This is a genomic window from Micromonospora sp. NPDC051141 (genome assembly GCF_044455765.1).
Lineage (GTDB): Bacteria > Actinomycetota > Actinomycetes > Mycobacteriales > Micromonosporaceae > Micromonospora.
Map to the genome: position 1 here is coordinate 569,986 of NZ_JBITFD010000003.1, position 57,671 is coordinate 627,656.

The following is a 57,671-nucleotide window of genomic DNA, read 5'->3' on the forward strand; positions in this document are numbered from 1 at the left end:
GGGGGGGCGGTGGTTTTTTCTTTTCGCTTTCCCCCCCCCGGCCCCCCGCGCCCGCCGGGGGGGGGGGGGCCCCGCGCGGCGCGCCCCCCGCCCCCCCCCCCCCCCCCCCCGCGACATCAGCCGGACGGCGCGGCCGTCAGGCCGCTCCGGATAGCCGCCGCCTGTGCGGCGGTGGGTGGGCGTGCCCGCCAGCGGGGGGCCGGCGGGCACGACCTCAGGTCAGACAGGGGCGGTTGCTTCCCACGTGCCTGCCGGGTAGACGGCATACCGCGCGTAGGTCTTGTCCTCTCGCGTGGTGCCGTCGACGAGCGTCACGCTCACCCACGAACCGGTCGGACGGCTCTGGGCCGGCGAGACGTCGGCGACGGGACCGGCGAAGTGCCGCCAGAGGTAACGTCCGGAGCTGCTTGAGTCCCACAGGCCCTTGACGAGGTCGCCCGGCCGCAGTTCACTCGCCCGCCGCTCGGCGGGATCGTGGGCGGGGAGCCGCCACGCCGGGATGATGTCCAGCGGCGTCACACCCGCGCGAACTACAGCCTGCGGTGTGCCGTCGAACAGGTGCTGGTAGATGTCGAGGTAGAACATCGCCAACTCGCGGCACTTGTCGACGTCGGTGACCTGCTGCGCGAACGCGGTCACTTCCGCGTCCGCGGCGTCGAGGTCCAAACCGTGGGCGATGCGCTGCGCTGCCTGCACGCAGGAGCGCTTGTGTCGCGTCGCGGAGTCGGTCGGGACGTGCCTGGTCTGGGCGCGCAGGTCGACCCACTGGCCGACGCGTTGGGCGTGCTTCACGGGCCACGGGATCCCGGCGGGGGTGTCGAGTTGCTGGCCGTCGCGGCGGCGGCCGTGGATGTGGCGGTAGGCGACCGTCGGGAGGTAGCCGCCCTCGGCGACGCTGACGCTCTTGGCGTTGACCCGGGTCACCCGGTGCCAGCCGTACCCGCTGACGCGGACGTGGTCACCGATACGGAAGTCGTCACGGGTCCACAGGACGAACTGCCCCGTCTGGGCCATCGCGGCGAGTTTGGTGCGCTGGTGCGCGCGGTCTTCGCTGTCGCGGTCGATGTGCAGTTGGGCCCGGCGGCGGAACTCGTCGGAGGACTGTGGGTTGTCGCGCGCGCGTTCCCACCGCCAGATACCGGCGCTCAGTTCCTCGATGCGGTTGGCGATCGCGCGCGGTTGGTGCTTGGCGGTCTCGTTGTCGCGCGCACCGTCCGCCCGGCGGCCCAGGCGAGCGGCGTACGCGGATTCGTCGATGGCCGTGAACCGCAGCTTGTCGCTGCGCTCCTGGTCCCTGCGCGCCTTGTTCTCGCTGTGGTGCCCGATCAGGATCGGTTGCCCGCCCGGCCGGCCAGCGGTGAGCTGATCTGCGCGTTCCCGGGTGGCGTCCGCGCGGGCCTCGGCCGTCGTGGCGCGCTCGGACAGCCGGTCCGTGCGGATGGCTGCGCGGTCGGCGCGGTCGGCTTCCCGCACGGCTGCCGGGCGCCACTGGTCGTCGATGGTGATGGTCACGGTGAAGCCGGCGGCACGCAGGCTCTCGGCTGCGGCGGTGATCCGGTGGGTGTCGGAGAACGTGTCGCGGGTGTGCGGCACGTGAATGCCGGCGTAGCGGCGGTAGATGAAGCCGTGCAGGGCAACGAGTTCGAGTACGCCGTCCCCCGGTGTTGACCCGTCGAGGGTGGTCCCGTCGGAGTGGCTGTGGCTGATAGTGATCATGGGTTCCGCCTTGGTCGTCGCGGGGCTTTTGGGTTACGCCGGACTGCTGGCCGGCGGCAGTGGCGCGGGCCGGTGGTCGCCAGCCCGCGCTAGCTGGGGCTACGGGTTACGGTGATGCGGTCGAGCCGGGCATGAGGGAACAGGACCCGGACTGGCAGAGGGCGGCCGTCGGCGCTCTTGAAGACGACCACGCAGGCGGGGCAGAGCGGTTCGCGCGTCGTGCCCGGCTCGCCGGGCTCGATGTCCGAGCCGTCGGGGCGCAGGCTGCACCGGGTGACGGCGTTGATCCAGACGCTCGGCACCGTCTCGGGGTCGCAGAAGGTCATGTTCTGGCAGCGGATACACGCGGCGATGACCACCACGGAGCCTGGTTCTGTCATCCGGTCTTCCGAGTCGTTCCACATCGGCGTTGGCCTTTCTTATCGGTGCGCCTTCCAGCTTGCCTCGCGTATTTAACTATACAGCATTAAAGCGCTGAGTGCGAGTCGAGGGGCGGGTGGTGGTAGCGGCTGTTCGTGCTCGCGGGCGCGTCGATCACGAGGGCGGTCGCGTTGTCGGTGCTGCCGGCTCGGCGTGCGACGCGTACCAGCCGGGTAGCGGCGCGTCGGGGGTCCTTATGCGCGCGCAGGATACGGCTCATCGTGTCGGGGGAGAGGTGGCGGTGAACGCCGTCACTGCACAGCAGTAGTCGGCCGACCGGGCCCATCACGCGGATGCTGGCGATGGCTCCGCGCCCAATGGAGGCGCGGACGGTGTTCTCCGCGCGCGGGCCGATCCACTCGGCAGGCATGCCGGTGTCGCGCATGTGCTGCGCCTCGGTGTGGTCGATGGTTTGCTGCGTCAGCATGCCGGCTCTGTAGGTGTAGGCGGGGCGTCCCCGCACCAGGCGATGTCGAAGCCGCCGCCGTTCGCGGTGTCGATCGGAGCGGCGACGACGGCGACTGCGTTTCCCTCCTGGCCGGCGGGGGCGTGGTCGTAGTGGCGGTGCCAGATCGTGCGCGCGGCGTGAAGGCCAGCGGCGGCTCCTCCGGTCGCGGCAGCAGCCGCCGCCGACCAGGCGGCGGTGTAGGCGGCGGTGGCCGGCTCGTAGTCGTCGCCGATGCCATCGGTGACGCAGAACGCCTGCCGACCGGTGCTCGGGTCGCGGTACACCGCAGCGGCGTCCGCGTGCACCCGGCGGGGGCCCTGATCGTGGGCGGTCCCTGCGGAGTGCACGAGGTCTTCCGGGTGACGGTCGGCGGCGTGGGCGCAGTCGACGCACAGATGGGGCCATCGGCGTTCGGGGATGTGGAAGAACCATTCGAATCCGCAGGCGATGCAGCGCGTCGTGTTGCGCTGCCAGATGCCAATCCAGCGGATGTACGGGTCGTGGTCGATCTCTGAATTCACCGGCGGTACCTCCATCGTGCGGTCAGGGGGAGCTGTGGTCGACCCGCTGCGGCGCTCGGGAGACTTCGTCGCATCGATGCATACATAATAATACAGTATACTGGTGATGAGTGCAAGAAGAGTCAAGATGCGGTGCCGATCTCTGGCGGTGCACCTCTACGCCCAGGCAGGCGCGGTGTCGTCCTGCCTCTGATCTGCTCGGCTTGCCTTGAGTCGACGGTGGGAAGCGAGAACAATTCCTCCCAACAACCCGCCGCCGTCCTGCGGTCATCGAGAGCCCGCTCGTTCTCGTCGCAGACGCTTGTGGGGGCACGCAGACCTAGTTGGCGGCGACATCGACGGGACGGAGTCTGTCCGCCTAGCAGTTGAGGCGGCTGGCGAAAGGTGGTGCGGCGTCAACGGCGGGGTCGCGCACCTGCAAGGCTGTAGGGGCTATTCGCTGTGGGGCGTGTTCGGCGCGAATGTGCCGTCGGATCCGCGGATCAGGACACCTTGCTGGTGAAGCTCGGTCAACGCGCGGCGGGCCGTGCCGGCACTGACGGTGTACCGGGTGCCCAGCTTTACTTCGGAGGGTAGAGGCTGGCCTGGCGTGAAGGTGCCGTCTGAGATGTCCTGTCGGATCGCGGCCATGGTGAGTCGATACTTCGCTGCGGTGGGGCCGGTTTCTTCGGTGCGCATCGAAGGGCCCGCTCCCGCGCCTCGGCCGGGTCGGTTGTTGATCCACTGTTCCACGCGCTGGCGTGTCCAGGAGCGGATGATGCCGCGCTTCGGCGCGGGTTCCTCCAGGTCAGGGCGGGGAAGATACCCGTCTTCGCCGCGCTCCCACGCTGGTTTGCTCATGTCGACGTACTTGGACCATGTGCTGGCCTTGGCGTCGATGAGTGCTCGGAACTCGACGGCGGGAATCAGCTCGCTGGGGTCGCCGTCGAGGGAGATGGAGTGGACGCGGGCTCGGGCCGTCTCGGCGATGTTTTCGATCGTGGCGGCCAGGTCATCGAGCGGGTACAGCAGGACGCCCTCTGGGCCTGGTACCGGTGCGGGCCATCCGGAGCCTTCGGCGCGGCGCTTCGGGCTGGTATAGATCGCGATGGTCTCTTCGCTGCGGCCGGTGAACTCGGCGGCGCCGGCGCGGTCGGTCATCCGCCGTCCGTCGACGACCCGAATCAACACGTCTGTTCCTGCTCGGATCGGGGGCCAGTGTGTGCGGCGGCCGGGGACATGCACCCGCGAGCGGGTGCCAGCAGCGCCCCGGCCGCCAACCAAAAACCTCGCCAACGAGCGGATGCACGCCGTGAGATCGGTGCCGAGTGTAACAGCGCCGTGCCAGAGGATGGTCCTGCTGTTGAGGGCCGCCGATGGCGATGTCACTAAGATCATGGTTTCCGCCGAAGGTGAGAACGTGAACATCCTATGACTTTCAGTGATCTTCATGCACAAGTAGCGGCCCGGCGCGTCGGCGTCGGGCCATCAAGCATCCGGTGCGGAGCGCGAGGCCAGAGTTTGTTCCTGAGTGGGTAGCGGTCAGGATGGTTCGGGCTGGCTCTCGGCCTTCTGACGTTGTATCCACGGAGCGTCACGCTCGTGGGCAGCGCGATGCGGTGGGGGTGCCCGGACTCACCGGGCACCCCCAACGGGCTCATGCAGCGGTGCGTTCTTGCATGGCCGGCTGCAACAGGTGAGCATCGATGGACGGGGACGTTGCGCCGTCGTCGGTCAGTAAACCGTTCGGCACGGCGTGCAGAAGCGGCGTGGCGTCTCCCGAGTCGCCGTCTTCGCAGTCGTCGTCCTCGGCCTCGCCCTCGTAGTCGTCCTCGTATTCGTACCCATCGGGGTCGCTGTCGGACTGGTCGGTGGGCTTGGACGTCAGCGACTCACGCAGCTCGCTTTCGGCGTCGGATAGCCCGTAGCCTGCGCCGCTGAGGCGGTCGAGCCAGCTCAGCGCCGGTTCGCTCCGGAAGCGGGAAGGTGCGGCGAGGAAGCTGTTGAGGTTCCTCTCGTTGCCAGCGACCCAGCGACCCACCAGCAGACGAACGAGGCGGGCTTCCCCCGCGTCGTTGATGTCAACCTTTTCGGGAGCGATGCCAACCAGCCCGGTGAGCAGTTCGTGCTCGTCCCGGCCGCTGTCGGGCAGCGCCGGATCGGCCAGCGTCGCGCGCAGCGCGTGGACGTAGAGCGCCTTCGCGGCCTTGGCGTTGCCAAAGGTCTGCACCACGAACGTACGACGCAACTCACCTGCGGTCTGCAACGCCGTGCGGAAGGCTGCAACCTTCGCCGCCTCGCTCTCCTTGCGGGCGACCTCGGTGGGAGAGACGTACGTGCTGTACACCCCGTGCCGGGTAAAGCCGTGCGCCTCGGGGTTGAGGCAGATCACGACCACCGCAGCGTCGTGCCCGGAAGTGTCGATGAACGCGGCGAATCCAGGCTTGTTGCGAACGTCGGCGTCCTTCAACGACTCGCCCTCGGGGCCACGCAGACCGTTGACGGCCACCTCGCGGCTGCTGTGCGGGAACCCCTTCGGCTTACCGACGACGACGACGCCGGCCTTGTCCAACTCGGCGCGCAGCTTCTTGGCGGTGTCTGCGACCCTGCGCTTGCGCTTCTCGCTGGCGACCTGGTGCCGCAGGCCCCACGTCGATCCGCTCTTCTTCAGGATCCGGTCAAGCGCCGCCTTGTCACCGTCGAAGGCTGCGACTTCTGCGGCGTCCTCCAGCGTCAGGTCGCCCTTGTCGACCGCATTCTGGATCTGAGTGCCCTGCTTCGCCAAGGTCAGGGACCGCTCGACGTTGGCCTTCTTGCGCCCGGTCCGCTTCGCGATCTGCTCGGCAGTCCAGCCCTCCAAGGTGAGCTGACGGTATCCCCCGGCCTCCTCGCTGGCGGTGAGCGCCTTACGGTGCAGGTTCTCCTGCAACATCGACGCGATCTGCTTGGCGGTCAGCCCGGACATGTTGTCATGCACCAGCACCGGCACTTCCAACGCCATCGGTGAGCCCAGCTCGATGGCCTCGATGGCGGCGGCCCGGCGGCGCTGCCCCTGCGTGATGTAGATGATGCCGCCCTCGCCCGGAACGCCGAGCAGCGCCTGAAGAACACCGGCCTCTGCGATGCCGTCGCGCAGCTCGGTCAGGTCGCCCAGATCCTTACGGATCTGGTGCGGGGGAATCCGAAGCTCCCTGGGGTCCGCCCACATCAGTTTTGGGCGCACCGCGCGTTCCTGGCCCTCCGTGTCGTCCGTCTGCGCATTGCCCTCCTCGGCGCTGTTGATCGTCTCCGGACTCTCCACTACACCCGCATTGCCCAGTGAATCGGGGCTGTCGAGGATGCCGACCGGCTGATCGATGCCGAGGGCTTCCGGCCGCAATACTTCCGCATTGGTTTCCAACACGACATGACTCCTTTGGTGAGGCTTTCGGTCGTCGACCCGGGCTGCCGTCCGGATTGATGACTTAATAATACAGCATTAAGGGCGGTAGTGCAAGTGAGACCACTCCTTTACTCCGAGTAGTTGACCGGCGTCTTGGCCCAATACTGGGCGGGAGCCGGTGCGCGGTGATCACGGCCAGGACGCGAAGCAGCGGGACCGGATGCGCCGGGCGGGCCGGGACGAGCTGACTTCGCGCTTCGACCATGACGCTGCCGTGGGTCGATTCCTGCGTATGGTCGCGCCTTCGGTGATGCGTTAGTCGACGGCGGCCGGCGGGGCAGTGGGCGACCACACCGGCAGGGCCCACCTGCTCTCGGCGACACGGGCCGCGAGAGCGGCCTGCTCCGCCCCCGAGTCTCCCCAGCCGAGCAGCAGCGGCACGTCGGTCACGGGGACTAGCCGGCGGCCGAGCAGGCGACCACCGTCCGGGTCCGGGTGGCGTGGGTCGAACCCGACGATCCGCGCTGCCATGCGCAGGTAGGCATGTTCGCCGGCAAGCTCGTGCCCAAGCACCACCGGATCGGTGAGGCGTACCTGTGACTCCTCGGCGGCCTCCCGATGGAGGGTGGCCACCGCGTCGGCGTCAACCTGCTCGGGGCTGCCCCCGGGGAGGTTATGGCCGTCCGGGGTGTCTTGCACGAGCACGCGGCCGTGTTCGTCGAACAGCCAACCGTAGACCTGAACCACGGCGGCGGCCGGCGCTGGCCGGTGAGCGATCCACCGGAATGGGAGTGTGATGGGCATAGCGGAAGGCTAAAGGGTGGCCCATCATGGCGTGAAAAGGACGCACCGGGTCGGTTGCGGGCCCGAGCGGCGGTTAGATTCCCTCGGTTCTTCAGCCGGTCGCCTGTATACGGCTGAGACGGCCGCTGGAAGCAGGCGCCGGACACCCGGAACTTCACCGGCGGACCTGCCGGAAGCCCGCGACCGGCCTCAGCGGGGTGCGACCTGCCCTTTCCGGTTCTGGCAGGTCGCCCGGGTGTGTATCCGATAGATCGAGGCGCGCTGGACACCGCGGCGGCTCCTGCTGAGCTGCGCGGTGACGTCGTTCTGGATCGGGGCGAGTCGTGTGCAGAGCGACCCGCTCCTACCGGGGAGGCTGCGCGTTCGACTCGGCCGGGGGCACCACCGGTCCGTGCTGGATCCCGAGTTCGGCCCGCTCGCCCGCCGGGGAGCGCATAGCGTCGCAGGTGTCGCCGGTCCACAGAGGGGATGACTTGCGGCCACCGATCGAGCCCATGCGCGCGGCCGGCGTCGCCGAGCTGCCCGATCCGCGTACCTACCGCGGCCGCCTCGCCTACGAACCCAAGTGGGACGGGTGGCGGGTAATCTCGTGGGTCAGCGGGCAGCGGGTTGTCCTGCAGAGCCGGCAACTGCGCGACCTGACCCGCTACTTCCCTGACCTCGTCGGGCACCTGCAGGCCCACGTCGGTGCCGGGGCGGTCATCGACGGCGAAATGGTCAGTTGGGACGCGGTGAGCGGCCGGTCGTCGTTCCCGGCGCTGCAGCGGCGGGTGACCGCCGGCCGGGGCCTAGCCGCCGAGGTCACCGCGCGCCCCGCGTACCTGGTCGCGTTCGACCTGCTCGCCGACGTCGGCGGGGAAGAGCTCCTGCGCCTGCCTCTGGCCGAGCGCCGGGTACGGCTGCTGCGGCTGCTCACCGGCGCGCCGCCGCAGCTGCTCGTCTGCCCGCAGACCCTCGACGTCGACGAGGCGCGCGGGTGGATGCGCGACTGGGTCGTCGCTGGCGTGGAGGGCATCGTCGTCAAGGACCTCACCAGCCGGTACACCCCGGGCCAGGCGGGGTGGCTTAAGCTCAAATCGCGCACGACCACAGAGGCGATCATCGCAGGTGTCACCGGCACGGTGGCCACGCCCGGGTCGCTGCTGCTGGGCCGGCTCGACGCCCGGGGCCGGCTCCGCTACGTCGCTCGCACCCACCCGCTCGGCGCTGCGCAGCGCGGCGAGGTTGCCGGCATGCTGCAGCCCGCTCTCGGCGCGCATCCGTGGCCGGCGCCGCTGCCCGGGGCGTGGACCGGGCAGCTCGCCAACCGGCGCCCCCTGCCGTACGTACCAGTGCACCCAAGCGTCGTCGCGGAGGTCGAGGTCGACCTCGCCTACGAACACGGCCGGTGGCGGCACCACAGCCGCTTCGTGCGCATCCGGGCGGAACTGGAGCCCGCCGAGCTGCCGCTATGGTCACCGAACGGGCTCGCTGCCTGACGGCGGATCCAGTTCAAATCCAGCTACAGCCTCGCCCGATGTGTCATCCGCCGTGAGCACCGCAGGCGAGCGGTGGTTGCTCGACCGCCATCTCAGAAGCAGGGCCGACATTAGGTTAAGGCCGCGAGTCACGGCGTGACCCGACGATGTTGGAGGGCAGCGGTGTGCCATCGCTTATGTCGCGAGCATGTCAGCGAGGACTTTCGCCTCCCGCATTGCGCGGATTGTGGTGGGGAGCGCGCGATATAGGTCGACTGCGCGGCGGTGGGTGAGACCTGTGCGGTGGTGTGTCGGGGCGGCTCGGAGCACCGAACGGCCATCAGGCATGCGTCTCGGGTGTTTTCGTCGCGATGCTCGCAGGCTGCGGCGTCGAGCGTGAGCAGTGTGAGACGCGCTGCTGGCGGTTTGAGCTGCCGAAAGGGGCGCTGGAGGGCGGGGCGGAGCCGAGGTCGGACATGCAGTTGAGACTGCCTGCGGCCGGCGGCGTAGGGCCAACCCGTCTGCTGGCCCGGTCGCGGAACAGCCAGACCAATTGCTCGCGATGCTCGCTCGGCATTGGCCGCCGCCGAAGGCGCACGGCCGTCCGCGTGGCGCCACGCTACAGGAGTGAACATCACGCGGGAGGTCGGTCAGTGCGGGATATGGCCGTGCGGCCACGCGCATGCGGTGTGAACTGTCTCTGGACTATGTGTCATCGGAGCGTCACGATGGGGTGATGGGTGAGATGCGTCCTCGGTGGGCGAAGTTGCCGCTGGCTGAACGAGACCGTCGATTGGCGCAGAGCGCCGCTGATCGGGCACGCGCCGGAGGCCCGGGTGCGTCGCCGGTCGTGCCGGAGCTTGAGCGCCGGCGGCGCCAGTCGCAGAGCGACGCGGCCCGGGCCATGCCGCGGCGCTGGGCGGGCCTGCCGCTGGAGGAGCAACAGCGTCGGCGGTCGCAGAGCGACGCGGCCCGAGCCAAGGCTCGCAACTCAGGGCCACAACGTGCCGGCATGCCGAGCGACGGGTTCGACCCGGCCACCGATGAAACCTTGCAGGCGATGTGGAACACGATCGACGACGGTGGCTATGACTTCATGTCGAAAGACGATTGGTGACCGGAGCCGGAAGGCGGATGCCGCTCCTTGGCCCGCTGTCGACGCTGACTGAGCTGGCTGCCGGCAGCGATCGAGTAGTGCTGGACGGATCGGTGGGGGTCACTTCACGTTGGAGCCGCTGTCTGGAGAGGGGGCGAGATGGCCCGTAACACGAAGCGTCACCGGCGGGAGCCGGTGCGGCATCCGATTCCGGCGGCCCGGCTCAAGGCGATGCCTCGTCGGCCGGGGTTCGACCCGGACAATCCGCGGCTGCCGGTCTTCGCGGTCAGCGGGATGGCGGCGGCCCTGGCACGGTGCCCGGTCGAGACGGTGCCGCTATACGCGGCGGTGGCCGTGGTGCACCAAGCGATGAGCGGCGCCCCGGTCAACACCTGCGTCCCGATCTGCTACCAGCTCGCCACCGCCTTAGAGCACCTCGGCTTCGACAGCGAGGTGATGGCGGCTTATGCCGAGGTGATGCAGGGCGACATCGCCCACGTCAGTCTCGGCGTGCGCGGCCGGGCCACGGTTCGCGATGATTTCACCACCAACGGCCATGTGGTGCTGTGGGCGGAGTCGTTTGGCCGGCTGCTCGACCCCACCATCGCTCAGCACCCGGCGCTCCTGGCCGCCGCGCACGGCGGCCAGGACAAGCAGGCAGCGCCGCTGTCCGTGCCGGTTCAAGGCGGCCGGAGCACGCTGCTGCGCGGCGCCGTCGGCGCGATCCGACCCCCGTTTCAGATCAACTACCTTATCCAGCCGCAGTACACGGCCGCATTCGACCCATGGCTGGTCAAGTTCAGCGATGCCATGGAGTACGGCGGACTGAGTTTGGCCCACACGACGCTGGGCGCTATCGCCGGCGCTGCGGACATCCGGAATCTGCGCGAGTTGCCGCAGCTGTATCCGCGCCTCGGTGCTCTGCTCGCAGGTGCCGAGCACCTGCCGGCCGTACCCAAACAACCGCCCGCCCTATGGCTTGAACTCAACGAGTCCGCCCGGACCGGCCAGTGAATCCGCCCGGGACCGCGACGTGGGCGGTCGAAGCACTGTGACGGCGTGGATCGAGCAGTGGCACCACGACATCACTCCCGTCGTGGACCTGCCCCTACCGCGGGAACTGGAACACCCGGCCTGCATGACGCGGCACACTTTGCCGGGAATCCAACGCCGGATCCGCCAGCGGTACCCCCGAGCATCGGCGCAGGACTGCTGCACGTACCACCGCCAGGACTGGACCCTGGCCTCGGAGACCGCGATCCGGTTGCTCGCCGCCGCTCACGCCGAGGGCCTCACCGGCGAACCGGCCGGTGACCGCGTCAGCGAGTTGGTCACCGCCGAGGGCCTTGGCGCTGAAGACCGGCACGCCGTGGCTTGCCTGGTCACCACCGTCGATCCGATCATGCTCGGTGACGACGGCGACATCAATGAGGGCCGCCACCGCATCCAAGCCATGATCGATCAAGGTGTGACCCGCACCGTCGTGCTCCGGCTGGTTCTGCTCGACCCGGCCACTGGCTTGGCGACCTAAGCCGACCAGCCAACGCGGGGAAGTTGAGTGAGCGCTCTGGCCTGCCGGTGGGCGGCTCTCCCGCTCTGCATGAGCAGGGGATTCGGTAGAGCTGTGCTGTGCAGTAGCGACGGAGGTAGATCGTGGCGATGCACGTACGGGTGTCCCCCTGGCGCCGGTTCACGGAGCGGCCGGCAGGAGGTCGGTGTCGCGGCCTGTCAGCGGCAGGCCGGCGGCGGTGGCGATGCGATCGACCGCTTGCTCCAGGGTGGTGTTCTCGGGCAGGACGAGTTCTTCGGGCCAGCCGAGGACGTCGCGGGGGGTGTACCAGCTGCGCAGGTGGTCTGGCGACACCTCCGCCGCCATGGGACGCGTGTCGTGGCGGCGCAGGGTCTCGGGCAGCGAGACGTCGAGGTAGACGAACAGCGTCCGCCCGCGATGCGCGTCGCGCAGCTCGGTGAGCATGCTCCGGTAACGAGCGGCATGCATGATCCCTTCCAGGATCACGTGGTAGCCGTGGTCGAGGCAGAAACGGACGTTCTGCGCGATGAGCGCGGGCGCGAGACCTCCAGGCTTGTCACGTTCCCTGAGCAGGACCCGCCGAAGATGATCTTGACCGACCATGGCGCAGCCGCGGCCGTGCCGGTAGCGCAGCGTCCGAGCGAGCGTGCTCTTCCCGGCGCCGCTGTTCCCGCGCAGGCAGATCAGAATCGTCTCAGTGGTGCCGGTGGGAGTCACGCCGTCAACGGCGGCGCTGCTCACCGGACCACCTGGTGCTGGACCCGCCGCGGGAGCTGGCCCTCCTCGTCGGGATTGGTCACCTGGTGCGGGCATGTGATTCCACTTTCGTAGCCGGAGGCTTGGAGGGTGAACAGCTCGGCGTAGCGTCCGTTGGTGGTCATGAGGTCGCGGTGGGTGCCGGCTTCGACGAGGCGGCCGTGGTGCAGGACGTAGATGCGGTCGGCGTGGCGGACGTTGGCCAGCCGGTGGGTGATGAGAATCGTGATCGCCTGGCCTTGCCGGTCGCGAATGGCTTGAAAAAGGGCGTCCTCGGCGCGGGGGTCGAGCGCGGACGACGGCTCGTCCATGATGAGCACATCGGCCTCGCGCAGGAACCCGCGGGCGGCGGTGATGCGCTGCCACTGCCCGCCGGAGAGGTCTTGGCCGCCAGCGAAGGTCCGGTCGAGCAGCGTCTCGTACCCGTGCGGCAGATCGGTGATCATTTCATGGGCGACGGCGCGGCCGGCGGCGGCCTCGATACGGGCCTGCTCGACGGTGGCGGCGATGTCTCCGATGGCGATGTTCGTGGCGGCAGTGAATGGCCACTTGTGGTACTCCTGCGTCACGACCGCGATCCTGGCCCGTAACGCGTCGGTGTCCCAGTCGTCGCTGGACCGGCCGTTGTAGTGAATGGTTCCGGCTGTCGGAGTGCGTAGGGTGGCGATCATGGTGGCGAGTGTCGACTTGCCGGAGCCGTTCTCTCCGACGAACGCCACGGTCTCACCGGCGCCGATGGTCAGGGTTACCTCGTCGACGGCTGCGGTGTCGCGGTCGGGGTAGCGCAAAGTGACACCAGCGACACCAATTGTATTCAGCCGGGCGATGCCTTGATCCATGGCGCTTTGGTGTGCCGGCTCGGGGCTGGTGTGGGGTGTGGGGAGATGGTCGGCGGAGCGGGTCAGGAAGCCGGTGTAGTCGCGGAAGTGCTGTCCTTCGTCGTAGATGTTGTCGACGTGGAAGGTGGCCATGGACAGGGATTGGTGCGCGGCCTGCAGGGCGATGACGCACGTCGCGGCGGCGGCGAGGGGGATGTGTCCGTGTAGGAGCAGCAGCCCGAGCAGGATGTAGACCAGCATCCTGGCGATTCCACCGATCATCGCTCCGATGGTGGTGGTTGTAGTGGTCCGACGGGCGAGCGTGAGCTGGATGCGGGTTTCGACATCGGTGACACGGTCGTACTGGTCGAGCAGAAACTGTCGTAGGCCGTAGGAGCGCAGTTCGGGAGCGGAGTCGCGTTCGGCCATCAGCCGTTGCAGCAGCCAGAGCCTGCGTCGTCTCACAGAGCCCGCAACGTAGGTTTGGTAGCGCAGGTGCCCGGCGCGCAGCGACGCCCACGCGTTGGGCACGGTAGCGATCAGCAGCGCGAGGAGCAGCAGCGGGTGGACCATCACCACGGCAACCGCGACGGCCACGACGCCGGCGAGTCCGGCGAGCAGGCTCATGGTCGCCTGGACCAGCCCGGTGGTGGAGTTCGCGCCGCGCGAGGCGCGTTCCATGTCATCGGCGAACGCGTCGGCGTCGAAGGCTTCCAGCCGCACGGCGGTGGTCACCTCGAACAAGCGTCGTTCGACGTCGCGGTCGATCTTGGGCGCCAGCCCGTTCTGCGCGTACCCCGTCGCGGTGGCCATTCCGGCGCGCAGCGCGGTCACCACTGCCAGCGCGGCCAACGCGGGTAGCGCGGCCCGCACCTTATCCGCGGTGGGTCCGCCGGCGAAGAGTTCCACCAAAACTCGCTGTACGGCGAGCAGCCCGAACGCTGCCATCACCCCTGCGCCAACCGTGGTGGCGGCCACTACCGAGAAGCGGGCGCGATCGGCGCGCCAGCTCACCACGAGTGCGGCCCAGACGAGGCGTGGAAGCTCGCTGAACACCGTGAACAGCCCCGCGTCGGCCCGGGCGCGCATGCCAGTCTCCCACGACGTCTGCCGCAGCTCCGGCAACACCGAGTTCATGTCTGGTCCGTGGGTTGATGCGGCATCGGCACCGCCGGTTTTCGGCATGAGGAGTCCTTTCAACCATGGGCTGCGTGACGATGGGTTGCGAATGTGCAGTGGCGGAGGGGGCGGCCGTGGTCAGGCGAAGGGACTTTCATCTTCGAGGCGCCTGGTCGTCGGGCTTCCGGCGACGTCGCGGGCGGCATGGGCGTCGAGGGTGGTACCCGCCATGACCTGACCTCCGTGGAGTGGAAACCACCTGAGCGTCTGACGACGTTGTGGACGCTTCTCTTTGATCGCTTAACTGTTCCGTGTGGGGTTTGGTTGGCCCCTGATTCGGAGCGCCCGGAGGGACGGTGTGACGTCGCCGAAGATGGCTTCGGCGGCTGCCTGTGCGAGTCGGGCTTGGGTGGTGGCGGGTATTCCGATCCGGTTCCAGTGGAAGATCACGTGTTCGGTGATGACTGCGCGTAGTCCGCGTGTGAGCGTGCCGGCGTCGCGCAGATCTCGCAGGGCGGTGCCGGCGTCCTCGAAGGCGGTCTGCCAGTCGCCTCTGGTGCGGGCCGTGCCTTGTTGCAGGTGGCGGACCTGGCCGGTGAAGGTTGCCCAGGTGCGGGGATCGGGGGCAGGGTTTTGGTCGAGGTGCTCGGCGCGGCGCTGGGCGATGCGCGCCCACACGTCGCCTTGTTCGTTGGGGTCGAGTCCTGCGGTACGCATGAGGGCGGTGCACAGGACGAGAGAGCGTTCCCGCCGGTCGACTGGACGACTCTGCAGGTAGCTCAGGAGGTAATGACTGTCGTGGTGGAACAGGTTGTGGGCGGTGTGCATCGCGTCGGGGCCGCCGAAGGCGTGGGTCTCGGGTTCGTAGATGTCGTTGGTCCAGGTGACGGTGTCGGTGAGTACGTGGTGTGCGTGGTGCGGGGCGTCGTTCGTGGCGGGTAGGTATCGGATGCGCCATGGTCCTTTGCGCATGAACCACCAGGCGGTGATGAGGCCGGTGGCTTCCGCGGCTGGGATGACGCGGTGGAGGTGGCGTATTGCGTGCTGCTCACGTTCGTGGCGGCTTTGGCCGGGGTAGCTGATGTTCACCTGTCTCCAGGTGGTCTCTTTCATCCGGGGGCCTTTCGTCAGATGAGCAGGAGGCAGGCGTCCCACGTCGTTGTGGTGGTGGGGGCTTCGGCGAGGGCGTAGCCGGCGGTGCCCTCCAGCAGACCGGTGGCCTCGTCGCTTACGGGAGCAGCAGCGTGGTGGTGTAGGTGTGTCAGTGGTGTGAGGGGTGTGGGGGTGAGGGCGTCTGCGGCGATGCGTCGTGCGATGGCCAGGAGTCCGGCGGTGCCGTGGCAGAGGGTGCGGTCGGTGAGCCGGTCAGTTTGTGCGGAATCGTTGACGCAGGTGGTGAACGCTGTCTCGGCGAGGTGCTGGCGGGTGGTGTCGTGCAGGGCGAGAGCGACCAGTTGGAGGGCCCGGGCGATGCCGGGGGTGCCGTAGCACCAGGAGGGGCGTAAGGGCTGTTGTTGTGTGGGTGCGCCGCGGTGTAGGTCGGTGAGGGTGAGGGTCTGCGGCCACCAGGTGGCCCCGTCGGTGTGCTGTTGCCAGGTGTCCAGCCATCGGCAGATGCGGGTGATGGCCTCGGTGTGGTGCTCGACGGTGATGCCGTCGCGGAAGGTGAGGGCGAGCAACGCGAGTGGACCGGTGATGCCGTGGGCGATGCCGTGGTTGGCGTGGCCGCCGGGTGGCGGAGGCTGGTGGCGGTCGGGTCCGTTGGCGCACCACCAGCCGGGTAGGTCGTTGATGGGTTCGGTGAGGCGGACCAGGTAGTCCAATACTTCACGGAGCAGGTGGTGGTCGCCGAGGCGGCGTAGGGCGACGCCGAGGCCGGTGAGGCCGCGGATGAGGTCGTATTCGGCGTAGTGCGGCTGCTGGTGGGAGTCGATGCGGCGGTGAGCGGCGTGGAGCCGCTGCCGGGTGACGGTGGCGGTCCCGGCCGCGGCGGTGGCTCGTGCTCGGGCCAGGCGTGGTTGGTTGGCCGTGGCGAGGACGAACGCGAGGGCGGGGGCGCCGTAGAAGAGGCTGGCTCCTGCGGCGATGGTGACGCCGTCGGCGATGGCGGTTTGTAGTGCTGCGGACGCGGCTGGCCAGTTGCCGGATTCGATGTGCGCGAGGGCCACGCCAGCGGCGCCGTCAGCGAGGGACTGCCCGGGGATCATGACGTGGCTTCGGCGGCGCGGGCGATGGTCCGGGCCAGGCGCAGGCAGTGCCGTTCGCTGGCGGTGTCGACGCCGATCATGCGGGCGTGGTGCAGGTGCAGCAGGTCGGCCAGCACCTGGTCGAGGTCGAGGTTGTCGGTGTGGGCCAGCGTCCGGTAGGCGGCCAGTGCGGCATTCAGGTTGTCGTCGCGGTAGGGGATGCGGGCGAGCGCGAGCTGCGTGGGGTCGAGGCGGGGACCACTGCGGTGGGGTACGTGGGTGGCGAGCCATTGTTTCCCGTGGCCGCTGGTGAAGCTGTCGGCGATGGCGATCGTGCTGGCGGCGGTGGTGGCCTGGCGGTCGCCGGTCAGTCGGTGCAGGGTGGCGGCAGAGTCGGCGGCGAATACCGCTTCGGCGGCGGCGAGTGCGGGTCCGGTGCCGTGGCGGGCCTCGGGCCGGTAGGTGTGCAGACTGTAGTCGTTCAGGACGCCGTCGTCGTCGAGGTGTTGTGCCCAGCGAGCGAGGCGTGCGGTGGTAGCGGTGTAGCCGTCGGGGCCGTCAGCGGGTATGCGTAGCCGCAGATGGGGCTCGGGGTCGGGGTAGCGAAGGAACCACCAGCCCGGGGTGAGGAGGGTGTCGGCTCGGCGGGCGAGGTCGGCGAGGATGTCATCGAGGTGGCCGTGGAGACGAACCTCCAGCCATGGTGGTTGTCCGGGCCGGTGTTGTAGTGCGGTCGCGGCCCGGACCGGTCGGCTCGGCCGGACAGCGGGTGTGGTGCTGGCCAGGGTGATGAGGAGTTCGGCGGGCCTGCCGCCGATCCAGCCGGCCGTGCCAGGGGCTTCGATCATGACGGTGCGGTCATGCCGCTCAAGGTGCCTGCGCAGTACCGCCAGGTGGGTGGTGTCGTCGAGGTGCAGACGTAACTGCACGTCGTCGTCGCCGATCAGGACCTCGTCTGGGAGGCGGTGCTGTGTGCGGTATCGCTGCCAGGCGTCGCGCCACCGCGGCCAGGACGTCGTGCGGGGAAGGGCGGATTGGTCGATGATCCAGCGGGCGGGATGCACGACGCTATGTCCGCGTCGGACGCGGGGCAGGAACGGCAGGCCGCTTGCGTGTCCCCAGTCGAATCTGCTGCAGGGAGCCGTCCAGGCCGTCCAGATTTCCGTCAGGAACCGCATCAGGGGCTGCTGCAGGCCGGGCAGGAGAACGCTGTTGAGGAGCAGTGGCTCGACCGGCTGCCCGCTGGTCTGCGACACCAGCCACAGGCGCTGGCCGTCGCCCGTCACGGCGAGGTCGTTGACCGTGCGCGGCGGGTCGGGGTAGAAGTCGCCGACGGGGAGGACCGGCAGTAGCTCGGGTGTCCGGGCGACCGGCGCCAGGCGAGCCTCTAGCGGCGGTCCGGACAGCTGAACGGTGTCCGCGTTCGACAAGGCAGTCGGAAGGTTGCGGTAGACACGCTGGAATGACGCTAGTTCCGCCTCGGTGAGCAGGTGCAGGAACCGGCTGGCGGACACCCCCGCGTGGCGGGCCCCGCTGACCACCGTCAACGTGAACGCGCCGCGATCCAGGTCCTGCGCGGTCGCGGCGGCGAGGGTGAACCGTAGTTCGGTGTGCGGGATTGGCGGACGGTCATCGTCGCCCCGCAGACGGCCGATTAGCTCGTCGTCGAGAATCACCTCCGCGCAGTCGTCGAGTGCCGACTGCTGCGCAAGTTGTGCGAGTAGCCGGTCGCGGGTGCCGAACACTGGGGGCATCCGCCGGGTGGAGCCCCGGTATCCGGTGGGGAAGCCCAGCACGTTCAGGACATCGCGTAGCGGTACCGCCACGCCGGGACCCCATCGCTGGATGAACGCGCGGTGGTACTCGGTCCAAGCTGGCATGAGCGGCGCCACCGCCGTCAGCGTCGACGCGGCGCGGCCGGCCTCATGCAGCACCGCTGGCGGCAGCGTCACCGACACGTCGACCCGGAGGTCGACCGCGACCCGACTGCCCGCATCGGGCATCGGGACGTGGCTGGCTAGATGAGCGGCCGGGTCGGTGACGGTCATCGCTGGCCGCAGCGCCGACAGCAGCACACCTGTGCGGACCAGCGACGCCAACAGCCGCTCAGCGGCGTCGGTCCCGGCACCTGTGGGCCCAGCAATCATCGCGGCGAGCTCAGCGAACATGACCGGGGACTGCGCCGCGCGAAGTGCCGCCCGCATCGGCTGGGTCAGGCGGATCTCGACATCCCACCTGCGGTCGGCGTCCGCGCGGGCGCAGGGCAGCACCCACCGCCCGTCGCGTCGGTATCCCAGCGAGTTCGTCACCACCGCAACGTCGCGCAGCGTGCGCAGATCCTGCTCGGCTCGCGTGGTGTGCTCGGCGATGAACTGCCCATCGGGGCGGCTCACGACCTGATGTTCCTCGCCCCAGCGCACGGATGCGTGGGTGCCGAAGTCGACCGGAGCTATCCCGGCGAACGTGCCGAACGGAGTCGCGCGGCTCGTCCACCTCAGCAGGTAGCGGACCGCCGCCTCGACCAGGCGTCGGAGCCGATGCGGTGACGTCGGCTCGCCGGCCAGAATCTCGGCAACCTGCCTAGCCAAACCAGGTGTGGCGGAAGCGACAGCCGTAGCGAATCCCGGTAGAGCCCACGCGGTGCTCAGCCACTGCCGCCACTGCTCGGGTTGACCGGCGATCAGGTCAGGCAACGCGGGTAGCACCAGGTCGTTCGGGTATGCGGCGACTCTGATGAGCGCCGCACCAACTGGGGAAAGCATGATGCCTACCGAAACTGGGGGCCCGGCGTCCGTGGACGCCGGGCCGGTAAAGGGTGCCGGATCGGTTACTTGCTGCCGCCGGAGCAGGCCTGGGAGCCCGTGTTGCCCGAGCCGCAGTTGTCGTCGGTGCTGGTGGCGTATCCGCTGGCGGCGGGGCCGGCATCCACGAGGGTGATGTCCAGGTCGAACTCGTCGAGTTCCGTGTTCTCCACTGGCTTTTCCTTCCTATGCGGGGGTGAAGGTGAGGACGAGGCGGCTGTGCCGCTTGTCCAACACCGTCCCGGCCGGCAGGTCGCCGTCGGGAGTCCGTGCGGGCAGGACGTGCAGCACCGGAGAGGGCTCGCCAGCGTCCACCCACGTGCGCATGTGCGTCACCATCGACTCAGTCGCCGCGGCGGCGTGAGGCCCGTGGGCACACGCGCCGAGGTCGAACATGTCGTCGGTCCAGCCCAAGGCCGAGCGGTAGACGAACGTCCCCTCGGTTAGGGCGGCGGGTGTGCCGAACCGCCACGCAGGATCGACGGTGCCCGCGTCCACCGCCTCCTGCTGCGCCGAGAGCACCACGAACTGATCCACCTCGGCGGCGAGACGTACCGCTAGCCACAGGTCCAGGTCGGCCAGCACCGTCGGAGGCGGCAAGCTCACTTCGGCCCACGCCTGTTGTCGCGGCTGCGACAGCAGCGCGCCGAAGACGTCCCGGTCGACCTGCTGGCCCTCGTCGAGGCGCAGGTGGACGCCCTCGGCGATGTCGACGTACCGCACCTCGTGGGCTCCGACACCCTGCATCGCCACGAACCCGCACAGCCGCTGGCTACAACTGACCAGCCGGTCGCCCACGCGGCGCAGCGCCCACGACCGCGTCATCCCGAACGTGCGCAGCGGCACCACCAGAACGCCATCCTCGACGAGCTGCGCTATCCAGGCCGGAGCGATGTCCCACGCGCCGGCCGTCACAATGATCACATCGAACTGGTGACCCGACTCAATGGGCTGCTCGGCGTCCGCACACACCACCCTGACATCGCTGTACCCCGCCGCCGCCAGACACGCCACGGCCCGCTCGGTCACCTCAGGATCGATATCCACGGTCGTGACCGAACCCGACGCGCCCACCAGCTCTCGCAGCAGCGACGCGTTGTAGCCACCCGATCCGATCTCCAGCACATGGCGGCCCTTGAAGCCGCCACCGAGGGCGTCGGCCGCCTGACCGAGCATCTCCGCGATCAACCACGGCGCCGAAACAGAACTCACCGTCTCATCACCCCGACGCTTGGTGATCACAGCGACATCGCCACGGTATGCCTCCTGCACCGCAACGCCCGGCGTGTACAGCTCCCGAGGCACCGCCCGTAGGGCCGCCTCCACATCAGGCCGCATCACCAGCCCCTTAGCTGCATGATCGGCGACCAGTTGATCCACCATCGCCTCACGCAGACGCTCACCGCTCATCGTGCCGACATCCATCTATGCGCCACCCATCCTCTGCGTCACCAAGACCACTACCCTCCCCGTTACTGCATGGGGTACTGCTCGCCGACGCCGCGCTTGAGTACCAAGCGCGGTATTCGTGGTCGGGAGATCAACAGGGCCAGCGTGACCCTTGGCCCGCCAACCCTGGAGCCTCGCCTGCTGGTATCAGTGTTCGGCTGCCATCGTTTCCGTCCGGCCCGATGCCTCACTCAGTACGCCTCACACGATCACCCATCGTGAAGGAGGAGGGAATACCGACTTACGGTCCGACTTTGCCGACACCCGCTTCGGTCCTCGGCCCGGCAGCGCGGCCGGTGCTCAAGTCAGGGACATCGGTGGCATAGTCGGCAGGGCCGCCCTATCGGTTGAACGGGGAGACAATGCCTCGCCATCCAGACACCACGATCAAGCCCAACTCCGCGCTCGGCGGCGCCCGGCAACGCCTGCTCTCGCCCAGACGCTCCGGCCAGTGCATGTCCCGCACCGAGCTGGCCGACGCGGTCAACGCGGCACTCGACGCCAGCTGCTCCGGCCGAGACGTCACCACCCAGTACGTGGACTTCCGCTGGGTCGGCACACTGGAGCGAGGAGAACATCGCTGGCCCAGCGAAGCGCGTCGAGCCGCCCTTCGTCAGGTACTCGGTGCCACCTGCGACGCCGAGCTCGACCTCTACAGCCCTCGATGAAGTGACCATACGCGCGACGACGGCGAAGCGACCGAGCTTCGACCAGGCAGTTGGGAGGAGACCATCCTTCTGCTGCGCGAAGAGTGGCGCCTCCTGGTCCAGAACGACAAGGTCTTCGGCCCTGAGTACGCACTGATGGGCGTTGCAAGGCAACTGGCGGCTATCGAGGATCTGTCGAAGGACGTCCCCGAGGCGCTACGTCCCGCAGTCATCCGCCTCGCCGCCCAGTACGCCGAATCCGCGGCATGGCTGCACCAGTCCCTCAACGACCCCGTCGCTGGCCACCGCCGTACCCGACAGGCATTCGCATGGGCCGGCCAGATCGGCGACCCGACAATGACCGCTTGGGCCAGATACCGCAGCAGCCAACAGTGGTTGACCGGCGGACACACCAACGAAGCCGTAGTGCAGGCAGAAGCCGCGCTGCGCTATGACCAGAAGCTGCCCGCGCCGATGCGCTCGGCGATGCGTGTCCAGCACGCGCACGCCCTGGCAGCCGCCGGCGACCACCACATGGCTATGCGCCTGCTCGACGACGCGCACCGCTGGGCAGCAGACCGCCAGTCGGGACAGCCGGAAGGCGAGCACGGCTCCTTCTGCACCAGCGGCTACATCGAGGTGCACCGCGGAGCATGCCTTCGCCTAGCGCAGCGCCCACAGGAAGCAATCGCGGTACTCGACGAAGCCCTCCCTACGATTCCCCGACGCCACCGCCAAGACTTCGCCTCCGCACTGACGAACAAGGCAGAAGCCCACCTCGCGGCGAACCAACCAGAACTCGCCGCAGCGACGGCACACCACGCGGTACCGATCGTACGCCGGGCCGGATCACGACGAATCCTGCAACGACTCGTACACCTCGGCGCCGCGATCAACGGACACCAGCAACTGCCAGAGGTCCGCGCCTTCCTCAACGAACTCAAGGGAACCACCATCTGATGGCATCCGACGCCGAGCGGGCCGCAATGCGACAGGCAATCACCCTGTCGTCATTCGGCCTAGGCACCACAAGCCCCAACCCACCCGTCGGCTGCGTCATCCTCGACCGCCACGGCGTCACGGTCGGTACCGGCTACCACCGACGCAAGGGAGAAGCCCCATGCCGAGGTCAACGCACTCAAAGCAGCCGGCGCGGCAGCGCGAGGCGGCACCGCCGTCGTCACGCTCGAACCCTGCAACCACACCGGCGTTACCCCGGCCTGCCGTCAAGAACTGATCAACGCCGGCATCACCCGCGTCGTCATCAGCGTCATCGATCCGACTTCCCGAGGCGACGGAGGTGCCGCCGTACTCGCCGCCCACGGTATCGACGTGGAGACCAACGTGCTCCCCAACGAGACCCTCACCGTCCTCGGCCCCTGGCTCACCGCCACCCGACGCCACCGGCCCCACCTGACCTGGTCCTACGCGCTCACCAACAAGGACAGCCACCAGGCCAACGAGCAGCTGACTGCGGACTTGCGCAGTAGGACAGACCTTGTGCTCAGCGACAAAACTCCCGAGGAGGGCGTCCCAGGCGGCCACGCGCCCGAACACTTTACACTGCCCGACGACCTGGACGGTGAGCTCCGACCATGGCTGTCGGCCTGCTACACCACCGGGTCCCGAACCATCCTCGCCGTTGGAGCCCACCACTCCGGCGCACTTCACGACAACTTTGACTGCGTCGATGAAATCGTGGTCGCTGTCGAAAAGGCCTCGCCGACGGGCGGTCTCGCGGCAGCCACCACAGACCTTACGCCGGCGGGTTTCGAGTTGGCTGATATCTCGCCCGGAAGTACGGGTGTGCGTGTTCGCCTTCGCCGGCCGAGGTCGTGTCAAGCGCGAGCCGGTATCGCTGAACCCGGTATGCACTGATGCGCTGCCCGCAGCCAAGGCCGACCATGCCGTCTGCCAGCCTATAACGCGTGAGGCCGGAACTGGCACGTCGGCGCCGGCCGGGAAGCCACCGAGGCGGTCTGGCCGGGTCGAGGGGAGGATGGTCGCGTGCGTGCGGAAGAGGCGATCGACGCGGTGAAGTTGGCGGTCACCGGAGCGGGCCTTCCGACTCACGACGCCAGCGTGGTGCGTGTGGGCGAGAACGGTGTGGTCCTGCTGCCTAGCGCTGGTGTGCTGGCACGAGTGGTACCAAAGGCAGCCAAGGGGAGCGACCCCCGTCGGGAGATCGACATTGCTGCCTGGCTCGCCTCGCGCCAGGTGCCTGTTGTTCACCCCGCACGGTCGGAGCCCGTAATCGTCGGACAGTACGTGGTGTCGCTGTGGGAGTACCTGGCCGATAGCCGGCCGGCCGACTTGGTCACCCTCGCCAAGTGCCTGCGTCGGCTACACGCGGTTGCCATCCCGGCAAATCTATTGCCCTGCTTATCGCCGTTTGACAGGTTCGAAGAGCGGTTACAGACGGGCGCCTACCTCGACTTCAACGACCGCATTTTCCTGCGCCAACTCCGCGATCAACTCTCGGCTCGGTGGGCCGCCGCGGAATTCACGCTCGGCGAGGCGGTGCTGCATGGCGATGCGCATATGGAAAATCTCCTAGTGACGGCAGGCGGCCGAGAAGCATTCGTGGATCTTGAGACAATATGTATCGGACCGCCGGAATGGGATCTGACCCTGACGGCCCTCTACTACGAGTGTGGGTGGTTCACCGATAAGGAGTACGTTGACTTCGTTCAGACGTACGGGTTCGATGTTCGCCTGACCCCGTCGTGGTCGGAGCTGCGACTGGCTCGCATGCTGCGAATGACTTTATGGCTGGCTCAATCAGCGGACAATGATCCGCAACGACAACGTCAGCTGAGGCATCGTATCGATACGTTGCGAGACGGAACTGCTCCTGCCGGCTGGACGGGCTATTAGATTTGTGAGCGCACAGCCTCAGCTACGTGCGCCCGCGCTGCCTCCAGCTCACCTGCAAGGTTTGGCTCCGGATCTGCGTCTGCGAGGATGGAGCCAAGGGCGAGAAGGTCATCCCGTAGCCGGCTGGAGTGGACGCCCCGTGCATCTGCCAAGCCAGCCTGTATCGAGTTCAATCCACCGGCAAAATTACCATTGCATATCTGGAGGTAGGCGATCCGAATCATCGTGAGGGCCCGCGATCTGGCAGCTTCCGTCGGATGGTAGGAGTACGCGGACTGCAATCGATTGAGAAGTGTGTCCGCCTGCTGGTGTTTGTCGGTCGTTACGGCGACATCGAAGAGAGCATGGCCAGCATCGCCGAGAATCTGGCCGACATCGGCGTAGTAGCCCCAAACTGGATTTTCCGGCCCATCCAATCCGCTGGCCGTGAACTCCTCATCACATAAAGCGACCGCACGTATGCACGCTGCGCCGTCATGGCTCCTTGCGTAGGCGCGAGCCTCCACGATCCGAACCGCCGCACGTCCCAGCGGAGGGATTTTCCGCCATTCTGAGTGGACGAGACCAATCACATCAAGAGCGTCCGAGACCTGCCCGACGTAAGTGAGGTGCCTGCTCAAGGTGGTGGCGGTGTGTGCCCGCTGCTGCACGTCCTCGGCTTCGCTGGCCATCTGAATCGCCATAACGAGGTATCGCTGGGCTGTGCTGGGTCTATCACCTGAATCGAAGCATGCCCATCCGGCAAGGTCAGCAAGTCGTGCTGCCGTCGACAGCCAGGTACGACGTACTGCTTCCGTTGCCGACGCCTGGCGGGCGACCCGGCAAGCCCATTCGAGCTGACCGGCCATCGCTGCACGGGCGAGTCCACCACCGTGCTGGTGGTCCCACTCCTCGAACAGGGTGATGCTGCGTTTAAGCGCCTCGACATGAGGCGACTCGATTCTGGCCGGTGCCTGCAATTCCGATCCGGACGTCCACGGTCCCGGAAGCTGAGCAAGGGCACCTGGCAGCTTGCCGAACCATGCAGCCGTCACTTGCTGGCGATCGGAGATCGCCTGGCCCTCGGTACGTCGAGGGCTGTAGAGGCCGATATCGGCGTCTGTCGCGGCACCGAGCACCTGGCGAGTGGCAGTGCGCCGTTCGTGGCTGGGCCAGCGGTGTTCGCCGCGTTCGAGTTTGCCGACCCAGCGGTGGTCAACGTAGTAAGCGGTGAGGCTTCGGCCGGGGTAGAGGCGATCGAGAGCCGCGTTGATGGCATCTGCCAGTTCGGCTCGCGACAGGTGCTGGCCGGGCCGTTGCGGTGATGCAAGGCGCTGGCGGGCCCGGGCGAGCAGCGTGTTGGGCGTGATGATTGTGTCGGGGTGGCGGGCCATCTTTTACCTCCCTCCGAAGCCCGGTCCGGGGGCGCTAGTCGAGATGTAGTTGTGGAACGTCGTAGAGGCCAGTGTTTGGTAGTCGACGCATGGCGGGTGAAGCGACCTCGATGATGAGCATTTCGGTGAGGAATTGGACGGTGGCGTCCAGCAGGTGGCTGGTGTGAGCGGTAGCGCTGTGTTCCTTAAGCCCGGCGGTGAGGTGGATGTGCGGGAGGATCGTCTGGTTGGTGTCGTCCCAGGCGATGGTGCCGCCACCGAGCGCTTCGACGTTGGTGAGGTCCACGTGGCTCCAGACGGGGGCATCGGGGTTGTCGAGGCGTCGACAGGTGCCAACGATCTTCGCGGTTGACAGGCCGGCGATGAACATCGGGATGTAGCCCTGCTTGATGTGGTGGGTGCGGCAGGCGTCGGCGAGGGCGGTGAAGAAGTCGTCGCCGTGGTCGAAGACCACGCCGATCATGCGTCCTGGGGTCAGGTCGTGGCTACGCATGCGCTGCTGGAGCCTCCGCTCGATCGTGGATGTGGGATGGATGGGGCCAGGGCCACGAGGAAGGATCGGTGCGGTTGCCGGCGACAGCGAATGCGGTGGTGATGTCCTGTGGCTTGATCTGTGCGGCGAGGAGGGCGTGGAGCAGGATGCGGGCCTTGTAGGGGTGTAGCCAGCCGGCGGGGATGAGTCCGCGGTTGATGAGGTCTCGTTCGGAGCCGGGGAAGCCGTAGGTGTGGGTGAGTGTCGGGCCGGCCGGAGTGCGGGAGGCGAGAACGACCGGGATCTGGGCGGCGAGGGTGGTGAGCGGGCCGACGAGGGGTTCGGGTACGTGGCCGACTCCGAAGCCTGCGATGACGAGGCCGTCGCAGCGGTCGGCCATGGCATGAAGGATGGTCGGATCGTCGTCGAGGCTGACCGTGTAGAGGCCGACGCGGGGGCGCTCGTTTTGGTGTGGGGTGGGGATGGTGAGTCGGTACGGCACGTGGGTCAGCAGCTGCACGGCGCCTTCCACGACGTACCCGATGGGGCCGGTGTCCGGCGAGCGGAAGGTGCTTCCGCTGGTCGAGTGGGTCTTGGTGACTCGGCGGGCGGAGTGGATTTCGTCGGCGAAGACGACGAGGCAGCCCTGGTTGCAGGTGGTGGTGGAGGCAGCGGTTTGAATCGCGGCGAGGAGGTTGGCGGGTCCGTCCGCGCCGGCGAGGGTGGGGTTGCGCATCGCGCCGGTGACGATCAGGGGTTCGGGGCGGTGGTGCAGCAGGTCGAGCAGGTAGGCGGTTTCCTCGATTGTGTCGGTGCCTTGGGTGACGACGACGCCGGTGGCGCCGTTGTCGAGTTCGGCGGTCGCCGCCGCAGCGAGCGCGGCAATGTCAGCGAAGGTGAGGCAGGCGCCGGGGCGGCGGCGGAAGTCGACCACCTTGATGCCGATTCGGGTCTGGGCCAGTCCAGGTACAGCGTCAACCAGGTCGCGAGCGGACAGCGTGGGATTGACGCCGTCGCCGGTGCCGCTGGTCATGGCGATCGTGCCCCCAAGACCGAACACGACGACGTTCGGCACGGATTCTGGCGGGGTCGGGGACACGATCGTTCCTTCCGGCGGTCGCGGCGGGTGCGGGGAGCCTATTACGGCAATGTGCCGATGAAGCGGCATGCCTGGTCGACGCCGTCGAGGGAGAGTAGACGGCTTCGGGGCTCGGCGAGTCCGAGGAAGCCGTACTGACCGAGGTCCGCGCAGCGGCCTTGCAGCCAGCGCCAGTCGAGGCTCAGGTGGTCGGCCAGGCGATGGAGTCGCCCGCCTGGGGTGGTGCTAGCGATCACGGAGTGAGCTAGCACGTCGCCGAGAGCATCGCGGTAGGTGGCGACGGTGCGGGGATGGTCGGTGACATCGACGTGCCAGACGTCGTCGCTGCGGATCCAGGTGGCCTGGATCGCGCTTCTGTTGTCCATGACAAGCCCGGGCAGCGCGGTGTACTCCGGGTCGTCGGTGACCGCGGTGTGGATTCCGACGGATTCCATCAGTGCCATGGCGAGGAGCAGCAGGATCCGTTCAGGCATCGATGACGCGGCCACCGTCTGCGGGGGGAGGCAGAACATCCTGGTCATCGGTTGGGACGTGCTCCGGAATCGCTCGGTGGTGTCGCGCAGGTACCGCAGTTTGTGGCGGAACAGCAGCCACGTGCTGGCTTCCTCCCCACGTTGCTCGCGGGTCCAGTAGACGGGCACGTCGGACAGGATGTGGCTGTGGCGGCGGATGTGCTCGGCGCAGAACGCCGATCCCATCCAGAGCCGGGACACCGGATCCAGGTTCTCTGTGATGTCGTGGCTGGCGGCGGACCGGGTCAAGTCTCTGTACGGCGACGCCGCGGCCCGGGCGGCGTCTAAGCGGGCGTCGTCCAGTAGCAGCGACTGGTCGAGGTTTGTCACCGCCCAGACAACCCCGGTGGTGATCGCGTCGAGCTGGTACGCGCGAGGGATGAGCAGGCGGGCATCCCGGCCGGCTTCGACCAGATGCCGATCCGCCTGGCGAGAGTCGAGCGCGAACATGCCGGCACGATCCGGTGTGTCGACATATCCGAGGATCAGCCGCCGCTGGACTGCGCGACGCCACCTTCGTTCTGTACCGCCTGTGGGAATGGTGGCGAGGACGCGGCCATCGTCGACCGCCGGGTAGACCTCGACGTCGATCAACGCTTCGGGGAAGTGCTGTCCTGCTGGGGCTGAGATGGTTTGGTGCACGTCACCGTCGGGCAGCGCAGGCGCGCAGCGTCCGAGCTGCAGCAGATTGCCTCTGGGAACTAGGCCGGCCCGTAGTCCGGAACCGGTGAGCTGCTGGCGGTCCGCGACATCCGGGCTTGCGCTGTTGGAACGCCGTGGGCTGTAGAGACCGAGATCGGTGTCACGTGCGGCGCCGAGGGCTAGTCGTAACGCGGCACGCCGTTCTTCGCTGGGCCATCGGTGTTCTCCGCGTTCCAGCTTGCCGATCCAACGGTGGTCGACACATTGGGCGGTGAGGTCGTGACTTGGGTAGAGCTGGTGCAGGGCGGTGTTCACGGCGTCGGCCAGCTCCGTCCGGGACATGCGTTGTCCGGGCCGTCGCGGTGACGGCAAGCCCACACGCTTCGCGGCGAGCTGCGCGTTCGCCATGATCGGAGTGTCCGGGTGACGAGGCACCGACAAACCTTTCCGTAAAGCCAACCGGACCTACGTAGAGGTGCGAGCCCGCCCGGGCGTACTCCGTTGGGCCGTGGAGACATCGCGAGGCTCGCTGCTGCCATCGTGGCCTCAGCATTACGCGGAGTCAAGGCAGCCTTGAGCGGTGTCGCCGAGACCGGAAAGCCGGTCTCGGCGCCCCTGGTTGCAGTGTCGTCAAGCTGCTCAGGTCCCGCTAATGCTCCCTGGGCGCTGGCGACGAGTACCGCCATCACGAACGGCCTGCGTGAAGGTGCTCCACCGATCGGGGGCGAATCGCAGCATCGGTCCGGCGCTGTCCTTGGAGTCGCGTACCAGGATCCGTTCGTCAGTGTCGGCGACCTCGACGCAGTTGCCGTCGTCGCTGCGGCTGGACTTGCGCCAGATGAGCGGGGCGCTCGGCCGGATGGTCATACTGGGGCTCCTTCGGTAGGTGTCAGGCTCTCCGCCGCGGCGCGGAGGAGACGGATGCTTGAGTCGGGAGGAAGGGCTGCGGTTTTGAGTCGGCCGTGCAGGCTCACGTAGGGGTCCAGCTCGTCCGGATCGGTGTGAATGATGTCGCGGGTCAGGGTGTCGACCGCGACAGCTCGTGAGCCTTCCGGGTCGCGATAGCGGTAGATCGAGTACGCCGACCGGGGCGCGCTGTGACCGGTGATCGATGTGTCGGACGGCAGCACCTGAACGACCACGGTTGGGTGGTTCGCGCAGACGGCGATGACGTGTCGAAGCTGCTGCGCGACGACAACGGGGTCAGCGGCGCGTCGCCGGATCGCGCTCTCGTCGATGACGACTTCGTAGCGCGGTCCGCCCGCGGCGAGCACCAGGCTTTGCCGGCGGGTCCGCGCGGTGACCGCAGTAGCGGGATCGAACCTGTCGCCGTGGCGGGCCGGTTCACTACGAAGCCGCGCAGCGGCGTAGTCAGGCGTTTGGAGTAGGCCGGGGATCAGAGAGATGGCGTACTCGGTGATCGTGCGGGTGCCGCTTTCGAGGTCGGCGTAGATGGCCTGTCGGGGGCCCATTTGGTGGACGGTCGGTGCCCACCAGCCTTGAGCCCAGCCATCGGTGGCCGCGTCCATGATCGCTTGCTGGCGGCGCTCGCCAACCGTGAGGTAGTCGCAGATTCCGCTGACGAGGTCGATGTCCGGGCCGAGGTGGCCGTTCTCCAGGGCGCTCAGTTGTCGGCGCGGGAAATGAACTCCGCGGGCGAGGGCGTCGGCGGTCATGCCGTGTTCTTCGCGGAGGCGGCGGATCTCGCGGGCGAGCCATTGCCGGCGGACGTAGGGACTGGGGCGATGCACCGGTGAGCCTCCGGATACCACTCGTGCCCGATCGGCGGCAGCCGATCTGATTGGAGTCAGCGTAACCCCCTTGTTGCGGCGTGTGAGGTGGCTGCTGCTGGTCGTGTTAGGGCGTTTGCGCTGTTCAGAGGCTGGTCGGACCGCAGGTCGGTACGCGAAGTCGGACCGGAAGTCGGCATTCCCAGCATCGTCAAGGTCAGTAATCGTGGATTAGCGGCCAGCTATACGACGGCGGCGTGACGTCACAGTGGGAAGGAGAGCGTGGCATGTTGAGGTTGCTATCGCTCGTGACGCGGCGGCGGTCTGTCCGGGCCGCGCGCTCACCTCTGCGCGTCGCGGCGACGACATCCCCTGCTAGGCCGGTTGGCGGCGGCGTACTGCGTTGTGCCGACGCCTCCGTGCAGACTGGGCACGCAAGCATCATCCGCGTCAGCGCCTCAGAGGTCGAGCGCGCCTCTTTGCTGTCTGAAGTCTTCGGGGTTGGTCGTGGGGGCAGCACCGAGGCTCTGGCAGTGCGATTCGCTACCGAAGCGCAGACCGATGTCCTTTCGGCGTTGGTCGCCGATTCTCTCGCCGTGGGAGCCCTTGGGGCGTGGTTGGTTCCCGAGGTGAGCGAACGTTCACCGCTGCTGCGTGCCTACGCTCGGCTGCTGCTGAACGCAGGCATGCGGTCGGGTCAGGTCCACACCGCCGGTCAGGATGCGGCGGTGTCTGTCTGGTACGAACGGCACCTCCCGCGACCGACGGCCGGGGTCACCGTTGAGGAGCTGCACGAGGCGCTGGGACGCCACGCTGACCGGTTTGCTCTTCTGCACGCCTGCCTCGATGCGACGATTCCGGCCGGCCCGCATGCTCACCTCGCGGTGCTGGCGGCGCGGCCCGGCTGCGGGCAGGCGGCTGTGGCCTTGCTGGAGCACCGTCATCGGCTGCTCGACAACGTGGGCCAGCCGGCCTATACGACCATTGTCACCGCCGAGCCGCGCGAGAGTGTGCTCGGGCAGCTCGGCTACGTGCCGCGGGCGCCAGCGCAGCTCGCGCCCGCCGGCCCGGTGCTGTGGCGGATGTGGCGCTCACCCTGCTCGGAGCCGAGGGGTCTGTATCCACGACGTGCCCGGCTCCACCAGGTCACACCCCCATATTGGGGTGGTTCAGGTCGTTGAGCGAGACATGAGTAGCTGCTAGCCCGCACCACCTCTTCCACCCGCTGGTCTGCTTTCACAACCGGGCGGGTCGCCCCCTCACACCCTCGATCAGTTGGAGGCATCCCTCATGCTGTCCGCGATTCCCCGCTTCCGCGCAAGGGCGTCCTTACGGCGTCATCGTGCTCGGCCGTGGCTGAGAACTCAGCGCCGGTCTGGTGGTGTTGGTGCTGCCGTCACGGTCGCGGGAGACGTGACGTCGGCCGGGCTCGGTCTGGGCGTCGCGGTGCGCCGGCAGTGGCCCGACGGACGGCACGACCTGTTCGGCCACACCCAGGACGTCGAGGCCGCGATGGGAGCGTTGGAGGGCCAGCGCCGCTACTGGCGGCGCGGCCCGGTCAGGCCGTCGGCGCTGTACCTGGTGGCGGTGTCGGCGCGGGCGGTCAAGGATCACCCGGCGTCGGGCTGCCGCTCCGCGTCGTGCCCCGGCTATCCGATCGGGGAGGGCCGGTGAGGTCGACGTACGCGCCGGTGGCGTTGCAGCGCGGCACGGCGACCCCGGTGGGGTTGCGGGTGGTGGGCGCTGCGGCGTCGGCGCCGTTGGTGGTGCTTGTCGGTGGCATCGTGACGACGTTCGCGGCTACGGGTGTGGTGGCTCTGCCGCTGGTGTTCGTGGCGGTGACCGGGGTCGTCGGGCTGTTGGCGGTGGGGTACGCGGCGATGGCGGTGCGGGTGGGGCATCCGGCGGCGTACTACGGGATTTTGGCGGCGGGGTTGGGTCGGCGGTGGGGTGTGGCCGGGGGCCTGGTCGCTCTGTTGGCGTACAACGCGATCCAGATCAGCTTGTACGGCCTGCTCGGGTCGGTGGCCGCCGCCACCGTCGGCGGGGTGTGGTGGGTGTGGGCGCTCGCCGCGCTGGGCGTGGTGGGGTGGCTCGGGGTCCACACGCTCGTGACGTCGACCCGGGTGGTGGCGGCGGTGCTGCTGCTGTCGCTGCTGGTGGTGGCCCTGTTCGTGGTGGCCGGGCTCGGTGAGCCGGCGCCGGGCGGCGGGTCGCCGTGGACGGGGTTCTCGGTGTCGCAGCTGACGGTGGGCGGTGTCGGCGGCGCGTGCGCCCTGTGTGTGGCGGCGTTGATGGGCGTGGATGTTCCGGGGTCGCTGGGTGAGGAGGCCACCGATCGTGGCGCGATCTACCGGGCCACGGTCGGTGGGGTGTTCCTGCTCGGCGGGGTGTACGCGGTCGCGTCGTGGGCGATGGGCGTGGCGGTCGGCCCCCAGGTGGTCGCCGCGGTGGCGGCGGACCCCGACGGTGGTCTGCCGTTCTCGGTGCTCGCGAGGCTCGGCGGGTGGTGCGTGCTGCTGGCGGAGGTGCTGCTGATCGCGGCGATCGTCACTTCGATGCTGGTGTTCCACCACACGGTCGCGAGGTATGCGTTCGCGATGGGCCGCGAGCAGGTGCTGCCCGCATGGTTGGCGCAGTCCTCGACCGGCTGGCAGGTAGCGGCGCCGCGGGAGGCGTCACTGGCCCAGTCGGCCCTCGCCGCTGTGGTGGTTGCCGGGTTCGCCCTCGCGGGGCTGGATCCGGTGCGGGTGATGTTCTCGTGGTTGTCGGCGTTGGGCGCGATGGGGCTGCTGTGTCTGCTGCTGGCCGCGTCGGTGGCAGCGCTGAAGGCCCCGGTCCAGGTGCGTGGCGAGGGCTGGAGTTGGTGGCGGTGGCGGATCGCGCCGACGCTCGGCGTTCTCGGCGGCCTGGTGGTGCTGGCGGTCATGGTCGTCAACGCCGACTCCTTGTTGGGCGCCGCCGAGGGGTCGTTGTATCCGCTGCTGCTGCCGGCGTCCCTGGCGGTCACCGCGGTGGTGGGCGCGGCGTGGGGTGCCCGGTTGCAGCGGTCGAGGCCGGAGGTTTCGGCGGGGATCGGCCAGGGCCAGCCCCGCCGTAACGCGGTGCCGGACAACATCTCCGAGTCGATCTGAGGCCCCGGCGATGCGATCGAACGACACCGTGCACGTCTACCACCATCAGGGCGGCTACTACGGCGAGCCCGTCCGAGACGCACCGACCTACGGGCCGCCGCCGCAGCGGCAGCCACCGGCACACCGCCATCCCGCCGCGCCGTATGCGCCCCCGCAACACCCGGCGCACCGTCATCCCGCCGAGCCGTATGCGCCTGCGCAACTCCCGGCGCGTCACCATCCCGCGCCGCCGGGCCCACCGCCGGGGGCCGCAGCCGGGCCGCCCGAGACGGCATGGCCGGGACACTATGGCCAACCGCCCGCGGCCCCCGCGGTCGTGCCCCCACTTCCGGAACGGGCCCCGGCGTCCGAGCATCATGCCGCACCCGCTCCGACCGAGCCGGACGAGCAGCAGCCCGACGAGCAGCAGGCCGACGAGCCTCGCTTCGGCTACGAGAAGGTGGACGCGCGGGTACTGGCGTCGCTGCGGTGGCAGGTCGGATCCCGACTCAAGATCGCCAACACCAAGCACCTCTCGGCCGCGAGTCTGCGATTCGGCACCCGAGAGGCGCTGGGCCCGCACGCGGTCCTGTTCCTGTTCGTCGCTGACGCGCCCCACGAGCCGGGCGGTCGGCGACTGTATACGGCGAGTCGTCTGTTCGAGGCCGGTCGGGACGTGGAGCATCTGCCGACTGTGCTCGATGACCTGATCATCGCCGCCCGAGCCCACATCGCCGCCGTCGGCGCGCAGTGGCAGCCGCTGGACGGGGTCCGCTCGCTGGTCAACGGGGAACCTGTGCACCTGCCGGTCGGGGCGCGGTATCTGGGTGTGGCGGTGAGCACGCTCGACACCGACCAGGGCCGTTGGTCCGACATCGCCCGAACCCTGCATGAGAAGCTGCCCGGGGGGATCTTCGGGTCGTCGCGGCAAATCTCGGGCCGCTGTTACGCCCGGCTGGTGGACCACACCGCGATGCAGGTCGACCGCGACCCGTATCCCGCGTTCGGGGACAACGGCATCCGCTGCACCCAACCGGTCGACATCGATCACTACGACTCCTACCGGCGGTACGCGGATCTGACCAGCAGTGGTGATCACGACCAGCAGCAGATGTGGCAGCGACTCACCGCCCTGCACGACCTGCTGACCGCGCACCTGAACCCCGGACGTGACGTGTGACGGCGGCCGAGGTGATGGACCTGGCCGCCGCCGCCGACCTCAGTAAGAACCACATCGACATCACGGCGGTCCTCGATCGACTCGTGGAGGGGGCGGAGGCGTCGGCGGCGACCACGATCGGCTACCCGGGCGCCGTCGACATGAATTACGACGCGGTGTTGAGCCGGCTCGGGAGACGGCTCTGGAACAACATCGGAGATCCGAGTGATGCCGGCGGCATCGCCCACACCCGGGTTCTGGAGCGGGCCGTGGTCGCCTGGATGGCGGACCTGTTCGCCATGCCACCCGACAACCGGTGGGGGTATGTGACCACCGGCGGCACCGAGGGCAACCTCGCCGCGCTCTACGCCGCCAGACGCCGCTACGCCACCGCCCGCATCTACTACTCCCGGGCCGCGCATTACTCGATCCCCAAGCTCGTGCGCATCCTCGGCGCTCACGGCGTGCCGGTGCGGGCGGACGAGCGCGGGGAGATGGACTACCGCGACCTGGCCGCGCAGCTGCACCGCCGTAGGCGATACCCCGCGATCGTGGTCGCCACCGCAGGCACGACGCTGACCGAGGCCGTCGACGACACCGCCCGGATACGGGACCTCCTAGCAGCGCACCCGGGCGGGGGGCACCTGCACGTCGACGCCGCCCTGTCCGGCATTCCGCTCGGGTTGGACGGGCGGTTGCGTCTGGATGATGCCGCCGGCATCGGCAGCATCGCCGTCTCGGGTCACAAGGTCCTCGGCACGCCGGTGCCATGCGGGGTGGTCCTGGTCGGGGACACCGTCCGCGCACCCGGCCAGCCGGTCGCCTACACCGGCACGTCCGACACGACGATCGGCGGCTCCCGGTGCGGGCTGGCCGCCGCGCTGCTGTGGCAGGCCATCGCGGTGCAGGGACGGGAGGGGCACCGCTGGCGGGTCGTGCACGCCCGCGAGCTGGCTACCTACGCCGTCACCCGGATCACCGCGATCGGCTGGCATGCGTGGCGGCACGACCACGCGATGACCGTGGTCCTCGACACCCCACCCGCCGAGGTACGGACGCGGTGGGTGCTGGCCACGGAGGGGTCCGTGAGTCACCTGATCTGCATGCCCGGCATCACCCGCACGCAGATCGATGCGTTCGTCGCCGATCTGGCCGCCGCCATACCTCGCCCGGCAGCACCGCGGCCCCGCGCACCCGCCGACGACATCGGCCTGATCACCACCACCCATTGATGAAGGAGGCCACGATGGCGACCGGTTTTATGACCCACACGTTGTTCTTCTGGCACGACACCGGCACCGCCGCTCTCATGCTGCCGGCCGACCCGATGGCGGGCGTTCAGCCCGACGCGCACGTCGAGAGCGGCCACACCAAACGGCGAGGCTACGAACTGCTCGACGTCACCGGCCTGCTGGACACGATGCACAGGGTGCCCGCACGACCCGCCAGGATCGGCGAGCTGCTGCGCGTGCACACCGACGCGTACGTGCAGCGGATCGCGGACGCGAGCGCCCAACCGCGGGGAGGCGACGCCGGCGACGGCTTCACCCCGCTGGGCCACGGCAGCGCCGACATCGCCCGCCTCGCCGCCGGCGGCGTCCTGGAACTCGTCACCGCCGTCGCGTCCGGCAACCTCACCAACGGCTACGCCCTGGTGAGACCCCCCGGCCATCACGCCACCGCCGACACGGGCATGGGCTTCTGCGTGTTCAACAACGCAGCACTCGCCGCCCGCCACGCCCAGGCCGAGCTGGGACTCGACCGGATCGCGATCGTCGACCTGGACACACACCACGGCAACGGTACGCAGTCCATCTTCTGGACCGATCCGAACGTCCTGCACATCAGCATCCACGAGGCCGGGTCCTTCCCACCCGACTCCGGATGGATCGAAGAGACCGGCGCCGACGCCGGTCAGGGTTACACCATCAACGTTCCGCTACCCCTGGGCAGCGGCCACGCCGCCTGGCTCTACGCCATGCACCAGGTCGTGCTCCCCGCACTGCACCGCTTCCAACCCGAACTGATCATCGTCCCGATCGGGTACGACGGCGGCTGCTTCGAACCGCTGGCCCGCCAAGCCCTGGTCGTGGACTCCTACCGGCAGATGGCCACGCTGCTGACCCGCGCTGCCGACCGGCTGTGCGACGGCCGGCTGGTCGCGATCAGCGAGGGCGGCTACAGCCCCGGCATGGCCCCCTGGTGCGGCGTCGGCTTCGTCGAGGGCCTGACCGGACGCAACGGCAACCTCAGCGACCCCTACGCCGGCATCACCGCCGGATACGCCGCCGCGCCGATGCTGCCGCACCAACAGAACGTGATCGACCGGGTCGCCCGCTTGGTGTCCAACATCAACGCCACCGCTCCGGCGACCTGACCCGATCATGCCCCCGAACCCGAAATCACGGATGGTCGCGGCGGTGAGCACCGTGGCCTGGCTCGCGGCGGTCACCGCCGTGGTCATCCCGCCCGCGCCGGCGCTGACGCGTTGGGCGGACCCGCGCGCATTGTGCGCCGTGCCGAACCCCATTCCTACGCCCACGTCCTCGACGCAGAACGGGGGCATTCAGCTGCCTCCGGGCAGGCCGGCGCGCCCCGTGTTGCTGGGCCTGGCCCGGCGTCTCGGCGCCGACCGCTGCGACGCCACGCCCGGAAGGTTCGCTGTCGTGCGCCATCACCTGTGGCGCTACGGGGCCAGCAACACGTGGCAGCGCGACGTGGTGCGCTGGTACGCCGACGACGACTCCGGCGCGGAACTCGCCATACGGTCTCCCAGGCCGCAAGTGGCTAAGGATTGGTGGCAGCCGGGCGGACTTCGCCTCCAGTACCTGACCAAGGCATACACCAGCTGCGAGCGGCTGATTAGCCAAGCGCAGATGCAAGGCTGGGGCGACGACCCCGCGGCGTTGATAGAGGGCGTCGCCGCTCTGGGAATGTGGTACAGCCCTAACCGGCAGCAGCGGCAACTCGCAGCCCGGGTCCTCGCCGACACCCCCGGCCTCACGGCACACGACACGGTGGCGGACCGCGCCGGCCGCGTCGGCATCGGCATCGCGGCGTTCTCCGACCAGGGCCGCAGCCGGCGCCTGCTCATCCTGGATAGCACTAGCGGGCAGATCCTCGCCTACGAAGCCGCTGCACTCACCACGAACGGGTGGCGCGCGCAGGTGTACCTGCTGCTGCTCACCCGCACCCACGCCGCGCGCCGCTGGTGGGAGCCACCCGCCGAAGACCAGCCGACCGAGCCCCTAGAAGGGCCCCTATACGCCCACGCCGGTATCTGGCCGGTGCAAAACGACACGTCCTGCACCACCGACCGCACCGCATGGAGCGCCGCACAATGACACCAACTCATACCGCCCGGATGTCCGCACTGCTGCGGGAACTGCTCGATTCGACTATCACCCAGCAGATCAACCAGCTCGACGTCTTTCCCGGCTCGCGGGTGTTGGAGATCGGCGCCGGCACCGGCCACGTCACCGCGCTGCTCGCCCGCGCCGTCGGCCTGGTGGGTCGTGTCGTCGCGGTTGACGACGACACTACCTACCTGAACCCGAGCGCCGTGGTGGACGTCTACAGCCGCGACATCGCCGTCAACCCCGACGCGCTACCCGGTGACGCCGCAAGCGTCGACCTGGTCATCGCACGGTGGCCACACCACCGACTGGTCGACCCGGCCGCGACGATCGACCGCATGCTCACACGCCTGCGCCCGGGTGGATGGCTCGTCCTCGCCGACGTCACCGACACCCGCCCACGGGTGCACCGCGCCGCCACGACGGGCGATGAAGAGCTGATCAACCGGGTTGTACGCAGGCTCTACGACACGGCCCTCGGCGCCGGCGGCACGGGCCGATGGCCGGTCGACGTCGAAGGACTGCTGCACGGCCGGGGCATGGAGCAGGTGTGCCTGAGCGCCGCATCGGAGACGTGGACCGGCGGCGGCCCCGGCTGCGGCGTCCTCGCCGGCATCGTCGACCACGCCCGGCCGACTCTCCAAGCCCTCGGCGTCCACGTCGACGACATCGACTACTTCCAGACGGTCATGACTGATCCAAACGTCCTACTGCGGTCGATCGAGCGCCGCGGCGTGCACGCCCGCAAACCCGCCTAACGGCCCAAGCGATGCCGCTGGGGGATCGGCAACCTCCAGCGTCACGTCCGGTGACTATCCCAATGTGGTCACCGGAGCGGCGGTGCCGGGCGTCGACCGCTCAGGGTCCGGCACTGCCAGGACGACCACGCCGGGATGAGGGCCCGGCGGGTCGGCCAGGCCGGCGGCAGAACACCCCGATTCTGCCGCCGGCCACCCAGACACCCCGATCAGCGGCACGCGAAGTGATGCCGCCGGCATCACCACCACCCGCCACCGCGACGCCATCAGCGAACGGACACCGCAATGCATCAGGACCTGCCCCTGTGACCCGACGTGCCATCACCGTCCACCGGACGCCGGCGTTCATTGCCGACGTGATCGCGCAGGTGACCGCCGCACACGACCGCCCCGGATCAGGTCGCCTCACCGCAGTCGTCGACCGGATCGCCCGCCAGCACGGGCTGCCCGCCACCACCGTCCGCGCGTGGCTGACTGACGCGCGGTACTCACCGCAGACACCGCTGCCCTACGGTCTGCTGCACTGCAACCTGTGCGGCGCACCGCTCGCGACCATCACCCGCGCCCAGGAGCCGCCGGTGTTGCTGTGCACCCCGCCGTGCGGGCGTCAGCCCATCGCCGCCGACGCGGTGTCACACGCGGTCGGCGCGATCGTTCTCCGACGCGCGCCCCGGCTGGTCCCTGCGGGACTCGCGGACGACGCCGCCTCCTACGCCGCAGCGGTGATCCTGCGCATCACCGTCGGCGCCACCCTCAACGACCTGCACGTCACCTGGCGCACCGCCCCACCACACACCCACATCGCCCAACGCCTGCACACCGCACGGCATCACGCTGAGCGCGGTGACTTCCGCCAAGCTGTACGGCTGCTGCGTGGAGCCCTGCACCACATCGATCCGCTGCGACACCTACCCACCAGCGACCTGACCACCGCCCGCGCCGCCGCACTGCTCGCCGACACGGCCCTCATCGCCTGCGCCGTCGGTGCCCGCGAATGGGCCGCCTACGCCCACCGCAGCCTGGCTCGAATCTATGACGACCCCACGCACCCGGAGGTCCGCGACGCCCTCGCGGTCCTCGCCGCCGCCACCACCACCGCCGGTGACCACATCAACGCGGGCCACCTCTACACCGACCTGATCCGCCACCACAGCAACGCCGAAGGACCCGCCGCGCTGCCCACCCTCACCGCACAAGCGCACCTCACGGTCGTCCTGCACGCCACCGGCCAGTTCGAACAGGCCGCCTTCCTGCTGCGCTGCACCGCCGCCGCTCTGAACTCCACGCCACACCACGACCACGCCGCCACGCGGCTGGCCAAGTACCTCACCACGATGCGCGACACCGCCCGCCCGACAATGCCGCCATCGACGATCGCCCGCAGCTCTAATGGCCCCCGACCCGATCACCACCCACCGCCGCCGTCCCTGCGCCCACACAAGGACCACGCCAGCGACGGGCCCGGATCAGGCACCCGAACCCATCCGCGGTGACCGACCAGCGGCAGCGGGCCCTCCGTCCCCTGCCACCGAGCACCCCACCCGCAAGCCCACCAGCCACCGCCCACCGCCCGCACCACCAAGACATCAGGACCCTGCCGACAAGTGGACGACGGGCCGGCGTCCTCACCCGGTTGATACTGACGAAGGACCACCTGAGCCTCCTCATGCCCGCCTACGTACCTCCCTCCTACGCCAACACCATTGCTCCCGTGCCGCCGCCGCGGAATCTCGACGAGCGCGCCAGGCTTCGCCGTGCCGTCGTGGAGCGCCTCCACAACAACCCGCGCACAGGCTGCTGGTTCGAAGGGGTCACCGCTGCCGTGGCCTTCCAGGAACGCGAAGGTCACCTTGTGGTGCCCCGATTCCACGTCGAAAACGGGCACGAACTGGGTGGGTTCATCCACAACATCCGCAGCCGCTACCTGTGCACAGGCCGCCCCAGCAAAGACAAGCTCGACGGGGAGCAGGTGTGGATGATGGAGGCCCTCGGCATGGTGTGGCGGGTCAACGACATGCGATTCGTGGATGTCTACATCCCGGCGTTCACCTCGTTCGCCCGCCGCGAGGGGCACTTGCGAGTGCCCCGCGAGCACCGCGAGCACGGAATCAAGCTGGGCCACGTCACGCACAACATCCGCAAGCAGGTCCGGTCGGGCAAGTACCCGCAGTGGCGCATCGACGTCCTCGACGTACTCGGCTTCGAGTGGCAAGTCCTGAAACCCCGGGCCGCCGTGGCGAGCCGCCGTGCCGCCCGTGAACCGCATTGCGAGGGCACCCGGGCCCTCACGGAGATGCGGGCCGGCTGCGCACCGTCACCAGACAAGGAGGATCGGGCATGCCTCGCCGGCCGCTGATCGTCGGTCGCCGGCGCACCATCGTCGCCCTGGTGCGGCACCCGGACCGGTCGTGGACCGCGCGAGTTGGCCGACGCCCGCGCCATGCTCACCCAGCTCCAACCCAGCGCGCCGCCCGACGAGCCCGCGCCCTGTCCACCGACCAGATCGCCGCACTCGACGCCATCGGGATGCCTTGGGAACCCGCCCACGGCTGGACCGGCGTACAACAGGTCGCCGCCCGCAGATGCCACGCCCAGGCCACCAACCCACCCGAACACCCCGCGCCGGCTTCCCAGGAGCAGCCAGAACCAAGATGTCTCGGCATCAGTCACACCCATGCTGGCGGCGGCTCTGACGCCTGCATCACCGGCGCAGGGAACGCTCCGCGTCGTCAGCTGGAACCTCATGTCGTACGGAAAGTCAGGGCTGCCGACGCGGCGGCAGCAGCACGAGCTGCTGCGTTTCCTACGCCCCGACATCGTGTGTTTGCAGGAGATCTACGCCGTCGGCGGCGACGCGGTGGAACTCGACCGGCTCGACAACGCGATAGCCCAGGCGCTGGGGATGGAGGGCTTCGCGGTCCCCGCGAAACACTCCGACTGTCACCTCGCGATGCTGTGGCGACCCGAGTACGCCGTGTTGTCGCAGCGGGCGTACGACCTGCTGATGTGGCACGGCTTGGGCGTGGTCCGGCTTGATGTCGGCGCGTCCGTGCCGCTGACGGTGGCGGTCACTCACCTCGCGCCCTGGAACCCCGACAAGCAACTCGCCGACGCGTACACCCTCACCGGGCAGCTACCCCTGTCGGACGCGACGATCCTCGCCGCCGACTGGAACTCCTTCGGCGTCGACCCCGAATACGATCCCGAGCCGGACTGGACGGCTCTGCCCACCGAGTGGATCGCTCGGCATGTCCGCTTGAGCGATGAGCCCGACGCTCTGCCAGTAGCCGACCGGCGCCCTTCGCAGATGATGCAGCGCAGTGGCTTCCACGACGCCGCACCCCACCTGGGCGCGGCATGGAAGGCCACCAGCGGGCTTCGCGGCGGCCGGCGGCTGGAGCCGACGCGAAGACGTCTTCTGGACCAACCGCCCAGAAGCGCTGCGCAGCTACCAGGTGATCGACACCCCTGCAGCACGCACGCTGTCGGACCACCTACCCATCATGGTCGACCTCGACCTACAGGCGATGTCTCCTTCGGCTTCCTCCGCCCCACCTAGTGAAGCGGAAGAGTTGTGACCGCCCAGCAGGCGGGCTCCTGCCCGTTCCGGCCATCCGCCGCGACCTGCATCCACGCACGTCGCCACCGGCCCGGCGAGTTCAGCCGCGATCTATGCCCAAAGTCAGCACGAACAGGAGCGTCATGGTGACGACAATCCGAATCGGCCGTCAACGTCCGCCGCGGCTGCTCGAACTACTCGACCCGGCCATCCGCCACGACCTGGATCGCGTCCCCATTCAGGCGGGCCAGCGCGTGCTGGACATCGGCGCCGGCACCGGCGAGCTGACCGCTGATCTGGCCCGCCTCGTCGGCCCGAGCGGCAAGGTCACCGCCGTGGACATGGACACCAGCTACCTCGCGCCGACCGGCGTCATCGACGTCTACCAACGCGCCCTCGGCGTCGACGAGTTGCCCGGCGAACCCGGCAGCTTCGACGTCGCCGTTGCCCGCTGGATGCACGGTGCCCTGCCCGACCCGGACGCCGTGATCCGACAGATCATCGACCGGCTACGGCCCGGCGGCTGGCTGGTCCTCGCCGACATCCCCTTCACCCCGGCTCAGGTATTCCAACCGCGCCCCGACTACGCCACGTGGACGTCGGATCCATGCAGCCAGGACGCCGACCTGATCCAACACGTCATGACGATGATCTACAGCCTCACCACCGGCACCGGCCGTCCCACCTGGCCACTCGACGTCATCACGCCGCTCGTCGCCGCCGGCCTCAACCCGGTCTGCGCCCACCTCAGCGTCGAAACCTGGGCCGGCGGCGGTCCCGGCTGCCAGATCCTCGCCGACACCGCCCAACACCTCCGATCCCGCCTCGTCCAACCCGAACTCAGCCACAGCGACCTCGACCGATTCGTCAACCTCATGGCCGACCGCGCCGTGCTCCTCTGCTCCTACGAGCGCCGCACCGTGCACGCCCACAAACCCGCTACACCACAGCAGCCCGTCGCGCGCACCACACGAGCCGCCCAAGCCTGAGACCGTACCCCCGAAACCAGGGCGGAGCAGACCCGAACTGCGCCACCCCCGCGGTGTAGCCGCCGTCAGGCGGCTACCTGACCGGCCCCGTGACAGGTGTAGCCACGGACGGCCCGGTCAGCGGGCCGGCGGCAGCGGGCACCCCCAACCCATGCCGCCGGCCCACCCCACGAACGCCTGCCATCACCGGCCGCACCAGTGACACCGCCTCGGCCGTTGCCATCGGCAACAGCACTCCATCCGATCTGACCCGAGGAAGAGGAAGCAGCGAATGAGCCAGACCGACACGGACATCGCCGATCGCGCCGCCGAGCTGCGCGCCGCGCTCGTGAGCAGCCTGCGAGCCCGAGGCAACATCACCTCGGAGTTGGTGGAGGCGGCGGTGCGCCGGGTGCCGCGCGAGCGGTTCATGCCCGCAGGGACCGACCTGGCCGTCGCCTACGGCGTCGACAACTCGGTGGTGACCAAACGCAACCACGATGGGGTGGCGATCTCGTCGGTGTCCGCGGCCTACATCCAGGCGCGGATGCTAGAACAGGCCGAACTCGCGCCGGGCATGACGGTGCTGGAGGTCGGCTCCGGTGGCCTGAACGCCGCGTACCTCGCCGAGATCGTCGGCCCCGGCGGTCGGGTCGTGAGCGTGGACATCGACCCCGACGTCACCGACCGGGCCGCGACGCTGCTCGACGCCACCGGCTACGGCAGCCGCGTGCGTGTCCTCGTCGCCGACGCCGAGCACGGCGTGCCCGACGAGGGGCCGTTCGACGCGATCATCATCACCGTCGGCGCCTGGGACATCGCCCCCGCGCTACTCGACCAACTGGCCGAAGGCGGCGTGATCGTCCTGCCGCTGATCATGAACGCGGTCACGAGGACCATCGGTTTCCGCCGCGACGGCGACCACCTGATCAGCACCTCGGTGGAGGTCGCCGGGTTCGTGCCGATGCAGGGCGACGGCGCGCACCCCGACCGGGTGTTCCTCCTGCCCGACGGCGACGGCCGGCACGTGCGGCTGCTGTTCGACTCCGACGCGCCCGATCACCTGGTCCGACGCGCCCGATCACCTGGACCGTCTCGACGGCGTCCTCGCCGGCAAGCGCTGCGCGGTGTGGTCCGACGTGACCGTCGCAAGCGGGGTGTCGTTCGCCGACCTGCACCTGTGGTTCGCGTGGTTCCTGCCCGGCTTCTGCCGCGTCTCCACCGACGACGGAACCGACCTGGCCGCCGAACGCCTCTGGTTCCCGTACGGCGTCGTCTACGGCGCGGGCTTCGCCTACCTGGCGTTGCAGCCCGTACCCGAAGGGGAGGGCTTCGAGTTCGGGGCCCGAGCCTTCGGCCCGGACGGCGAACGCGCCGCCGCCGCGATGGTCGAGCAGATCCGGGCCTGGCACCGCGACGGGCGTGACGCCGAGCCCCGCTTCAGCTACTGGCCCGACGACAGCAACCACACCCGCATTCCCGCCGACGCCGCCGTCATGGACAAGACGTACGGCGTCGTCTCGATCTCGTGGTCTCGGTGATGAGCTGACATCACCATCCCTGGGGCCTGCCCGCCTTGGTAGAGCCGCTGCTCCCCGACCAGGTCGGTGGGGATTGGCGTTGCCGCCGAAGCTTGACCACGCCCGGTGCGACGTCGAGTGGTTGAGCGCCGCCGCACCGGCGAGTCGGCCAACCTGGTGGCAGCGGGCGTGTCACGAGATTGTCGTCCGTATCGAGCCTCGCCTACCGGCGCGTTTGTCCGGGTGCCGATCTGTGCTGCTGATGGGCAAAAAGACACTTTTCCATTGAAATTGCGGCAACTTGCCTCATAGGTTGTTTGTCATTCGCGGTCGTCGATCGGAGGTGAAGGGTCATGCGTAAGGGCATCGAGTGGAGCTGACGCCGCCGGTCTGCTACGGTGGTCGACTTAATGGCTGGGAGTGACACCGAATAGCCACGGGGGCTAGATGGAAGCGCTCCAACACAGACGCATCCAGCTCGCCGCATTGACTGCGACGCTGGTGGTGATCGCGCTGGCTGGCCTGGGCTGGGCTGGACTCAACCTGGGCATGCCAGCGCCACACCAAGCAGTATTCATCCTCACTGGTGCGTCACTGGTAGTGGCCGGCGCGGTTTTCTCCGCCCCGCTGCCGGCACGCATTCCCATGAGGCTCACGCTAATTCCAGCGGCGTGTCTGATCTGCGCGTCGGCGCTTCCCGCCCCCTGGGTGATCCTCTGTGTGTCAGTGGGGGCGCTTATCGCCAAAGTCGTGACGAGATTCCCCCATTCACTGACCCTGCATAAAGCGGTTCACAATATCAGCAAGGACATCGTCGCGGCGATGCTCGCCACCGCGATCATCTCTTGCTACGGTATCAAGCCCGTTTTCGGGGAAATGGCCGTCGAGTCCGCGCCCTCCACCTCACGCTTCTTGTTGGCCGTTTTCCACGCGGCCCTGGCGATATGGCTCCTGGAAGAGGTAGTCACCACGGCAGCGGTATCGCTGTCCATGGGGCGCACCTTCGGGGCAATGGCACGCTACATGTGGCAGATGCGCATCATGGTCGGCGTGACGGAGGCCGCCGTCTCGGCGGCAGTCGCCGCTCTCGTCAACCTGGACAAAAGGGCGCTCATCGTCTTGCCGGTGGCGATGGTCCTGCTCCACAGCAGCCTGTCCCTTCGGCTCAAACTGCGCGAGGAGCGACAAGCCTGGGAGAAGCTGAGGACCCTCGTCGACGCCCTGACCACACGAAACCTCGACGAGATCCTCCGCACCGCGACGAGAGGCGCCGTCGACTTGTTCGGTGCGCGCGCCGCAGAACTGGAGATCAAGGCGTCACGACGACTAATTCGTGCCAACGGCGACGCCGTCGTCGTCTACGACGGGCCACCCCGCGGGGCACCGAGAGCCGACCGGGCGAGCACGCCCGCATTCGTGCAGGAAATCGCCGCCGAGCGCGCCGGCATGCACGGGGTGCTGCGGATCTACCTGGAGGGGACCCGCGACGGCCTCAGCGCCCGCGAGCGGTCCACTCTGCGCGCGTTGGCCTCCGCCATCTCCACGCGAATAGACATAGCGGTCGCCTATCAGCGACTCAGCGAGGAGTCAGCCGGTCACCAGCTCGCCGCCACGCAGGATCTCGTCACCGGTCTGCCGAACAGAACGGCTTTCGTCCGGCACATCGTGCACGCTGAGGATGTCGAGACCTGTCATGTCATCGTCATCGGGCTGGAAAAGTTCAGATTCATCACTGAGGCGGTCGGGCGCGGCCGGGTCGACAAGATCATGGAGCAGTTGGCCCAGCGGCTCAGGGACTCGTTTCCGGAACGGCAGTCGGCCGTCGGCCGCATCGGCGACGACGAGTTCGCCGCCGCCGTCTGGGCGTCGTCGGAGACCACCGCCTACCAGCGGGCCTGCTGGGCCGTCTCGAACCTCACCCGGGAAGTGGAGGACAGCGGCCGATTCGTCGGTCTCCGGGTCAGCGCGGGCCTGGCAGCGGGCCCGCCAGCGGAGGCTGCGGATCTGGTACTGCGGGCAGAGCGGCGGATGCGGCGGGCAGTACGGCAGGGCGGCGATTGCCGTGTCGTCACGACCGATCCGGCCGACCACGTCACGCTCGGCGCGCAGCTGCGCCACTCTCGCGTGTCGATGTCCTTCCGCCCGATCGTCGACCTGGCCACCGGGGCGATCGTTCTCGCGCAGGCGCTTCCGCGCTGGCTCTACTCGCCCTACGAGGTTCTTTCCGCGGACAAGTACGTCTACCAGTTGATCGATGACCAGGACGACCTGGACGCGCTGACCCACACGACGCTTGCCCGCGCGGTGGCTGCCGCGCAGACCTGGCGGCCCCAATTGTCGCGGGCGGGGATGGTGGTGCCCGTGCCCGGACGATCGGTGAACCCGACCCTCGTACACGGCGTGCAACGTCTGCTGCGCGACCACGACGCGCCGCCCGACACCCTCATCCTCGCAGTGGGAGCGTCCGAGGGTATCCAAGACCTCGACGCGTACCGGACGCTGCGTCGCAGCGGCGTGCGGTTCATGCTGCAGGAGTTCGGCAGCGGCGAGCGTGGCCTGGAGCGGCTGAGCGCTGCGCAGTTCGACTTCCTCGCCGTCGACGTGGCCTACGCCATGGACAGCGGCTGGACACACGCACGGTCAGTCATCCGCGCGGCGGTAGACCTCGGCATGGACCTCGACCTCAGCGTGGTAGTCCCCGGCGTTGTGGACGAGCAGCACCGCCGGGAACTCCTGCGCCTGGGTTGCACGCTGGGCGCGGGACCACTGTTCGGAGACGAGACGTTCCCCAGCGAATTCCGGGAGCACATCGCACGATGGCAGCCTCAGTTCGAGCGTGTCGCCGCCGACACCGGCGAGGCACGAGCGCAGCGGCACCGCGCCCGGCGCCGTGCCCGGCGCGGCGGCGACCGACCGTCGTAGCGCCCCCGACAGTCGGAAGGCGCGAGCGCAGCGGCGTACCTCGGGCGGCAGCGACCAGTTGTGGTAGCGCCTGAGACACGGCGCCTACGCGGCAAACCACCACCGCTGACGATCGTCAGCGGCTGGTGTGTCGACAGGCTGGCGCGCGCCGTGCTCGCGAAGCGCAGTGCCCCAACGGGCAAGCTCAGCGTGTACCAGCGGCGATCGATGCATAGCGCGGGAGACTCGTGCGAGACGCCGCGTCTCCGCCCTAATGTCTGCGTGTCCCAACAGCCGCTGCGCTGCCTCATGGCTGTCGTCGCAGGCAGGTGCGCCGGCCTTCCTACGGCGCAGCGCGACCGCGATCGTCGCCGCTTCCGCCACCGCCGCGGCAGCCGCGGGGTTTAACCTATCGCGTCTGGCGGCGTAGAGCGCGCTGTGGTGCACCTCGTCGGAGAACCACGGCCGTAGGCTGCGCAACTGGTCGTGAACCTCGACGATCCGACGGTAGGTGTGCCTGCTCCCGCCCAACGCCGGCGCGGGGTCGTGACCGCGAGGCACAAGGATCAGCGGGGCGTCGGGCACCGCGGCCCGCAGACTGACCCACAGCAGGTCGAGTTGCCAGTCGGCCCAGCGGTCGATGATCCAGTCACGAGACCGGTCGACCAGGTCCGCATCCTGCGACTCGGGCCGCTCGACGACGCCGGCCGCGCGCGTGAGCCGGCGCGACATTACGTCCGCGGCGATCTCGGCGTCGGCCTCGGCTACCACGTCGGCGTGCACGTGCAGCGCTGTGCCCTCGTGCCCGAGCAGGAGATGCGCGAGTTCATGCAGGATGGTCTGCACCCGGGTGAGCATCGGCAGGCCCGCATCGACCACGATGTAGTCGGCTTCGTCGCTGGCGAAATAGAACCCGGGCGGCCAGTCCGCTTGTAACGAGGCGCGCTGAAGCCGGATCGGCCGTCGTCGAACGAGGGCGATGGCCTCACACCACGCCTCGACGGTGAACGGCGGCGGCGGGGGTGGAACACCGGCGCGGCGGAGATGCCAGGTGACTCGTATGCGTCTCCACCACACCGTGGGCCTCCCGATGATGTCACCGCCAGTGCGGTGCAAGGTCCGGAGTGTAGTCGCTGTCGTCCACTCCCGAGCGCCCGTAGCAGCCCGCGGACCTGCAAGGCGCTGCACGGACTCACCGCAGCCCATCGATAGGTTAGGCTCGCGGACTTCCGCGCCGGGCTTTCAGGATGGTCCACTGGCGCACCCAGGATGGGGATCGGTGGCATGAATGAGCGACCCTGAAAGTCAGGATGAGGCAGGCCGCTACGAGGGCCGGGCGACCGTCGCCCGGATCTACGACTACCTGCTCGGCGGCAAGCACAACTTCCCCGCCGACCGCGCGGCGGCCCAGCGGCTACTGCACGTCGTGCCGGACAGCGCCGACATCGCCCGATCGAACCGCAACTTTCTCGCCCGAGTCGTCCGGACGCTCGCCGCGCAGGGCATCCGGCAGTTCATCGACCTCGGCTCGGGCATCCCGACGGAGGGCAACGTCCACCACATCGCGCAGCAGGTCGACCCCACCACCCGCGTGTTGTACGTGGACATCGACCCCGTCGCCATCGTCGCCTCCAACGAAATCCTGGCGGACAACCCCTACTGCAGGGCCATCGAAGGTGACTTCACCGAGCCAGAAGCGCTCCTCGACACGCTCGGCCACGGCGAACTCGCGACGATCTTCGACCTGGACCAGCCCACCGCCCTGCTCTACCTCTCCGTCTTGTCGCAGGTCCCGCCCGGGGAGGTCGACGACATTGTCACGCCGCTACGGGACCGCCTCGTCGAGGGCAGTGCGATCGCGATCTCGCACATCAGCCCCGTCGTGATGGACACCTACGGCGAAGACTTGGTGCAAACCGGGCTGAACGTGTACCGCACGCACGCCGCAGCGGAGATCATCATGCGGACCGCGGAAGAACTCCTGCCCCTGTTCGGTGACTTCAAGCTCATGGAGCCGGGACTGACCCGACTCTCCGAGTGGCGGCCGTCGCCGGATTACGGCGATCCCTACGCCGACAAGCCGTGGGAGTCGCCGATGACGGGTGGCGTGGCGGTGCGCCGCAGCCATCAGTAGCGGCGGAAGCTAGCGTGGCGGTCTCTCAGTCTCGGCGAGAACATCGTCTCTTCTGCGCCGCGAGTTGCCCGCTCTACCCAGAGTTTAACGGCAGTGGTGCCGATCGATTATTCATGGTGTTGCTTGCTGAGCCCTCCGGGTGCCGCGGGGGCCATTCCCCCATGCTCGAAACTGTTGGTGTGCCTTACGTAGGTGCAGGTCGGTGCCGTCGGAGGTGGGTTTCGCCGCGGCGATGGTGGCCCATCCGCCGGTGCTGGCGAAGGCTACGCCGGCGAGGAGCCCGGCGAAGCTGAGGAGGACGACGACGGCGGTCAGGTTGCTCGAAGGTGGCATGGCCGCGGAGAAGCCGATGACGGCGATGAAGCCGAGCAGGGCCACGCCGATCCCGCCGAGCAGCCGACGAAGGCGCAGTCGTGTGCAGGCGCGGCAGAACGGCCAGTTCGGCACGGTGACGCGCTTCTGCATGATCGTGGCGACGATCGCGAAGGGCAGCACGCCGAGCAGGATGAGCAGAAACGACCAGGTCGGGGGAGCAGAGCGGAACAGCACCGACTTTCGCCGGGTGGCGGCCGTGCCGTGTCTGACGCACAGGGATGGCGCACCGCCGGGCTGGCGGAGTGCGGCGACGGGCACGGTGGTCGGCAAGGCGGACTCCAGCGGACGTTCGTAGGGCTGTCGGCGGGCAGTATGCATGACCTGCTGCGGAAGCGGTTATCCCTACCCGCCGACGCCGTCGAGATGATCACGGTGGGTGAGACGCCTGCCGGTCCCGAAGCGTAGCGCCCGTTTCGTCCTCACAGTTTGTGAATGATCTTTACTTTTGCTGGTCGGGTTCCCTACAGTTCGGCGACTTCATCGCGTGATCAACGGGGGACCTGTGGTGACTGCTGCCCGGCGTCGTGTCGGTTTGTTCTCGGCGGTCCGTAGACCGCGCCGGCGGTGGGCTTCGCTGCTGTCGACGGTGCTGGTCGCCGGCGTGGTGGTGGTGCCCTCTGCTTCGGCGTCGGCGGCCCCGTCGGTGCCGAGGGGACCGTTGGCGGCCAGGGATGCAGCGGCGGCGTCGCGGTTGGCGCAGGACACCGGGCAGCGGGTGGAGGTCGCCGCGGGCCGTTCGGAGTTGACGCAGATTTTCGCGTTGCCGGATGGCGGGTTTCAGCAGGAGTCGGCGGTGCTGCCTCAGCGCGCGCGGCGCGCGGACGGGTCGTGGGCGCCGGTGGACCTGTCGCTTGCTCGCGGTGGTGACGGGTTGTGGCGGCCGGCGGTGTCGGTGGCGGATGTGCGTTTCTCGGCTGGTGGTAGTGGGCCGATGGTGACGTTGGTGCGTCAGGGTAAGAGTTTCAGTTTGTCGTGGCAGGGCGGTGTGTTGCCGGCGCCGTCGGTTGTCGGGGATTCGGCGACGTATCCGGGTGTGCTGCCGGATGTGGATCTGGTGGTGCGGGCCACGCGGACGGGTTTCTCGCACGTGTTGGTGGTGAAGACCCCGCAGGCGGCGGCGAATCCGGCGTTGCGTCAGCTGCGTTTCGACGTGGGCGGGGACGCCGTGGCGGTGCATGTGGGCGGCGGGGAGTTGCGGGCCGTGGCCGGCGGGGAGGTGTTGGCGGAGTCGACGGCGGCGACGATGTGGGATTCGACGCCGAGTTCCGCAGAGCGGCCGCAGACGGCGGGTCGCGTCGCCGCAGCGGCGGACGCGGGGCAGGAGGAGTCGTCGCCGGCCGGGCCGGGCGACGCGGCGGTGACGGCGCCGGTGCGCACGGAGGTGACCAGCGGCGGTGATGTGGTGTTGCACCCGGATGAGGCGCTGCTGACCGGCTCGGAGGCGGTGTTCCCGGTGTTCATCGATCCGCCGTGGTCGACGGGTAAGAGCCGGTGGGCGTATGCGACGAACAACAACTCCACCAACTCCGATGTCAGCGTGGCCCGAGTGGGAAAGAACCCGGACACGGGGGTGTTGTACCGGTCGTTCTTCGATTTTCCGCTCGGTAGCAGCATCGCGAAGAAGTTCATCTCGAAGGCTTACGTGCAGGCCACGTTGGATCATTCGTGGTCCTGCGGCGACACGATCACCTATCTGTGGCACGCGGGGCCGATCTCGTCGACGCCGCGCACGAAGTGGTCTCCGACCATGACGCAGGCGATCGAGAACGCCTACTCGCACGGCAATGAGGCCGACGGTTGCGGGCCGAAGGATCCGGACATGACGGTCAACTTCGAAAGCTCGGTCATCACGGCGAAGATCCAGGATCACGCGGCGCATTCGGCGCCGTACATCACGATGGCGTTGTGTGCCTGCGCCGGCAATGGCAGCGGAGAGACGACGCAGGACCGGTGGAAGAAGTTTTTCCCGAACAGCGTGAAGCTGATCGTGGACTACAGCTCGTATCCGGGGCAGCCGTACGGGTTGCAGACCACGGGTGCCGCTTGTTCGCCGGGGGTGCGGTCGGTGATCGGCACGTTGACGCCGACGCTGTCGGGGGTGTTCCCCGACGCCGACGGCACGCAGGCGCTGGCAACGAAGTGGGAGTGGTTGGAGATCCCGACGTCGGGGACCTACAACGACAGCACCCCGCGTAAGCCGGCTCCGGTGGGTGCGTCGGTGCCGGCGGGGGGCCGGTCGACCACCGCGGCGTTGTCGGGTCTGGTCAACGGCAAGTCGTACGCGTTCAGGGCGATGGCCACGGATCCGGCTCCGTACAACCTGCCCAGCGTGTGGTCGGCGTGGTGTGAGTTCAAGACGGATGTGAGTTACCCCGATGTGACGGCGACGGTGACGGCTATGCCGGCTGGGCCGGGGGAGAAGGGTGTGTTCGGTCTGTCGTCGAACACGTCGACGGTGGTGAAGTTCCGTTACGGCTGGACGTTCCCGCCCACCACGGAGATCACCGCGACGGGCACCGGAACCCGCACGGCGACGGTCACCCTGACCACCCCGAAGTACGGCGAGAACATCCTCTACGTGTCGGCGATCAACTCCGCGCAGACCGAGGGACAGGGGTCGGTGGCGTTCATCGTGGACCGGCCAGCGCCGCCGACGAACTGGTGGAAGCTCGAACCGCGTCCGGGCGTCAACCAGACCCAGGCGCTGACTGACGAGCGCCCCGAAGCCACGGTCACCACACCGCTGGCGCCTACCGGGGTGACCTGGTCGCCCGGCCTTCGCATGCCGGGGGCAGCGAGCCCGATGTTCAACGGATCCTCTTCGGCGTTGAACCACTCGCAGGCGGTGGTGAACACCACCGAATCTTTCAGTGTGGCCGCGTGGGTGCGGTTGTCCGCGCTGCCCACCGGGGAGGACTTCGTCGCGGTCAGTCAGGACGGTACGAGCGCCGCCGGGTTTCAGCTCGGCGCGCGTCTCGAGGGCGCCTCGCCCACTCCGCGGTGGGCGTTTGTCATGAAGGACACCGCCGACCAGGCGAGCGCCACTCGTTCCGCGGCGTCGCTGACCGCTCTGACGTCGGCGGACCTGGGGCGTTGGACGCACATCGCCGGCGTGTTCGATCGTCCGACGGGCAAGATGCAGGTCTACGTCAACGGTGTCCTCGCCGGTACCGCGGACCGGGCGGCGGCGCCCTGGCCGGCGACGGGGGTGTTCTCGATCGGCCGAGGCTTCAACGGCGGCCCCAAGAAGTGGTTCGCCGGCGCGATCGCCGACGTGCAGGTCTACGACCGTGTACTCGTGCCCCAGGACTTCACCGGCAGCATCGCCACGGACGCCTACCCCTTCAGCGAGCCCGGCATGGTCAGCGCCCCGAAGACCTCTGCCTGGGACTTCAAGAACGCCTACCCCTGCTACGAAGTTAGCCCCGACCCATCTGCGCTGACTTGTCGAGTGGAGGACGTGGGCAACTTCAGTCGGCGCTTGGCCATGACGGAGGGCAGTTGGATCGGCTACGGGCAGCGCAACAAGTCGCTGCTGCTGGATGGGACGCACTTCGTCGAGGATCCGGCCGATCCGCACTTCAACCAGGTGACTCAGGAGTATGGCCGCGCGCAGGACAACCTCGGCGACGAGTCAAACCCGAACTGGAGTGACGGGGCCGTGGTGCGCACCGACGCGTCGTTCACGGTGTCGGCATGGGCGCGGGTGGACGCCGCGAGCGGCCGGCAGACGATCCTGTCGCAGGACCACGGCTCCGGGTACAGCGGCTTCGACCTGCAGTTCCGGGACACCTCCGGGGGACAGTGGGCCTTCAGCGTTCGTGCGGGTGCGACGAACACCACCGCGATCACCACCGCTGCGGCGACCGCGGTCGATCCGACGGAGTGGCACCAGCTGACGGGTGTCCTCGACGCCGAGCGCCGGCAGATCCGCCTCTATGTCGATGGGGAGCTGACGGCGACCACGGCGATGGTGTCGGGGTGGCAGCGATGGAACGCCACCGGCCCGTTCGTGGTCGGCCGCTCCGACCAGCCCGCCGGGTTCACCGACTGGCTCACCGGTGGCGTCGACGACGTGCTCGCCTACCAGGGCGCATTCACCGACGGCGGCGTACGTGAGCTCTACGACATGCAGGTCAATCAGACGGGCGAGGAGTGACCATGTCTGCCCACACCTTCGCTCAACAGCATGATCAGAAGCCGGCGCCACGCCGGAGGACTATCCGGGATGGGATGCTCACGGTGCCGACTCTGACCCGCCGCCCTTATTGCGGTCGCCTGCTCTCCCCAATGCGTCGGCTGATCACGGTGGCGGTGACCGCAGTCCTAGGTGCCGGCGTCCTGGCCGTCCCCCCGGCACAGGCCAAGCCCCGCCCGTCGTCGCCAAGCGCGCGGCCGGAGAAACTCGACTCCATCGGCGGTCCGGCGAAGCAGAAGGCCCTGCCATCAAAGGCGGCCAAGACCGCCGCGTGGGACAAGCCAGTCTGGCCGGCCCCGGGTCGCGCCCGGGCCGCTCTGCCGGCAGCCACCGCCCGCGCCACGACTGCCGCTCCGGCCCGCGCCGGGATACTGCCGGTGCAGGTCGCCCGCGCCACTACCGCATCCGGCCGAACGGTCACCGGGGTTGACATCGAAGTCCACGACCGCGGCAAGAGCCCTAGTGCCTGGCGCAACGGCCTGCTGCTGACCCTGCGCCCCGAAGGCGCTACCGGACCGGCGGACATCGACATCACCGTCGACTACAAGCCGTTCCGTCACGCATACGGCGGCAACTGGTCCTCACGGTTGAAGCTGTGGACTCTCCCGTCCTGTGCCCTGACGACCCCGGCCGCACCCGAGTGCCGGGCCACGCCGGTGAAGTCGGTCAACTCCGTCGCGGACGGCACCGTGAGCGCGCGGGTCGCCGCGGCGCCGGCCGGGACCGTGATGGCCCTCGCTGCCGGGGCTGCCGGCGTGCAGGGCGACTACTCCGCCACACCGCTCGCCGCCTCCTCTACCTGGTCCTCCGGCGGATCGACCGGCAACTTCACCTGGTCATACGACATGCGGGTTCCGCCAGCGGCCGGGCTGGCGCCGAAGGTGTCCCTGGCCTACTCCTCCGGGAACGTCGACGGACGCTCCAGCGCGGAGAACAGCCAACCGACGTGGATCGGTGAGGGCTTCAACTACTCACCAGGGTTCATCGAACGCAGCTACGTCCCGTGCAGCGAGGACATGGCCGGCACGGCCAATAACTCGGTGAAGACCGGTGACCTGTGCTGGCGCTCCTACAACGCGACCATGTCCCTCAACGGCGGCGGCAGCGAACTGGTCTTCGAGACCGGGAAGGGCTGGCACTCCCGCGACGAGGACGGCGCGAAGATCGAGAAGCTGCCCGGGGCGAGCAACGGCGCCAACGGCGGCGAGCACTGGAAGGTCACCACCACCGACGGCACCCAGTACTTCTTCGGCCTGAACAACCCGCCCGGCCAGAGCACCGCCACGAACTCCACCTGGACCGTTCCGGTCGCCGGCAACCACACCAACGAGCCGTGCAACAAGTCCACCTTCGCGACCTCGTTCTGCGACCAGGCGTGGCGGTGGAACCTCGACTACGTTGTCGACCCCCGCGGCAACACCATGTCGTACTGGTACGCCCCGGAGACAAACCGGTATGGCAAGAACCTCAAGGCCACCGACAAGGCCGTCTACACCCGCGGCGGCACTCTGAGCCGCATCGACTACGGCACCTGGGACCGCTCCGGTAGCCGCTCCACAACCCCAACGGGACAGGTTACGTTCACCGCCCTGGACCGCTGCGACTCGAACTGCACCAACCACAGCCCCGGCGTCAGCTGGAAAGACGTGCCCTGGGACCAGGAATGCACCTCCGGCGCCACCGGCTGCGGCACCAACTACGCCCCCACCTTCTGGTCGACCAAGCGGCTGGCAAAGGTGAGCACCCGAGTGTGGGACACCACCAAGACCACCCCGGCCTGGCAGGACGTCGACTCCTGGACGTTCACCCACACGTATCCGTCGGTCGGTGACGGCAGCGACTACGCCGGTATGTGGTTGGCCTCGATCGTGCACACCGGGCTGGTCAAGAACACCACCGCCACCGGGTCCTCCACCACGGTCCCCGATAACCTAGACCCGGTAGTCCTGCCGCCGGTGACGTTCGAACCTACGTCCCTGCCGAACCGGGTCCTCGCCTCGCACAACACCACGAACAACCGCAACCGCATCGGCAACATCATCACCGAGACCGGATCCAAGATCCAGGTCACCTACAGCCTGCCCGAGTGCACCTCCAGCAACCCGCCGAGCGCGCCGGAGACTAACACCAAACTCTGCTACCCCGTCATCGGACCCGACCCCTATAACCCGGGCGGCTCAGACATCACCGAGTGGTGGCACAAGTACGTCGTCCGGCAGGTGTCGCAGTCCGACATCCCCGCCAAAGTCGACAACGTCGACTTCCAGGCCCCGGTGCAGAACACCTTCTACGACTACCTCGGCGACCCGGCCTGGCACTACGCCGACGACGACGGACTTATCAAACCCAAGCGCAAGACGTGGAGCCAGTTCCGCGGCTACCGCACCGTCGAGACGCGCACCGGTGACGCACCCCGCCAGACCCTGACCCGCACCACGTACCTGCAGGGCATGCACGGCGACCGCCTCAACGCCGCCAACGACAAGCGCACCGTCACCATCAGCGCCTCACTCGGCACAGAGACCGTCTATGACGAGGACCAGTTCGCGGGCATGATCCGCGAGAAGGTCGTCTACAACGGCGCCACCAGCAAGCCGGTCAGCAAGACCGTCAACGTGCCCTGGCGCTCCCCGGACACCGCGTCGCGCACCATCAACGGCGACACCGTCACCGCCCGCTTCGTCAACACCAAAGCCACCTACCAGGCCACGGCGCTCGGCGTCGACGGGCAAGGCGGCTGGCGCACCACCCGCACTCAGTCGACCTTTGATGACACCTACGGCACCGTCGACCGTGTTCAGGACGACGGCGACATCGCCACGGCCGGCGACGAGCAGTGCTCCACGCTGACCTACAACCGCAACACCGGCGCGAACATCACCGGCACGGTAAAGCAGACCACTACCACCGCCCTGACCTGCGGCACCGCACCGACCAGCACTGCGGACGTCATCTCCGACACCCGTAACACCTATGACGGCGCCGCCAGCCCGAATGATCAGCCCACGTACGGCGGGGTCACCAGGGTGGAAGAGCTGAAGGACTGGTCCACATCTGCCGGCACCACCTGGCAGACCACCGCGCAGAGCACCTACGACCCGTTCGGCCGCATCGCCACCGCCACCGACGCGCGCGGCAACACCACCACGACGACCTACACCCCCGCTACTGGCACAGTCGCCTCCACCACCACTACGACTCCCGATCCGAACGGTGGCACCGCTTGGAGCAGCACTGCCGCTCAAGCTCCCTACTGGGGGTCCGTTGTCAAAGGAACAGACGTTAATAGCCGAGTCAATGAGGCTGTTTACGACTCCTTGGGGAGAGTAAGTAAGGTCTGGGCCGTTGGCTGGGACCGCAAGAACCGTGAGTCGAGGCCATCGGTCGCCTACACGTACTCTTACGCGCCGAATCGCGACGCCTATCCTTGGGTACAAACCAAGACCATTAATGCCGGTAACGGATACCAGACGTCCTACCAAATATTCGACGCACTGCTGCGGCCCCGGCAGACGCAATCCACGGGTGCCAACGGTGACCGCGTGATTAGTGACACGCTCTACGACTCAGCCGGCAGAGTGTCGGCTTCGTATCCTGCGTATGGGAAAGTTGGCGCACCCTCGGGTGTGCTATGGGGTCAACCTGAATGGTCCGTGCCGGCTGTAACTCGAACCGTTTACGACGATGCATCGCGACCGACCAGCGAAATCCTCCTTGGCACTGATGGGACAATCAACCAAGTCGAGAAGTGGCGTACGACAACCTCCTATTTCGGGGACCGGACGAGCGTTACGC

Annotated in this window: 48 protein-coding genes and 1 pseudogene (1 of these 49 running past the window's edge); 27 read left to right on the top strand and 22 right to left on the bottom strand. The window is 68.5% G+C overall.

Annotation, left to right across the window (positions count from 1 at the left end):
* Positions 1–219 precede the first annotated feature (219 nt).
* The 7 genes from ACIA6B_RS07885 to ACIA6B_RS07915 all read right to left on the bottom strand — a co-directional run bounded on the left by ACIA6B_RS07885 (position 220) and on the right by ACIA6B_RS07915 (position 7,213).
* The gene (locus tag ACIA6B_RS07885; RefSeq protein WP_396772011.1) at positions 220–1,716 is read right to left on the bottom strand and encodes a DUF3560 domain-containing protein; all 1,497 of its coding nucleotides are present in this window, start codon (positions 1,714–1,716) and stop codon (positions 220–222) included.
* An 89-nt stretch (positions 1,717–1,805) separates the two neighbouring features.
* Positions 1,806–2,120 carry a hypothetical protein gene (locus tag ACIA6B_RS07890; protein ID WP_396772012.1) on the bottom strand — a complete coding sequence of 105 codons (315 nt, stop codon included), beginning with the start codon at positions 2,118–2,120 and terminating at the stop codon, positions 1,806–1,808.
* Positions 2,121–2,182: 62 nt separating this feature from the next.
* On the bottom strand, positions 2,183–2,563 hold the full coding sequence (locus tag ACIA6B_RS07895) for a PP2C family protein-serine/threonine phosphatase (protein WP_396772013.1): 381 nt from the start codon (positions 2,561–2,563) through the stop codon (positions 2,183–2,185).
* Complete coding sequence (locus ACIA6B_RS07900) at positions 2,557–3,120, bottom strand: hypothetical protein (protein WP_396772014.1); 564 nt, start codon at positions 3,118–3,120, stop codon at positions 2,557–2,559. The genes ACIA6B_RS07895 and ACIA6B_RS07900 overlap by 7 nt, the downstream gene beginning before the upstream one ends.
* Positions 3,121–3,537: 417 nt before the next feature.
* The gene (locus ACIA6B_RS07905) at positions 3,538–4,512 is read right to left on the bottom strand and encodes a GntR family transcriptional regulator (RefSeq protein ID WP_396772015.1); all 975 of its coding nucleotides are present in this window, start codon (positions 4,510–4,512) and stop codon (positions 3,538–3,540) included.
* Positions 4,513–4,741: 229 nt separating this feature from the next.
* Positions 4,742–6,487, bottom strand: coding sequence for a ParB N-terminal domain-containing protein (locus ACIA6B_RS07910; protein WP_396772016.1), 1,746 nt, complete (start codon positions 6,485–6,487; stop codon positions 4,742–4,744).
* A 294-nt stretch (positions 6,488–6,781) separates the two neighbouring features.
* On the bottom strand, positions 6,782–7,213 hold the full coding sequence (locus ACIA6B_RS07915; protein ID WP_396772017.1) for an NUDIX hydrolase: 432 nt from the start codon (positions 7,211–7,213) through the stop codon (positions 6,782–6,784).
* A gap of 551 nt (positions 7,214–7,764) precedes the next feature.
* Here ACIA6B_RS07915 and ACIA6B_RS07920 point away from each other — a divergent pair.
* The 4 genes from ACIA6B_RS07920 to ACIA6B_RS07935 all read left to right on the top strand — a co-directional run bounded on the left by ACIA6B_RS07920 (position 7,765) and on the right by ACIA6B_RS07935 (position 11,354).
* A complete protein-coding gene (locus ACIA6B_RS07920) occupies positions 7,765–8,748 on the top strand; it encodes an ATP-dependent DNA ligase (protein WP_396772018.1) in 984 nt (327 codons plus the stop codon).
* A 715-nt stretch (positions 8,749–9,463) separates the two neighbouring features.
* Positions 9,464–9,844, top strand: a complete 381-nt coding sequence (locus ACIA6B_RS07925) for a hypothetical protein (protein WP_396772019.1) — start codon at positions 9,464–9,466, stop codon at positions 9,842–9,844.
* A gap of 138 nt (positions 9,845–9,982) precedes the next feature.
* Complete coding sequence (locus ACIA6B_RS07930; RefSeq protein ID WP_396772020.1) at positions 9,983–10,837, top strand: hypothetical protein; 855 nt, start codon at positions 9,983–9,985, stop codon at positions 10,835–10,837.
* 37 nt (positions 10,838–10,874) lie between these two features.
* Entirely contained in the window at positions 10,875–11,354 is a 480-nt protein-coding gene (locus ACIA6B_RS07935) for a hypothetical protein (RefSeq protein WP_396772021.1), read from the top strand.
* Positions 11,355–11,513: 159 nt separating this feature from the next.
* Here ACIA6B_RS07935 and ACIA6B_RS07940 read toward each other — a convergent pair whose 3' ends face one another.
* The 7 genes from ACIA6B_RS07940 to fxlM (ACIA6B_RS07970) all read right to left on the bottom strand — a co-directional run bounded on the left by ACIA6B_RS07940 (position 11,514) and on the right by fxlM (ACIA6B_RS07970) (position 20,417).
* On the bottom strand, positions 11,514–12,071 hold the full coding sequence (locus ACIA6B_RS07940; protein WP_396772094.1) for a kinase: 558 nt from the start codon (positions 12,069–12,071) through the stop codon (positions 11,514–11,516).
* Positions 12,072–12,091: 20 nt separating this feature from the next.
* Positions 12,092–14,113 (bottom strand): ABC transporter ATP-binding protein, encoded by a 2,022-nt coding sequence (locus ACIA6B_RS07945; protein WP_396772022.1) that lies wholly within the window; start codon positions 14,111–14,113, stop codon positions 12,092–12,094.
* A 234-nt stretch (positions 14,114–14,347) separates the two neighbouring features.
* Positions 14,348–15,160 (bottom strand): thiopeptide-type bacteriocin biosynthesis protein, encoded by an 813-nt coding sequence (locus ACIA6B_RS07950; protein ID WP_396772023.1) that lies wholly within the window; start codon positions 15,158–15,160, stop codon positions 14,348–14,350.
* A gap of 14 nt (positions 15,161–15,174) precedes the next feature.
* The gene (locus ACIA6B_RS07955) at positions 15,175–16,254 is read right to left on the bottom strand and encodes a lanthionine synthetase C family protein (protein WP_396772024.1); all 1,080 of its coding nucleotides are present in this window, start codon (positions 16,252–16,254) and stop codon (positions 15,175–15,177) included.
* Positions 16,251–18,995, bottom strand: coding sequence for a lantibiotic dehydratase (locus ACIA6B_RS07960; protein ID WP_396772025.1), 2,745 nt, complete (start codon positions 18,993–18,995; stop codon positions 16,251–16,253). Before ACIA6B_RS07960 ends, ACIA6B_RS07955 begins: the two co-directional genes overlap by 4 nt.
* Before the next feature lie 65 nt (positions 18,996–19,060).
* Entirely contained in the window at positions 19,061–19,207 is a 147-nt protein-coding gene (locus tag ACIA6B_RS07965) for an FxLD family lanthipeptide (protein WP_396772026.1), read from the bottom strand.
* A 13-nt stretch (positions 19,208–19,220) separates the two neighbouring features.
* The gene (gene fxlM, locus ACIA6B_RS07970; protein WP_396772095.1) at positions 19,221–20,417 is read right to left on the bottom strand and encodes a methyltransferase, FxLD system; all 1,197 of its coding nucleotides are present in this window, start codon (positions 20,415–20,417) and stop codon (positions 19,221–19,223) included.
* A gap of 428 nt (positions 20,418–20,845) precedes the next feature.
* On the opposite strand from fxlM (ACIA6B_RS07970), the gene ACIA6B_RS07975 reads away from it, so the two are divergent.
* The 5 genes and pseudogenes from ACIA6B_RS07975 to ACIA6B_RS07995 all read left to right on the top strand — a co-directional run bounded on the left by ACIA6B_RS07975 (position 20,846) and on the right by ACIA6B_RS07995 (position 24,007).
* Complete coding sequence (locus tag ACIA6B_RS07975) at positions 20,846–21,151, top strand: hypothetical protein (RefSeq protein WP_396772027.1); 306 nt, start codon at positions 20,846–20,848, stop codon at positions 21,149–21,151.
* A gap of 135 nt (positions 21,152–21,286) precedes the next feature.
* Positions 21,287–22,090: a hypothetical protein gene (locus tag ACIA6B_RS07980; RefSeq protein ID WP_396772028.1), complete on the top strand. Its 804-nt coding sequence runs from the start codon at positions 21,287–21,289 to the stop codon at positions 22,088–22,090.
* A 162-nt stretch (positions 22,091–22,252) separates the two neighbouring features.
* A pseudogene (locus tag ACIA6B_RS07985) lies at positions 22,253–22,387 on the top strand (riboflavin biosynthesis protein RibD); the annotation flags it as partial.
* Between the two features lie 75 nt (positions 22,388–22,462).
* Entirely contained in the window at positions 22,463–23,008 is a 546-nt protein-coding gene (locus tag ACIA6B_RS07990) for a hypothetical protein (protein ID WP_396772029.1), read from the top strand.
* A gap of 129 nt (positions 23,009–23,137) precedes the next feature.
* Complete coding sequence (locus ACIA6B_RS07995) at positions 23,138–24,007, top strand: phosphotransferase enzyme family protein (protein WP_396772030.1); 870 nt, start codon at positions 23,138–23,140, stop codon at positions 24,005–24,007.
* Here the strand turns inward: ACIA6B_RS07995 and ACIA6B_RS08000 are convergent.
* From ACIA6B_RS08000 to ACIA6B_RS08025, 6 genes are all read right to left on the bottom strand, one after another.
* A complete protein-coding gene (locus ACIA6B_RS08000) occupies positions 24,004–25,380 on the bottom strand; it encodes a hypothetical protein (protein WP_396772031.1) in 1,377 nt (458 codons plus the stop codon). The genes ACIA6B_RS07995 and ACIA6B_RS08000 overlap by 4 nt on opposite strands.
* Positions 25,381–25,414: 34 nt before the next feature.
* On the bottom strand, positions 25,415–25,873 hold the full coding sequence (locus ACIA6B_RS08005) for a PPC domain-containing DNA-binding protein (RefSeq protein WP_396772032.1): 459 nt from the start codon (positions 25,871–25,873) through the stop codon (positions 25,415–25,417).
* Positions 25,866–26,951, bottom strand: coding sequence for an asparaginase (locus ACIA6B_RS08010; RefSeq protein WP_396772033.1), 1,086 nt, complete (start codon positions 26,949–26,951; stop codon positions 25,866–25,868). Before ACIA6B_RS08010 ends, ACIA6B_RS08005 begins: the two co-directional genes overlap by 8 nt.
* 41 nt (positions 26,952–26,992) lie before the next feature.
* Positions 26,993–28,513 carry an XRE family transcriptional regulator gene (locus tag ACIA6B_RS08015; RefSeq protein ID WP_396772034.1) on the bottom strand — a complete coding sequence of 507 codons (1,521 nt, stop codon included), beginning with the start codon at positions 28,511–28,513 and terminating at the stop codon, positions 26,993–26,995.
* A 231-nt stretch (positions 28,514–28,744) separates the two neighbouring features.
* Positions 28,745–28,972 carry a DUF397 domain-containing protein gene (locus ACIA6B_RS08020; protein ID WP_396772036.1) on the bottom strand — a complete coding sequence of 76 codons (228 nt, stop codon included), beginning with the start codon at positions 28,970–28,972 and terminating at the stop codon, positions 28,745–28,747.
* On the bottom strand, positions 28,969–29,877 hold the full coding sequence (locus ACIA6B_RS08025) for a Scr1 family TA system antitoxin-like transcriptional regulator (protein ID WP_396772037.1): 909 nt from the start codon (positions 29,875–29,877) through the stop codon (positions 28,969–28,971). Before ACIA6B_RS08025 ends, ACIA6B_RS08020 begins: the two co-directional genes overlap by 4 nt.
* A gap of 491 nt (positions 29,878–30,368) precedes the next feature.
* Between ACIA6B_RS08025 and ACIA6B_RS08030 the strand changes: the two genes are divergently transcribed.
* From ACIA6B_RS08030 to ACIA6B_RS08100, 15 genes are all read left to right on the top strand, one after another.
* The gene (locus ACIA6B_RS08030; RefSeq protein WP_396772038.1) at positions 30,369–31,016 is read left to right on the top strand and encodes an N-acetyltransferase; all 648 of its coding nucleotides are present in this window, start codon (positions 30,369–30,371) and stop codon (positions 31,014–31,016) included.
* Between the two features lie 232 nt (positions 31,017–31,248).
* The gene (locus tag ACIA6B_RS08035; protein ID WP_396772039.1) at positions 31,249–31,509 is read left to right on the top strand and encodes a hypothetical protein; all 261 of its coding nucleotides are present in this window, start codon (positions 31,249–31,251) and stop codon (positions 31,507–31,509) included.
* The gene (locus tag ACIA6B_RS08040) at positions 31,506–32,969 is read left to right on the top strand and encodes an APC family permease (protein ID WP_396772040.1); all 1,464 of its coding nucleotides are present in this window, start codon (positions 31,506–31,508) and stop codon (positions 32,967–32,969) included. The genes ACIA6B_RS08035 and ACIA6B_RS08040 overlap by 4 nt, the downstream gene beginning before the upstream one ends.
* 316 nt (positions 32,970–33,285) lie before the next feature.
* Positions 33,286–34,128 (top strand): hypothetical protein, encoded by an 843-nt coding sequence (locus tag ACIA6B_RS08045; RefSeq protein WP_396772041.1) that lies wholly within the window; start codon positions 33,286–33,288, stop codon positions 34,126–34,128.
* A 14-nt stretch (positions 34,129–34,142) separates the two neighbouring features.
* The gene (locus tag ACIA6B_RS08050) at positions 34,143–35,339 is read left to right on the top strand and encodes a histidine decarboxylase (RefSeq protein ID WP_396772096.1); all 1,197 of its coding nucleotides are present in this window, start codon (positions 34,143–34,145) and stop codon (positions 35,337–35,339) included.
* Between the two features lie 14 nt (positions 35,340–35,353).
* A complete protein-coding gene (locus tag ACIA6B_RS08055; protein ID WP_396772042.1) occupies positions 35,354–36,484 on the top strand; it encodes a class II histone deacetylase in 1,131 nt (376 codons plus the stop codon).
* Between the two features lie 43 nt (positions 36,485–36,527).
* Positions 36,528–37,451 (top strand): hypothetical protein, encoded by a 924-nt coding sequence (locus ACIA6B_RS08060; RefSeq protein ID WP_396772043.1) that lies wholly within the window; start codon positions 36,528–36,530, stop codon positions 37,449–37,451.
* 20 nt (positions 37,452–37,471) lie between these two features.
* Entirely contained in the window at positions 37,472–38,221 is a 750-nt protein-coding gene (locus tag ACIA6B_RS08065; RefSeq protein WP_396772044.1) for a class I SAM-dependent methyltransferase, read from the top strand.
* Between the two features lie 305 nt (positions 38,222–38,526).
* On the top strand, positions 38,527–39,714 hold the full coding sequence (locus ACIA6B_RS08070; protein WP_396772045.1) for a hypothetical protein: 1,188 nt from the start codon (positions 38,527–38,529) through the stop codon (positions 39,712–39,714).
* Between the two features lie 173 nt (positions 39,715–39,887).
* Positions 39,888–40,577, top strand: coding sequence for a helicase associated domain-containing protein (locus ACIA6B_RS08075; RefSeq protein ID WP_396772046.1), 690 nt, complete (start codon positions 39,888–39,890; stop codon positions 40,575–40,577).
* A 318-nt stretch (positions 40,578–40,895) separates the two neighbouring features.
* Positions 40,896–41,780 carry an endonuclease/exonuclease/phosphatase family protein gene (locus ACIA6B_RS08080; protein WP_396772047.1) on the top strand — a complete coding sequence of 295 codons (885 nt, stop codon included), beginning with the start codon at positions 40,896–40,898 and terminating at the stop codon, positions 41,778–41,780.
* A 146-nt stretch (positions 41,781–41,926) separates the two neighbouring features.
* On the top strand, positions 41,927–42,769 hold the full coding sequence (locus ACIA6B_RS08085) for a class I SAM-dependent methyltransferase (RefSeq protein ID WP_396772048.1): 843 nt from the start codon (positions 41,927–41,929) through the stop codon (positions 42,767–42,769).
* 271 nt (positions 42,770–43,040) lie between these two features.
* Positions 43,041–44,174: a methyltransferase, FxLD system gene (gene fxlM, locus ACIA6B_RS08090; RefSeq protein WP_396772049.1), complete on the top strand. Its 1,134-nt coding sequence runs from the start codon at positions 43,041–43,043 to the stop codon at positions 44,172–44,174.
* Positions 44,134–44,289, top strand: a complete 156-nt coding sequence (locus tag ACIA6B_RS08095; RefSeq protein WP_396772050.1) for a hypothetical protein — start codon at positions 44,134–44,136, stop codon at positions 44,287–44,289. Before fxlM (ACIA6B_RS08090) ends, ACIA6B_RS08095 begins: the two co-directional genes overlap by 41 nt.
* Before the next feature lie 426 nt (positions 44,290–44,715).
* Complete coding sequence (locus ACIA6B_RS08100) at positions 44,716–47,190, top strand: EAL domain-containing protein (RefSeq protein WP_396772051.1); 2,475 nt, start codon at positions 44,716–44,718, stop codon at positions 47,188–47,190.
* A gap of 84 nt (positions 47,191–47,274) precedes the next feature.
* On the opposite strand, the gene ACIA6B_RS08105 is transcribed toward ACIA6B_RS08100, so the two are convergent.
* Entirely contained in the window at positions 47,275–48,285 is a 1,011-nt protein-coding gene (locus ACIA6B_RS08105; protein WP_396772052.1) for a DUF6545 domain-containing protein, read from the bottom strand.
* Between the two features lie 172 nt (positions 48,286–48,457).
* On the opposite strand from ACIA6B_RS08105, the gene ACIA6B_RS08110 reads away from it, so the two are divergent.
* Complete coding sequence (locus ACIA6B_RS08110) at positions 48,458–49,303, top strand: SAM-dependent methyltransferase (RefSeq protein WP_396772053.1); 846 nt, start codon at positions 48,458–48,460, stop codon at positions 49,301–49,303.
* Between the two features lie 111 nt (positions 49,304–49,414).
* Here ACIA6B_RS08110 and ACIA6B_RS08115 read toward each other — a convergent pair whose 3' ends face one another.
* A complete protein-coding gene (locus tag ACIA6B_RS08115; RefSeq protein WP_396772054.1) occupies positions 49,415–49,948 on the bottom strand; it encodes a hypothetical protein in 534 nt (177 codons plus the stop codon).
* Between the two features lie 235 nt (positions 49,949–50,183).
* Here ACIA6B_RS08115 and ACIA6B_RS08120 point away from each other — a divergent pair, with 235 nt between their 5' ends.
* Positions 50,184–53,837, top strand: a complete 3,654-nt coding sequence (locus ACIA6B_RS08120) for a LamG domain-containing protein (RefSeq protein ID WP_396772055.1) — start codon at positions 50,184–50,186, stop codon at positions 53,835–53,837.
* A gap of 83 nt (positions 53,838–53,920) precedes the next feature.
* Positions 53,921–57,671, top strand: partial view of an RHS repeat-associated core domain-containing protein gene (locus ACIA6B_RS08125; RefSeq protein ID WP_396772056.1) — the 5' portion only. The gene runs 2,702 nt beyond the window's last position; 3,751 of the gene's 6,453 nt are visible here — the first part of the coding sequence; its start codon is at positions 53,921–53,923; its stop codon lies beyond the right edge, outside the window.

What these genes read in the sequence shown, in the direction of transcription:
- ACIA6B_RS08100 (WP_396772051.1), top strand. Translation starts at nt 44,716, where the DNA reads ATGGAAGCGCTCCAACACAGACGCATCCAGCTCGCCGCATTGACTGCG.
- ACIA6B_RS08020 (WP_396772036.1), bottom strand. Translation starts at nt 28,972, where the DNA reads ATGACCATCCGGCCGAGCGCCCCGCTCATCTGGCGCAAGTCCAGCCGC.
- ACIA6B_RS08015 (WP_396772034.1), bottom strand. Translation starts at nt 28,513, where the DNA reads ATGGCGAACGCGCAGCTCGCCGCGAAGCGTGTGGGCTTGCCGTCACCG.
- ACIA6B_RS08110 (WP_396772053.1), top strand. Translation starts at nt 48,458, where the DNA reads ATGAGCGACCCTGAAAGTCAGGATGAGGCAGGCCGCTACGAGGGCCGG.
- ACIA6B_RS07960 (WP_396772025.1), bottom strand. Translation starts at nt 18,995, where the DNA reads ATGCTTTCCCCAGTTGGTGCGGCGCTCATCAGAGTCGCCGCATACCCG.
- ACIA6B_RS07975 (WP_396772027.1), top strand. Translation starts at nt 20,846, where the DNA reads ATGCCTCGCCATCCAGACACCACGATCAAGCCCAACTCCGCGCTCGGC.
- ACIA6B_RS07925 (WP_396772019.1), top strand. Translation starts at nt 9,464, where the DNA reads ATGGGTGAGATGCGTCCTCGGTGGGCGAAGTTGCCGCTGGCTGAACGA.
- ACIA6B_RS08050 (WP_396772096.1), top strand. Translation starts at nt 34,143, where the DNA reads ATGGACCTGGCCGCCGCCGCCGACCTCAGTAAGAACCACATCGACATC.
- ACIA6B_RS07885 (WP_396772011.1), bottom strand. Translation starts at nt 1,716, where the DNA reads ATGATCACTATCAGCCACAGCCACTCCGACGGGACCACCCTCGACGGG.
- ACIA6B_RS08065 (WP_396772044.1), top strand. Translation starts at nt 37,472, where the DNA reads ATGTCCGCACTGCTGCGGGAACTGCTCGATTCGACTATCACCCAGCAG.
- ACIA6B_RS07900 (WP_396772014.1), bottom strand. Translation starts at nt 3,120, where the DNA reads ATGGAGGTACCGCCGGTGAATTCAGAGATCGACCACGACCCGTACATC.
- ACIA6B_RS08095 (WP_396772050.1), top strand. Translation starts at nt 44,134, where the DNA reads ATGGTCGAGCAGATCCGGGCCTGGCACCGCGACGGGCGTGACGCCGAG.
- ACIA6B_RS08080 (WP_396772047.1), top strand. Translation starts at nt 40,896, where the DNA reads ATGCTGGCGGCGGCTCTGACGCCTGCATCACCGGCGCAGGGAACGCTC.
- ACIA6B_RS07890 (WP_396772012.1), bottom strand. Translation starts at nt 2,120, where the DNA reads ATGTGGAACGACTCGGAAGACCGGATGACAGAACCAGGCTCCGTGGTG.
- ACIA6B_RS07920 (WP_396772018.1), top strand. Translation starts at nt 7,765, where the DNA reads ATGCGCGCGGCCGGCGTCGCCGAGCTGCCCGATCCGCGTACCTACCGC.
- ACIA6B_RS08055 (WP_396772042.1), top strand. Translation starts at nt 35,354, where the DNA reads ATGGCGACCGGTTTTATGACCCACACGTTGTTCTTCTGGCACGACACC.
- ACIA6B_RS07955 (WP_396772024.1), bottom strand. Translation starts at nt 16,254, where the DNA reads ATGATCCCCGGGCAGTCCCTCGCTGACGGCGCCGCTGGCGTGGCCCTC.
- ACIA6B_RS08075 (WP_396772046.1), top strand. Translation starts at nt 39,888, where the DNA reads ATGCCCGCCTACGTACCTCCCTCCTACGCCAACACCATTGCTCCCGTG.
- ACIA6B_RS07905 (WP_396772015.1), bottom strand. Translation starts at nt 4,512, where the DNA reads ATGTTCACGTTCTCACCTTCGGCGGAAACCATGATCTTAGTGACATCG.
- ACIA6B_RS07945 (WP_396772022.1), bottom strand. Translation starts at nt 14,113, where the DNA reads ATGCCGAAAACCGGCGGTGCCGATGCCGCATCAACCCACGGACCAGAC.
- ACIA6B_RS07980 (WP_396772028.1), top strand. Translation starts at nt 21,287, where the DNA reads ATGGGCGTTGCAAGGCAACTGGCGGCTATCGAGGATCTGTCGAAGGAC.
- fxlM (WP_396772049.1), top strand. Translation starts at nt 43,041, where the DNA reads ATGAGCCAGACCGACACGGACATCGCCGATCGCGCCGCCGAGCTGCGC.
- ACIA6B_RS07950 (WP_396772023.1), bottom strand. Translation starts at nt 15,160, where the DNA reads ATGAAAGAGACCACCTGGAGACAGGTGAACATCAGCTACCCCGGCCAA.
- ACIA6B_RS08005 (WP_396772032.1), bottom strand. Translation starts at nt 25,873, where the DNA reads ATGCGTAGCCACGACCTGACCCCAGGACGCATGATCGGCGTGGTCTTC.
- ACIA6B_RS07895 (WP_396772013.1), bottom strand. Translation starts at nt 2,563, where the DNA reads ATGCTGACGCAGCAAACCATCGACCACACCGAGGCGCAGCACATGCGC.
- fxlM (WP_396772095.1), bottom strand. Translation starts at nt 20,417, where the DNA reads ATGGTGGATCAACTGGTCGCCGATCATGCAGCTAAGGGGCTGGTGATG.
- ACIA6B_RS08000 (WP_396772031.1), bottom strand. Translation starts at nt 25,380, where the DNA reads ATGGCCCGCCACCCCGACACAATCATCACGCCCAACACGCTGCTCGCC.
- ACIA6B_RS07930 (WP_396772020.1), top strand. Translation starts at nt 9,983, where the DNA reads ATGGCCCGTAACACGAAGCGTCACCGGCGGGAGCCGGTGCGGCATCCG.